The following is a 57,671-nucleotide window of genomic DNA, read 5'->3' as shown; positions in this document are numbered from 1 at the left end:
AAGCATCAAGTTGAGAATCGTTTACGTATTCGCCGCGGGCATCTGCCTGAGCAACCACTTTAGTAAAAGCGTCTAGCATTTCAGAATCTCCTATTTTGATATGAGTGAGATTGGTTTCAATAACGGTTCGATTAAAGCTCACAAGCTTTCGGCAGTCGAAAAAGGAAAGGGTTAAGAATTAACTTGACACGGAGACACGGGAGACAACGATGATAATTTTGCCTCCTAAATTCTGCTTTCTGCCTTTTACCTTTCTCCAGCCCGAAGAGGTAAAGAGTAAAGCAGGAAAAACAAGCATTATCTCTTTTTTCCCGTCACTTTATATCTTTAACCGAACAGTATTGAGGGTGGTTCAAAGGCTGGCATTGATGAGGAAATTGAGCTGTGAGCATTGATAAATAGGCAAACAAAACTTTGAGGGGATACAAGGAGAGCTCAGCCCCTAACGCTATTTGCCGATTTAGAGCAACCCACTGCACAGCCCAACAATTAAGATAGATATCCATGACTACCAATTTCCCAATACTCATAGAGTTTGAGGGAATCTGAACCCTGACCAGAAGTCAAGAGTTCAGTGCCTTTTGAACCTCCTTTGATTAAACCAACCTGTTTGTGCAAATCTTGTGCAATTTAAAAAGCTTTCTTACTAAACTCGATTAAGAAATATGAAGGAGGCAGGAGGCAGAAGGCAGGAGTTAGGAGTTATTTCTTCCTCATCACCGCGTCACCGCGTCTTCTTCATCCCTTTATCCCCCTACCTTCTGCCTAATCAAGCAGCACAGTCAAACAGCATGGTAGTCATGTAGCGTTCTGTCCATTCCGAACCAAAGGATTTTTCTAGAACCCGTCGAGTTTTATCATTCTGTTGCTGTCTTGTGCAGTAATTTCGTTGCCCTGCAATTACTTGGGCAACCTCAAGGTGCGAAGTTAAGGGAGTTGTTTGACTGGCAATTTGACAATGCAAGGTTAAAAATTCCCGAGTTCGTCCCAGAAAAGCCTCTTCTTCCTGAGTGCCGACTGGGCGCACAAATAGACAAAACTCTGAAAAAATATCACCCCACTGCGGCAAAGCGCGTGGTTGAGAAAACTCTATGGGAGAAAGAGCTGATAATGCAGTACGGTAGCTTCTGGGCAATGACCGATCCGCAGCGATTGGAGACAAATCGGCGATCGCTGCACTAATATTGTCTCGCCCTCCCACCAAATCCGCTCCAAAAATTGGCAGAGCATATTTGGGATTGGGAAACATCACGCAGTGGAGGATATCCAGCGAATTGCCTACCTGAGCCAGTTCCAGGTGAAGCTTCCGAAACTGCGGTGTTTGGTAGCAATGATTTTCAATGACCAACCGTTCCCCTTCTAGACAACCCTCAACGTAGCCTAAATCCTCTGGAACCTGGTAGGGGGATAAATCCAGATACTCTTGCCAAATTCCTTCAATACAATTTGCCAGCTTGTGAATTAGGGGATGCTGACGCGATCGCAGCGACTGCATAAACTTAGTCATACGCTTCCATCCAAGTAAAGTCAGGACTTACGCAATAAGTCTTAAAAGTGTTGATACCTTACATTGGCGTATAGTCTGTGCAAAATTTGTGCAAGATAAACTCACGACCAGCCTCGACGATTGTACCTGCCGATAGCAATTGTTGCCAGACAGTTGAGTTCGAGCCAAACCTGTAAAGTATCTTTAATTATGTCCACTCACTTACCAGCAATATGCAACAGCTATTTCCCGGAGAAGTATTTGCCAATACTGCTGATTTTGACGCAGGCATTCGCCAGCTATTGCCTCGATATGACGAGATGCTGGAGATAACTACCCGTTGTCTGCCGTCCACAAGTCGTCGCATTTTAGAACTAGGTTGCGGTACAGGCGAAGTTAGTCTCAAAATACTCAACCGCTGCCCAGATGCCCAAGTAATTGCCTTAGATTACTCACCTCGAATGCTGCAATTTGCCCAAGATAAGATCGCAGCTGCTGGCTATCAACAACGATGGATTGGTATATAAGCAGACTTTGGCGACTGGGCAAACAATCCACAGGAATTGGATATTGCCGATAAATTCGATGCTTGTATCTCATCATTAGCAATTCATCATCTCCAGGATGAGATGAAATTGAAATTATTTCAACGCATTGCCGCTAGCCTTAGCCAAGATGGTTGTTTTTGGAATGCAGACCCCGTTTTACCAGAATCCCCGACCTTAGCAGAAGTTTACAAATCAGCGAGAGAGGAATGGGCTGCCCAACAGGGAACTAGTTTGACGGAGATTCACGCTAAGCTCGGCACTAGCAGTACGCAAGGACACTCTAGTCAAGACCAACTCGCTACCTTGAATGCCCATTTACAAATGCTCACAACAGCCGGATTTAAGACAGTGGCAGTACCTTGGAAACATTATGGTTTAGCCGTGTTTGGTGGCTGGCTTCACTAATGCTGAGTGCTAAGTGCTGAGTGAGAATTATCTCCCTTGTTTTCTCTTATCTTCTCTGCCCTTGAGTTGAAAATGCTGAGTAAAGAAGTAGGATTCAGCACTACTGGCAATTTTATTGCATCAATTTATATAACAAATCAGTAACAAATAGTACAATTACCGTTGACAAGAACTATTATATAAAGCTAATAGCTGGTTCTTTGACGGAGGTTTTGTTGACTAATGAAAAAATTAAGGCTGAAACTTGCAGTATTCAAGCTTGTTTGATGATTTTTGTCATGTTCCAGCATTTAATTACCCTATGAGGGTACTGTCCACCCTCAACAGACCTATCCGACAATAAAGAGTAGAAAATATCTTCAATAAGATCGGGTGTATACCATTTGCATTAGTTTTTTGCTTCCTTCAACAGAAGAATTCGTGCCGCTGTTTGCCATTACTTAGTTTGCAAAGGAGAATATCTTGGATGGCTCGAAATAACAAAAAATCGTCTGGGTTTAAGTGTGAGCATCCACCAATCAATAGATGCCCAATCTGTTGTATCGTCCCGCCCCACATGCTTGAAAACGTTGTCGTGAATGGCAACCCCCAGCAGCGTAGTTGGGCTTTTCATACATTAAATGTTTCTGCACAGCTTCGCGGACGAAGAGACATCGTAGGTGCTATCTCATTTGCGCCTTCCCCCGGTGAGAAGCGCCGTACCATCTACGATGCTAAAAATGGGCAGCAACTGCCTGGTACAGTGGTGCGTCATGAGGGAAGTTCTCCTAGCAGTGACGAAGCAGTAAATGAAGCCTATGATGGTGCTGGTGCTACTTATGACTTATTTTATGAGGTATTCGATCGCAATTCTATTGATGACAAAGGACTGCGTTTAGATTCTACAGTGCATTATGGTGTCAAGTATGACAACGCCTTTTGGAACGGCGACCAAATGGTTTATGGAGATGGCGACGGAGAACTGTTTCAACGCTTCACCAAGTCAATTGATGTCATTGGGCATGAGCTAGCTCATGGTGTAACTCAGTACGAAGCTGGTCTACAATATTACGGCGAACCTGGGGCGTTAAATGAATCGTTTTCTGATGTCTTCGGCTCTTTGGTCAAGCAAAAGGTAAAAAACCAGACAGCAGAAGAAGCAGACTGGATTATTGGTGAAGGTTTGTTAGCACCAGCTGTTAAAGGTGTTGGTATCCGCTCTATGAAAGCTCCAGGAAGAGCTTACGATGACCCTGTACTGGGAAAAGATCCCCAACCAGCTCATGTAAAAGATAAGTACACTGGTCAAGAAGATAACGCCGGAGTGCATATCAACTCAGGTATTCCTAACTATGTTTTTTATCTAACAGCAGTTGAGATTGGTGGCTATGCTTGGGAAAAAGCTGGCAAAATTTGGTACATAGCTTTACGCGATCGCCTCCGTGCTAAGGCAGACTTTAAAAAAGCTGCCAATGTCACTATTCAAATTGCTGGCGAACTCTATGGTGTCAGCAGTAATGAGCAGAAAGCAGTGCAGAACGCTTGGCAAAAGGTAGGAGTTCTTTAGAGACGCGATAAATCGCGTCTGTACAAGAGCGAGAAGTTAAGAATTAGAAGTTAAAAATTCACAATTTTTAACTTCTAATTCTTAACTCCTAACTTTTATACGTATTCTTTGTTGTTGCTAAACTGGGAGGTGATAGTTCTCACCTCCCAGTCTTTGTATTTCTCCTACTAGACAACACAACGGAGAGCAAAAAATGCGAATTTCGTTTGAACGTACAGGCGGTTTTGCTGGGATTAGTAAAAAGACAACTGTTGACACAGCTACTCTCCCACCAAAAGAAGCTAAAGAATTACCTCAACTAGTGGAAGTTGCTGATTTGTTCAAATTACCCGAACAAATTGTCTCCTCTAATCCTCAGAACGATCGCTTTCAGTATAAGTTGACGGTGGAAGACAATGGTAAGCAACATACAGTGACTGTAAGTGAAGCGGCATTACCAGGAACTTTAAGACCTTTAATTGAATGGCTAAATACTAAGGGACAAGGCAGATGAGGAACCGAGGGGCATAGGAGAAAAGACTATACGCAAATTACTCTTTATTCCCCTATCTCGTCCACCCCTCTGCCCCCATCCTCTTCTTAACTCCTAACTCCTGTACAGACGCGATTAATCGCGTCTGTACTTCTAACTTTTTACAAAACTTCCCAAGCTGCTCCTTTATAGCCATATTCAAAAATCTCAGGATGCAAAATTTCTGCCAAAATTTCTAACGAATCTACTAATCGCGGCCCTGGACGGTTGAAGTAGGAATTTCCATCAGTAATATAGACTCTACCAGCTTGAGTAGCGTGGAGTTTTTGCCACTCTGGACGTTGAGTTAACAACTGGGCTTCTTGGCGAGTGCGATTTAAATCAAAGCCGCAGGGCATAAAAATAATCACATCTGGATTGCTTACTATTAATGTCTCCCACTGTAACTGAGGAGAAGGCTGACCTGTAACGCTAAACAGTGATTGTCCTCCTGCTAAGTTAACTAATTCTGGAATCCAATTAGCACCAGTCATCAAAGGGTTAGTCCACTCAATACAAGTAACTGCGGGAATTTCTGTTAAAGAAAGTCCTTGGATTTTTTGTTGACAAATCTTAACACGAGCTTCTAAGTTTTCTAGCACTTTTACTGAGTCAACATCAAAGGCATTACCTACTCGTTCAATATCATTCCAAACATCTTGGAGAACATTGGGTTGTAAGGAAATAATCTGAGGTGAACTATGAGTGAGGCTAGCAACTGCTTTTTCAACTTCTGAAAGACTGACTGCACAGACATCACACTGGTCTTGAGTGATGATGTGGGTGGGCTGTAATTGCTCTAAAACATCTGTTTTGATTTGATAAATGCTGAGAGCAGATTGCAGTAAATTGTTTACTTCATAGTGAATGTCCCTGCTGGGAGCATTGGAATTTAAACGTGCTTGGGTACAAATAGGGCGATTTTGAATTTCTAGAGGGTAATCACATTCGTGCGATCGCCCAACAATTGCATCAGTCAACCCTAATGTAGCTAAAATCTCTGTTCCACTGGGAATCAGGGAAACAATTCTTACACTGCTATTTGTCATTGCTCCACTCCACAACAGTTGCTATTACCTTAATTCTTACAAACTTTCACCTTTGCGGTATCTTTCTGTAGAGGAATGCCTGGGTGTTCTGAGAGTCAGTCTTCAGCAATCTATTGTATGTATAAAGTAGCTTGATTTTTGTCGCCTTTTTGACGAATTACTTTATAAATAACCAGGAGAACACGTAAAATAATTAACGTTATTCCGTTTTGTGACAATTACATAGAGGTTAGAGCCTTATGCCCAGATTTCTTCTTTAAGAGTGATGCAATATTTATGTCTTTAATGTTACTGAAATGAAAATATAAGTGACACTATGACATTACCTCTTAACTATAGTTTCAGATGGTTCAAGCTCAAGAATTTTTGGAGGCTGTGTGTACTTTACAGACGTATTTTATAGATTTAGCTATATTAAATTTATTGTTAAAAAATCGTAAAGAGTTAACAATTATTTCTCTTTTATGTAGATATGTAGCTGTAAGAACGCGCTCTTGCTAGGGAATTCACCACTTTGTCTCTTTATTGTAGCAAGTGGCGTTTTCCAACACTCTTCAGGTTTTCCCTGAATGGCGCTTGAAGAGTACGCCAAAAGCGAGTCAAGAGACATTCATTGTTGGCTTTGGATGTGGCGTTTGTAGCACTGAGTAATTTAGGGGATAAAGTTGTAGAACTAATTGATGGTTCGGGAGTTTGCTAGATGCTGGTTCGCGTAGCGTCTCACGCTACTTGGGAGAAGGCTTACTAACGCTGCGCTAACGACGCAAAGCGGAGCCACTCCGGTCTTGGGGTTTCACGCCACCTCCTTCAACAGGGGGAACCCTCGCAACAGAGTAGCTCCCCAAGTAGAGGAAGTGGCATCCAAGACGGCAACTCCCTCACAAAGTAGCTTTGACCTAATCACCAAACTAAAAAAATAATGAAAAAAAATATACTTTCCGGTTGAGGAAAACCCTATGAAGTAATTGTAGTTATAAAAGGCACTTTTACTTTCCCCATAGACCTACAAGGTCACGTAGTTTCTTACCAGGGGCAACAAATGCAGGTGATGGTGGTTAAAGATATTACAGAACATAAGCAAGCTCAAGAGGCTTCGCAGAGTAAAGAAAATGAGCGGCAAAAACATAGCCAGACATTAGTGCAATTAGCAAGGAACAAAACATTCCAACAAGGCAACCTGAATGGGGCATTAAAGGAAATCATAGAAGCTGCGGCTCGGACACTCTCAGTACAGCGAGTCGGTGTGTGGTTGTATAATCAAGATCGGTCGGCTATTGAATGCATCGATTTATATGATGCGAGTCAAAAAGAGCATATTTTTGGTAGGTCTTTATTGAAAGTAAATTATCCAGCTTATTTCCAAGCTTTGGAAGAAGAACGCAGTATTGCAATACATGATGTTATTAATGACAAAAGAACCCACGAGTTAGCCGCCTCTTATCTTTCTGTGTTTGGCATCACTTCCCTGCTCAATGTACCAATTTGGCTAGAGGGTAATTTGGTGGGAACAGTTTGCCATGAACACTTTGGCGATATTCGACAGTGGACTTTAGAGGAAGAGAATTTTGCAGGCTCGATTGCAGATTTCGTCACATTAGCAATAGAAGTGTGTGAGCGAAACGCTGTACAGAAAGCACTGCTAACCAGTGAGGCGCAATTTAGGGCGATTTTTGAGCGTTCCACTATTGGCATCGGACTGATAGATATGAAAGCCCAAATAGTGGATGTTAATCCGGCACTGTCTCAAATGCTGGGCTACAGTTGTCAAGAGTTATGTGGCAAGCGTTTCATAGATTACATTTCACACCAGAGAGGGGATTTAGCACTTTACAGGCAACTAATTTCAGGAATGCAGGCAGATGCAAACCAGCTTGTAACCAAACATAGGATTGAAATAGAAAGACACTTCTTGCATAAAGATGGGGGATTAGTTCGGACTCACCTGTCTATTTCTATGATTCCAGGTTGTAATGGTGAGCCTGAGTTTTTCTTGGCGATGATCGAAGATATTACTGAGCGCAAACAAACAGAATCGAAACTACGTGCTTCTCAAGCAGCAGCAGAAGCTGGCAGTCGCGCGAAAAGTGAATTTTTAGCAACTATGAGCCACGAACTGCGAACGCCTCTCAACGCAATTATGGGCTTATCCCAGTTGTTGCAACAAGAAATGGTTGGCTCGCTTAATGAGAAACAGAAAGAATATATAAGTTGTATGTATAGTAGTGGCGAACATCTACTGGCAGTAATTAACGATATCCTTGATTTATCTAAGGTGGAAGCAGGTAAAGAAGAACTGTCTCTCATGCCTTTATCAGTGCCAGAATTATGTAATTATGTTTTATCGACAGTCCGCGATCGCGCTGTTGAAAAAGGATTACTATTCACCAGTAAAATTCATCCAAAAGCTGATATTTGCATTGCTGATGCACGGCGTATCAAGCAGATGCTACTGAATCTGTTAACTAATGCTGTTAAATTTACCCCAACTGGTCGAGTATCTTTAGAAGTTAAAAAAGTACCCGAAGGTATTACTTTTACAGTTGCAGATACTGGTATTGGTATTGATTCAAATCAGTTTCAATTTTTATTTGAACCGTTTAAACAGCTGGACAGTCGGTTAAATCGTCAGTACGAAGGTACAGGTTTAGGTTTAGCATTAACACGCAAGTTAGCGCGTTTGCATGGTGGAGACGTGACAGTTGTATCAACTCTAGGAGAAGGCAGCGAGTTCACTTTGTTTTTGCCAGACCGAATGGATGAGAAAGAGCGAGAAGATGAGGGAGATCGAGGAGTAATATCATCCTCTTCTGTCCCGAGCGCCAAAAAATGCATTTTGCTCGTAGGACAAGAAGAAAACGCTGCCATATTTTTGCAAGATTATCTTCAAATAATTGGCTACCAAGTTGATTGGTTAAATAACGGAAACAGCTTTTTAGAACAGGTGCGAACTCTAAAACCAGATTTAATTTTGTTGGACGGAGATTTAGTTGAAGGTTTTACTAGTTGGGATTTGCTGAAACTACTAAGAAAAGAACCCGATCTGCAACAATTGCCTGTGGTGATGACAAGTGCCAATCAACCTGCTTTGCAAAAAGTTAATGATTTGCAAACTGGTGCTAATGAATATCTCCTGAAACCAATTCGTATAGCTCAATTAGAAATAATGCTCAGGGAATATTTGAAATAATTATTAATGGATAATTTTATCAGTTAACAAAAAATTTACTATTTATATTATTAAAATTATGGAAAAATTTTCCTCATTTCTACATGAATAATACCAGCTTCTTCAAATGGTTCTTCTACTGCTATAAAATTTAATTTTTGGTACAATATTTTTATATATTCTTGAGCATGAACTATTACTTATGGAATATTTTTACTAGCTATAACCTCTAAAGCCTTTTCCGTAATCTTTTTACCAATGCCCTGCTCTCTGGCTACAGACAAAACAGCCAGTCTTTCTATCTTTGCAGTTTTCTCATCCAAATATCTAATTCTGGCAGTCCCCACAGCTTTCTCATCTAAATAAGCAATCAAATGGTCAGATATCTCGTCTTTACCATCAAACTCTAAAGCAGGATCTACCTCTTGTTCTTCCTGAAAAACTGATATCCTATAATTGCTTGAATTGCAGCAAATTCTTCTGGCAAATCCACAATTCTAATAATTACATTCCTCATCAAAATTTCTCTGTTGACTTGTGGGGTTCGATTATACAATAAGTAGGGCATATACCCTACCTACTGATTTAATCCGCACCTTCAATTGGTGCAAAACCTTGACGTTGAATATTCTCCGTCACTGTGCGCGGTTCCAAGAATTGCAGCAGATAATCAGGCCCTCCTGCTTTAGAACCAACACCAGAAAGTTTGAATCCACCAAAGGGTTGCCGTGCAACAATTGCACCTGTAATAGTGCGGTTTATGTACAGATTTCCGACTTCAAACTCTTCCTGCGCTTGCTGAATGTGCGAAGGTGTTCTGGAATAAAGTCCCCCAGTCAAGGCGTAGTTAGTACCATTAGCGACTGCTAATGCTTCCGGAAAATCTTTTACTCGAACTACCGCCAGTACTGGGCCAAAAATTTCTTGTTGGGCAATTACGCCATTTGGTGGCACTTCACTAAATATAACTGGCCCGATAAAATATCCCTGTTCCGGTGCTGGTAACTCCAACGCCAATTGTGCTTCTGCCTTACCCTTCTCAATATACTCGCGGATGCGATCGCGGGCATTAGCATCAATCACCGGCCCAACTTGGGTACTGGGTAACTCTGCCTCGCCAATATTTAAGGATTTTGTCGCCTCCACCAACCGCCGCACAAAAGCATCATAAATCGGTTCCTGTACAATTACCCTTGAGGCGGCAGAACATTTTTGTCCGCTATAACCAAAGGCCGACTGCACCACACCCACAACTGCTTGGTCTAAATCAGCACTTTCATCAACAACGATCGCATTCTTGCCACCCATTTCGGCAATTACCCGTTTCATATGTCTTTGTCCGGGTTTTAGTGTTGCAGCTTCCGCGAAAATTCGACATCCCACTTCCTGAGAACCAGTAAAAGCAATTACATGCGTATCGGGATGATTTACCAGGTAAGCGCCGACTTGCGAACCTTTCCCAGGCACGTATTGAAAGACACCTTTAGGGATGCCAGCTGCTACCAAGATTTCAGTGAATTTCGCCGCAATTACAGAAGATGTTTCAGCGGGTTTGAGGAGAGTACAATTACCACTAACCAAGGCTGCAACAGCCATACCACAAGCGATCGCCAAAGGAAAATTCCAGGGAGAAATCACCACAGCAATTCCTCGCGGCTGGTAAATATAACGGTTCGTCTCACCTGCAACGTCGTAATTAACACCTTGTTCTAACCGTTCCATCTCGTCAGCATAGTAACGGCAGAAATCTATCGCCTCAGAAACCTCTGCATCTGCTTCCTTTACAGGCTTGCCAACTTCCAAAACTATCCAAGCGGAAAGTTCGGCACGGCGTTGTTCCATCAAATCGGCGGCTTTTCGCAACACAAGAGCGCGTTGCTTCGCTGGTGTTTTACGCCAACCAGGAAAAGCCGCTTTTGCAGCTTGCATTGCTTGTTCGGCTTGTTCAACGCTAATCAGTCCAACCTTGCCAATTACCTCACTGAAATTAGAAGGATTAACAGAATCAACACTTTCTGGGGTGTTAACGTACTCCCCATTAATCAGCGGCAAATAACTTCTACCAAATTGTTGCCGAACAGATTGAAAAGCTTCAGCAGCCATCTTTCTTTCTTCCTCTTCCGCATAATCTGTGTCCGCCGCGCCAGAGAAATGATTAGAGACGCGATTAATCGCGTCTGTACAAGAATTATTCGCCTCTTGGACTACAGGAGGCGCTAACAGTTCCTCTAGCGGTCGATTTTCCAAATTTTGTCGTAAAAAAGAACTATTAGCTGTATTTTCCAGCAATCGGCGAATTAGATAAGCCATCCCCGGTAATAATTCCCCATAGGGACAGTAAACTCTGACGCGATAACCTCTATCAACTAACGCCTTCGCTAATTTATCGCCCATTCCATATAGAACTTGCATTTCAAAACGACGGCGAGGCACATTTACACTTTCAGCTATGGCTATGGCACGGGCTTGCGATCGCACATTATGGCTACCAATAGCAGAATACACATATTGATGATTTTCTAGCAATAACTGAGTTATCACTTCAAAATTAGCATCGCTTGCGGCTTTATCGTTGTAAACTGGCTGCGACCAATGTTTCTGTACTGCTTTGATAGTTTCTTGATCCCAATATGCGCCTTTTACCAAACGAATTGTTAAAGGATAACCACGCTGTTTTAACCAAGCAATTAGGTCTTTAGCATCTTCTTCGCTATCGCGTAAATATGCTTGAATTGTGATGCCAATATCTGTTCGTTGCCTAAACTCTTCTTCCAGCAATAATTTTTTGAGAATATTTAGAGTTAAATCTTTATAGGCATACTGTTCCATATCAAAATGTACAGCTGCGCCCGATTCCTTAGCACGACGTAACAGAGTACGAATGCGATCGCTAACTCGCTCCTCACTACCTTTAGCATCTAATGGATCGAATTGCGAATAAAACGCCGTTAATTTCACAGAAACCTGGACTTTTGGTAGCGCTTCCCCATCAGCTTCATCAATGGCAGGAATTGTTGTCCAACTCTTCGATGCTTCTACCAATTGTTGCATCAATTCTAGATAGCGTTCCAGATAAGATTGCGCTTCAGCTTCAGTAATCACCGCCTCACCCAGTAAGTCGATGGTGAAAGCCATTTTTTCTTTTCGCAGTCTTTCAACTGTCTTAATGACTTGTTTAATATTTTCCCCAGAAATATATTTATGAGCCAGTGTTTCTACCGCTGTGCCAACGGTTGTAGCGGCAACCTGTCCTGGCATTGAGTCAGGGTTAGCAAAGTTTAATATTCCCTTCAAGGCTGCTGGCAATTCTACAGACTCGTCTCCTAAATATTCTTGTAAATGTGCAGCAACTTCTGATTTACTGTGCAATGCAGGTAAAGTGTCTATAAAGCGAAATAATTGCACCCGTAAACCTGGGTTACTCATCGCCCAAGCGAGTAATTTATCATCCCAGCGCATTTGATCGCGTAAAGAACCCAAAAAAGAGCGATTTTCTTGAGTTGCTGCTAGAAGTTGTTTAGCAATTTCTTGAGTTTTAGCTTCGTAGGTGCTTGTTTTTACTTGTAATACCACTGATAGTCATCTCCTTAATTTTGGGGACTGGGTTGGGGACTGGGGGTTGGGGACTGGGAAATTTCTTCTCTAATCCCCAATACTTAATCCCCCAATCCCTAATCCCCGATCCCTAATCGCCGATCCCTAATACCCAGTCACCTTGAAGTCTGTGTTTTCTATTGTGACTCTTTCATCTTGCTGCCACCACATATAAAACATAGGTATATTTACGTTTTTTCCTAGAGAATTTTTGCAGAAACTGTAAAATAGCATTACGGTGATGCTGGCAAAGTTGCCAATGTCAGTCTGTACACCTTTATAAGAAGTATTTTTAATGTCGTTAAGTCTAAATTTTTGTAAAAATCTAACTTTAGTGCCTTTGGTAAAGACTTTTAGTACAGCATTTCATTAATTTGTAGCGAATAATTTGCGTTTCTCTGTGCTTCTTTGCGTTTCAATCTAAACTCTCAATTGGTCCCGAATTTACGAAATTGTCTACTTAGAAAGCATTTCATTAATTAATAATTTGGAACAGAAATATGACCCAGTTAGACAAAGCAGTTGTACTGATTACTGGTGCAACTGGTGGGTTTGGACAAGAACTGACTCGACAGTTATTAGAGGCTGGTAGCCGACTAATTTTAACGGATCTAGATGAAGCTGTTGTACGCGAACGAGTTGCAGTCATTCAACGGCAAGTTCTTACAGGTGATATACTGGCTTGTCTGGGTATCGATCTCTCTACCCGTGAGGGATGTGAAAACCTTTATCATCAGGTGAAAGCACTTAATATTCCTATCGATATTTTGATTAACAATGCAGGTATTGCCCTCTTTGGTCGCATGGATGAAATTCCCAACGAGAGATGGGAACGTCTGATGCAAATCAACCTGCTAACACCGATGCGATTAAGTGCCTTATTTGCTACTGATATGATTGCCCGTCAACAGGGGCACATCGTCAACATTTCATCATTAGCAGGCTGGTGGGTATTACCTGGATTAACTCCTTACTCAGCTAGCAAATTTGGTTTGCGTGGGTTCAGTGAAGGATTTTTCCATGAAGTAAAAGACTACAATGTAAAGGTCACGGCTGTTTATCCCTTTTTTAGCCGTACCCCAATTCTTCAGTGCGAACGGTTTGGCAGTTTAGGCAAGAGTAGCCAGGACTTTCTCAAACATGTGGCAACCGATCCGGCTAAGGTTATGCGTGCCACGATTCAAGGAATTATTCATAACAAATTGCATGTCTTTCCCGATGCAACAGCTAAAAAAGCCCATCTTCTCAAACGATATTTTCCTCAGATAGTGAACTGGATTAATGATGCATTCGTCAGGAGGTTGAAAGGTGGTCAAGGTAAGTAGCTCTACTAAAATTCAGAAGATAATCAATACTGCTGACAAACATCTAATTATCGGGGCTGGTTTTGTTGGATTGGGTATGGCTCAAGCACTTAAAGCTGCTGATATCCCATACGATCAAGTTGATGCTAGCGATAATATCGGCGGAAATTGGTATCACGGCGTTTACGAAACTGCACACATTATTTCGTCACGCAAGATTACCCAATTTACTCATTTCCCCATGCCAGATAATTATCCTGACTTTCCCAGCGCCCAGAACATGCTGGATTATTTGAACGCCTTTTGCGATCGCTTTGATTTGCGCGAACAGATTGAACTGAATCGTACAATTAGTTATGTGCGACCAGTTGAAAATAATCTTTGGGAAGTCACTTTTGCTGATGGAGAACAGCGAATCTACAAAGGGGTAGTGATGTGCAATGGTCATCACTGGTGCAAACGTTTTCCCAAATTTCAGGGAGAATTCAACGGTGAGATTATCCATTCAAAAGATTACAAGCATCCAGACCAACTGCGTGGAAAGCGAGTTTTGGTGATTGGGGCTGGAAACTCAGCTTGCGATATAGCCGCAGAAGCAGCCCGCGTCAGTGCCAAGTCTGTTTTGAGTATGCGCGAATCAGTTTGGTTTATCCCAAAGACATTTGCTGGCATCCCAGTTGCTGATTTACCAGCATGGCGATCGCCAAAATGGTTGCAACGGCTGACAATTCTGAAAATTATACGTCAGGCTTTCGGTAGCCATAAATTTGCTGGAGTCTCAGTTCCAAGTCTACCTAAATGGCGATCGCCACAATGGTTGTCGCGGTTCACAGTATATGCAATCATCCGTCTGAGTTTCGGTAGCCACGAAGATTATGGTCTATCCAAACCTAAACATCGAATTTTCGAGAAACATCCTACTATCAATAGTGAAGTGCCCTATTACCTCAAGCATGGCAGAATCACTCCCAAGCTTGCTGTAAGTCGCCTCGATGGCTGGGAAGTGGAATTTGTAGATGGTAGTCGAGAGACATTTGACCTCATCATTTGTGCAACAGGTTACTATGTTGCTTATCCATTCCTACCTCCAGAACTTCAGCGCGTTGAAGGGTCGGTAGTCAAATGTTACGCAGACTCGTTTCTTGATGATTACAAAGGACTGTATTATGTCGGTTGGGCACAAGTAAGAGGTGGGGTTGGTTCGGTAATTGCAGCTTACGGCCCAATGTTCTGTCGATATCTCAAACTCCAAGATGAAATTAATGTGCCTCTTGGTTTAGTGTTCAAAGAAATGGGACACAAGCTACCAAACACTCATCTTTGCGATCCACAGGAATTTTTTAATCAATTAAAACTTACCGATCTGTCATTTAATCGGCTTGTGACAAAAGCACGCCAAATTGATGCCCAACATCCTAGCTTTCGTAACCAGCCACTCCCTCCCTCGCCAAGTATTCAGCAAATTCAGTCTTTAGTGAGATAAAAATAGCGGTGCAATTATTTTGTCACTGGCAACATACACTCCAAGGCTTTGGAGTCGATGGAGTAGCAATTGAGCAAGGCTTTACTTGTTTAGTTGAGGCTTATTCTACTGGCGATCGCTACTACCACACACTAAAACACATTCATCAAGTCCTCAGCACAGTTGATACTTTGCAAGCCTATCCTCAAAACCTCGCTGCGGTGAAACTTGCTGCTTGGTTTCATGATATTGTGTATGACACTCAGGCTAAAGATAACGAAGAAAGAAGCGCGAACTCTGCTTGCGATCTGCTAAGTAGTTTGGGAATTCCAACAAATACTATAGACACTGTCAGCCGTCTCATTCTTAACACTAAATATCACCAAGCTGCTGCGGATGACTATAATAGCCAAGTCCTACTCGATGCAGACTTGGCGATTTTAGCTGCTAACCCAATTCAATATCAAGAATACGCCTATGCAATTCGTCAGGAATATGCCTGGGTATCAGAAGCCGAGTACATTGCAGGTCGGAGGCAGGTTTTAGAGCGATTTTTGCAGCGCCAACGTATCTACTTTACGCCCTTGATGTTCGAGGTAGCGGAACAATCTGCCCGCTATAATCTTCAAGGAGAAATTCAAACACTTTCAGATTTAAAGCAAAAAACTAGGTTTATATTTAGACAAAATACACAAGCTTATGACATATAAAAAACAAGCATTTCCAGAAAAAATTAAGAATAGATAAAAGCCTCAAAAGCAATTCCAGATAAGTTTCAATACGGTATTAGAACAAAGATTAAAATCAGTACAAAAATTACAAAAATTATTACATAGACCAATATAACAATAACAAGCTAATATTAAATAAGTCACGAAATTAAAACATAAAGGTAATTGCGTTATTGCAAATTAAATGTTTTACAGCTTATCCTATAGATAACCGTATCCCCTTGATACTGAGATAATGCCAGCAAGGTTACAAATAAAATATGAAGATTGCTCCCCGTTAGGACGGTTAATTCTTCAACATCTTGAAGAGCAGGGTATCAGTATGAACCGTCTCGCAGAGTTGTCTGGAATTCCTCAACCCAGGCTGAGAGGAGCCTGCTTTAAAGGAACCTGTCCCACGCCTGAAACCTTGAGGAAGCTGGCTAGAGTAATGGATATGCACCATCTAGAACTTTACACACTAGCTTACGAAGGAAGAATTGAGAAGCTCCCAGAAGATGCGAATGATAACTCTCTAGATGTCCTGATGAGAGAGATGTTTGAGACTGCTAGAGAGATGGGATTAACTCCTCCCACAATTCGTCCTTCTAAAGCTAAAATCCGCAAAGCACTGATGGAGCTAGGCTTTCGCGCAAAGGATGAGGAAAGTGCTTGATCGGCATTTGCCAGTTGCGAGTCAGTGCGGTCTTGGGGTCTCACGCCACTTCCTACCCTGCGGGAAGGCGTTCCGCCTACAATGGGGGAACGCCTTCCCGCAGGGTTCACAGTTCCTTCAAGTCGGCGAAGCCGCCCAACGGACTGCTCACCGCAACGGAGTGGCTCCCCAAGTGGAGCATCTGGCGTGGTTTCCCCCATGAACAACTGACATTAGCGCAGCGTTAGCGACGCAGAAGCGTCACCCATACTCCTTCTCCCACGGAGACACTAGCGCGAACGGAGAACCTGCAGGGTAGTGTCAGTAGGCAATGGTCAAAAGGAGTTATTCTCCTTGTTCCCGCGTCTCCCCTACTCTGTATTTACACTAAAGAATACAATTGAAGCTTGGAAGTGGGAAATCGTTGACTTCTCATCTCCAAGCTTCAAATTTTGCAATGTCCCCATGAACTGAACAGGGATATGCCTAATTTATGCCAGACAATTTGCGATAAGGTACAGACTGCTCAATATTAATATTCTGCGCCGAGATTTGTTGAGGTTGATTACCTCGTGGATTTATGCTCTGCGCCATATCGAGGAATAGAGATGGATTACCTGCTTTAGCCTGCTTGTCTTGAGGAACGTAGCTACGAACGACGGTTTGCCATATAACTTGTGGGAAGCCCAATTTGCCGCGATAGTAATCATCGTAGCGTGGAGACTTGATGTTGAAAGGCAGTTCACCTTCTGCTCGTCCAGGTAGAACTCGACGACGCTGGTAGGGAACGGTGTCGTACCCAAAGGCTTCTAAATATTCATCGCTGTTGAGTAAATCATCGACAAAGCCTTTATTACCCTTTGTCGCAACAACAATTGACCAAGCAAGCTTTTCCCGGTTATCGTAAACGTCACGACCGAGGACTCGCTGTACTGTTTGCTCAACAAAGCGATAGTTGCTGTTGAGATCGTAGAAACTACGCTTGTATGTATTAGACAGCAATAAGCCACGAATGAAGTCTCGAACAGTGATTTGACCACTGCGGAGTTGGGACTCCAAGAAACGTTCGCGATCCGCAGCAAAGGCATGGAAGAAAATCTGACGATATGCCGCTTCGATCAGATTGTCTAGTTCCGTAGAAGAAAGCAGGTTTTGTGTGGAGTAGATCCGGGGTTGCTCATCCCCAGGAACTTCGTACCCGACAACACGCTGATTCTGAGAGGATGGAGAATACTCTAAAAGAGGAATTGCCACGCCGAAAAAACTTCCTTTCTTTACAAAATATTTTGCATAATTACTCACAATCATACGGTTAAGGGGGACTTTTATTCGATTTAGTTTAATGAAGCGTTACATATGTTAATTTGATTTTCATTTTCAAGGGATTGGGGAGTTAAGAGTCAGTGGTCAGTAGTTAAGAGTTATTTATTTCTTCCTTTGCCCCTCTGCCCCTCTGCTCCCCTGCTTCCCCTGCTCCCCCTGCCTCTTTGCTTTACCCTAGTCCTCGCCAAAACGCCAAAGGGTCTTTAGTAGGACGGCAGTTGGGATAAGACCGCAAGCTAGCTTCCATACCAGGTTGACAGGAAGGAGGTGCGATCGCTAGTCCCAGGCACAGATGAGCTAAAGATTTAGCAAACTCCTGATGATGTCCAGGAGAACCAGCATGAGCATGGGCATATTCGTGCATAACCAATAACCACCAGTCTTCTGGCAGCACTCGTCCCACATCAATCAGGATAGTAATTGGGTCTGTTTGCAGATTACACAGACCATCAATCCCAAAGGATTGAGCGAAGGGAGCCGCTAATATCTGAATCGCACACTGTTCCCACGGATGAAAACAGTCATGGCAAGCTTGGAGATAAACGTTGAGTTTAGTGTTAAGCGCATCAATATGATTGCCAACCCAGGTACAGATAGGAATGCGGTTGTCTAAGTCATAAACCACATCCACTATCCCTGGGTCTAAAGCCAAGCTGCGAACACCATACAGGTAATCTAACCCACGGGTAAATGGATCGGTGCTGGTTGTCAGCAGCAATTTACCAGCCAAAGAAGGAAAAAGATTTTGTCGGTTCAATAGCTTTTTGAATTTGCTCGGGGTTAAGGTTTGAGAGACCAGCTACATCTGCATTCGAGGCAGCCTCTGAAACATCTGCAATCCGGAATTCAGTACAGAATGTAGCAGTACTGAAACCGCCAAACCGTTTCACAGTACTAGTCCGCATCCGGAGGCTGGGGCTGGCAAACCAAAATCGTTCAATCGAACTCATGGTTTCGTATTCGGTCGTTAAAACTAACCCATCCTCTTCATCCATGTGATAGCGACCTGCTACAGGGACAATTTCGGCATAACCTCGCTCCCGCAGCAGCGTTCCTTGTCGACCATCAGCGGTATCTGGTAACAGTGCAAACACAGTCGAACCTGTGTGGTTTTCTTCTTCTCTATCCCATCCCATTGAGCCTTGCCAAGAAACAAAAGCTCCACCGACTGCCAAGCTAGAGTCAAATTCATGGAGTTGGCAAATCTCAATTATTTTAGGATCGTCAGCGGTCAGAACTTCGATCTGAATTTCGGATTCACCTTTTTCAGAGCGTTTGAAGGCCAAGTGATGTGTGGTGCGTTGCGATCGCCACCGCCCAGTACTGAGTTGAAAAAACTCCATTGCATCCATAAATTGAAATCTGACTCCTATCGAGGATATTTTCTAGTGTTCAAAATTGAGTAACTCTACCTTCTACATCATAAAACTAGGAGGCAGAAGTCAGTTGTCAGTTGTGAGTCAGTGTGGTTTTGGGGAGCCACTGCGTTGCAGAGGCAGTACGTTGCGGAGGTTCCCTCCGTTGAAGTAACTGCTGTCAGCTCTGCCGACTTGTACTCCTTCTCCTATGGAGACGCTAGCGCGAACACAGAACCCGCAGGGTAGCAAGTGGCGTGGTTTCCCCCATGAACAACTGACGTTAGCGAGTCTTCGCCCAAAAGGCGGCGCTAAAAGCGTTAGCGAGTCATCGAGCGTCACCCGTACTGCTAAAGCAGAACCCGCAGGGTAGGGTCAGTAGTTGGTTATTTCTTCCTCCGCTCCCTTGCCCCTCTGTCCCTCTGCCCCTCAGCTTTCCTACTCCTTCAGATACTTTCATAATCTCCCATCTTCTAGATGCTTTCTCTAGATGCTACTTGTATAAATTGAATTAGTGGGGTAATTTTATTCGGAAACGTCTAAAAGCGGCCACTTGTCAAGTATGTGTTACTTTTGTTAATCTAGATATAGAAAGTTGAACGAGGCATGTTGCGAAAAGCCGGAGGTAAAAACTATGGATATGCCAACAGGACTCAGCTTAGAGCAAAAATTTAACCTCAAGGTCTACGAAGAGCAGGTTAAGGGGTTAAACCAACAGCAATCTCAGGAGTTTCTTCTAGAGGTTTTACGACAACTAATGATCAAAGAAAACGTAATTAAGCATCTGCTCAAGCAAGTTTAGCCGTATCCTCATCGACAGGCGCAATCTACCTTGTTTTGCTAATCCTTATTGATTTGAGTGTTTTATAAAGGATCTTGATTGTCTGTAATATGCGTTTGCTTGGGGAGCCAGTCAATTTTAAATATGAAATTATCAATTTTGGATTAGAAGAAAAACCTAAAATTCAAAACTAACATGGCCGCTGACTTCCCTAAATTGGGTGTTTCATCGATCTAAATATCTGAAAATCGTTATTTTTATTGCCCTCAGTCAGAAGACTCTGATTGAGGGTTATTTTGTGAATGTTAAGGATTGTTGCTTTGTTTTTCATAACTGAGACTGAGGTACCCCTCATCTTTTATGTTCTATATGTCTTGTCAAACGACAGGCGATATCCTGATTTACTAACAAGGAGAGCTCAATGGTTCTTGATGCTTTTTCTAGATCTGTAGTCGCAGCAGATGCCAGCACTGCTCCTATCGGCACCAGCGGAATTGGAGAACTGAAGAAGTTTATTGCTGAAGGTAACAAGCGCTTAGATGCAGTTAACGCGATCGCTAGCAACGCTAGCTGTATCGTTTCTGACGCGGTAGCTGGTATCGTTTGCGAAAACCAAGGTTTGATCCAAGCTGGTGGTAACTGCTATCCCAACCGTCGCATGGCTGCTTGCTTGCGTGATGGTGAAATCCTCCTGCGCTACGTTACTTATGCGTTACTTTCTGGTGATGCTTCCGTTCTCGACGATCGTGCTTTGAACGGTTTGAAAGAAACTTATGCTGCTTTGGGCGTACCCACCACCTCCAGCGTGCGTGCCGTTCAAATCATGAAGGCTAGCTCTCTTGCTCACATCAATGACACCAACACTGAAGCCGCAGGTGGTAAGAGATTCCGCAAAATGGGTTCTGCTCAAGGTGACTGCTCCGCGCTGACCGCTGAAGCAGCTAGCTACTTCGATCGCGTTATTTCGGCTCTGAGCTAGTCCTCATCCCAGTTATGAGTTAGAAAATTTAACTCAAAACTCAAAACTCAAGCTTCAAAACGATTACCGAGACGTTCTGATAACATCCATTCGGAGATATAAGCATGAAATCAGTTCTTACCACCGTGATTGCGTCCGCTGATGCGGCTGGTCGTTTTCCTACCAGTTCCGATCTAGAATCAGTTCAAGGTAGCATTCAGCGTGCAGCTGCTCGTCTAGAAGCTGCTGAAAAGCTAGGCAACAATCTCGATCAAGTTGCTAAAGAAGCTTACGATGCTTCTATCAAAAAGTATCCTTACCTGAACAATTCTGGCGAAGCTAACTCTACTCAGGTTTTCAAAGATAAGTGTCTGCGTGATGTCAAGCACTACCTACGTCTGATCCAGTATAGCTTGGTAGTCGGTGGTACAGGTCCATTGGATGAGTGGGGTATTGCTGGTCAGCGCGAAGTTTATCGTGCTTTAGGCTTGCCAACTGCTCCTTACGTTGAAGCATTGACATTTGCTCGCAATCGCGGTTGTTCTCCTCGCGACTTGTCTGCTCAAGCGTTGGTTGAATACAATGCTCTCCTCGACTACGCAATCAACTCTTTGTCATAGTCGAATTGCTAGACTTGTAAGTTCGTAACAGGGTAGAATCTGCCCTACAAGCCTGAGGACTCTTGGCGTGTTGCTTTACCTAGTAAGGTTGAGTACTGGCAAAGAATCCCCAGGCTTGTTTTTATGTAGAACTAAAAGTGTAGGGGTTTAGGGAAACATAGTTTTCATCTAAACTTTTGTTATACCAATTTGAAAAAAGTAAAGTCACAGATTAAATCGAGTTTCTTAATTACAAATTACGAATTAATATTACTCCTCTTACTTTCACCTACACTCCTATACCCCTGCACCCCTACACCCCTAATTTTATGGATAAACGCTTTTTTAATATTTTTAATCTCACAGAAGACCAAGCTATTGCCATTTTAGATACGCCTCAAGAACAAGTGAATGAGGATGATTCTCGCTACATTGCCGCTTCTCATTTGGTAAACTTTCCAACGGAGCGCTCGATTAATGCTTTGATGCGAGCGGTACAGAAAACTGACCATTCACTAGATAACCGCATCGTACGACGGAAGTCGGTGGAAAGTTTAGGGCGGCTACAGGCGACGCAAGCTTTACCCGTAATTCGCACTTGTCTGGCAGATGAAGACTGCTATACCGTGGAAAATGCAGTTTGGGCGATCGCTGAAATTGGCACTCAAGACTCAGATATCCTCGAAGAAGTAGCTCAACTGCTGGACAAACCAGGACAAACTTATCGGGTGATTATTCATACGCTGACAAAGTTGGATTACAAACCTGCTTTAGAGAGAATTCGCAAATTTGTAGACGACGATGACGCACCTACAGCAAGTGCAGCGATCGCGGCAGTCTGCCGTTTTACGAGAGACTATACTCACATGGCGAAGGTAGTGGCGATGTTGCAACACCCGAATGTGCTTGCTCGTCGGCTGTCCATCCAAGATTTAATCGATGCCAAGTATTACGACGCTATTCCCAACATTGCGCGGTGTCCGGTATCTCTTGTCTTTCGGCTGCGGGGGATACGGATGCTGGCAGACGCTGGAATTCCTGAAGGAGCAATTGCCTTTGCAGATATTCAACCTTATCTAGAGCAAACATTGCGCGACCATCCTAACGATTTGGAATTGGTACATGTCTACGATCGATCGCCCGCCTTGCCATTTCTCATACAGCAATTGTATGAAACAGACTTTGGGCGCTGCTATCTAGCAACCAAGACCATTCTCGAACAGTACTCAGAGGATGCACCAGCTGCACTCTTTGCCACCTATGCAGAAGAAGCTAACAACGACTATGGTGCCCATTTCCATGTAATGAAGCTGTTCGGCTGGCTCAAACATGCCCCTGCCTACGATTTGCTCGTTGAAGCATTGCACAACCCGCAACCCCAGTATCAAAAATCCCGGACAGCAGCAGCGATCGCTTTGAGCGAACTCGGCGACCAAAGAGCCATTCCCGAACTGAAAAAAAGCCTGGAAACAAAAATCTGGGACTTAAAATATGCCACATTAATGGCATTAGAGAAGCTCGGCGATACCAGCGCTCACAAAATCGCTGCCAACGACCAAGACTGGTTGATTCGTGCAAAAGCAGGAAAATTATAAAGAAAGCGGAGGAGATAAGGGGACGCAAAGACGCGGAGAATAATTATTGCCTTCTGCCTCCTGACAACTGACAACTGACAACTGTACAGATGCGATTAATCGCGTCTCTACTAATGACAACTGACCACTGACAACTTATGACTCAAGACCATCTTTTTCAACAACTAAAACATCCCAATCCCCACTTGCGGGAACGAGCTTCACTAGAACTGGCAGAAACCCGCGATGAAACTACCATTCCTCGACTGATAGACATTTTAGGAGAGGAAGACGTTACTTATCGACGGGCAGCTGTCAAAGCACTGGGTGTCATCGGTCCAGATGCCACAATGCCGCTAGTTGAGTTATTGCTGAGCAGCAAGAATGTCACCATTCAAAGCAGTTGTGCCAAGGGACTAACCCAAATCGCTGTCAACTATCCTGACGTTCCCTTCCCTAACGAAGCTTTGCAAGGATTAAAGACTGCACTCCATGACCCAAACCCTGTTGTCGGTCTGACATCCGTAATGGCTTTGGGTGAGATTGGTGTTCCCGGTCAAGACATTTTAATAGAGACTCTGGAGACAACAGATAACGTGGCGCTGGCAGTAGCGATTGTAAATGCCCTCGCCACCATTGGTGATAGCCGGGGAGCGGAGATACTCACAGCTCTTGTTAATGATGAGTCTGCCGACTCCTATGTACGAGAGTCAGCCACTAGTGCATTATCTCGTTTAGATTTAGTTAGAAATAATAGCAGACAAAGACCGTAGAATTACATAAGTAGTTTGGATTCAGTTGCGATCGCGTGTGTGTGTTGCTTGATGTATCTGTTTTTAAAAAAAAGAGGTGATTTATTTTCGCTGTGCTGTACCAGTTGGCTTGTGAAGTAGTTATTTTTGCGACATGTTGGGGAATTCTAAGACTGTAGTTCAAAAACTGCAACCTTAGAATTTATGAACAATTCCCTTGAGTCCTCGATAAACGCTATCAATATACCTTTGGAGCGGGATATATTCTTACGCACATTAATTCGCGAATTATCTGGTACTTTACAGCAAGTAGTTGGATTAGAAGAAGCCTCTGGATTTATTAGTGTAGTTGGGGAAAGGATGGGTAAGCAGATTAACCAAAATTATAAGTCTGCCTTGGAAGTTTCAAATCTTTCCCCTGAGCAAGTCGCAGCTGTTTTAGTTGATTTGAAAAAACGAATTCAAGGCGATTTTTATATAATTGAGCAGAACGAAGAAAAAATTGTATTTGGTAACCGTATCTGCCCATTTGCGGAAAAAGTACGCGATCGCCCCGCCATGTGTATGATGACCTCAAATGTTTTTGGGACGATAACAGCTAACAATCTTGGATATGCCAAAGTAGAATTGCAAGAAACCATAGCACAAGGTGCTGCTGGATGCAGAGTGGTTGTTTATTTAAAAGTTACAGAAGAGTCAGAAGATGCAGAAGGTCGAGAATACTTTAGAGGACTAGAAGCATAGTAAACTCTCAAATTAGAAACCTATGACTCCTGAACAGTTTCTTGAATTTGCCAGAGTTTTACCAGAAGCATTACTAATGGTAAACGGTGATGGTCAGCTATTAGCTGGCAATCAACCAGCAGCAAATTTGTTGGGATTACGCCGTCAGGAATTCAAACAAAGAATGCTCTTTGATTTAGTCATTGAACCTGCCAACGATCTAATCAAGTATTTGCAAGCTTGTTCAACCAGTAGAGCAATGATTCTTGGCACTCTGACTATACGCAAAAATGATGGGCAAACATTAATATGTCGTAGTCAGGGTGCAGTTATTCAACCCTTGTCTTCTGAGTCATCAGCTCTGATTCTCCTACGTTTGGAAAATCGTGCTACCACTAGTAATAATTTTGTCCTTTTGAATAAAAAACTAGACGAATTATCTAAAGAAATTCAAAGACGTAAACAAGCAGAAGAAGCTCTCTCAAAAGCAAACGAAGAACTAGAAATTCGCGTTCAAGAACGTACAAAAGCTTTAAGACAAACATTAAATGAGTTACAACTTACTCAAGCTCAGCTGATTCAAGCTGAGAAAATGTCTAGCTTAGGTCAGATGGTTGCTGGTATTGCTCATGAGGTTAATAATGCTATTAACTTTGTTTATGGTAACCTTTACTATGCTCAAAAGTATATTGAAGAATTATTAGAATTAGTAAAACTTTATCAAAATCATTTTCCTAACAATCCCCCAGAAATTCAAAATAAAATCGAAGTCATGGATTTTAATTTTATTATCCAAGACTTTGCTCACATATTTCAATCGATGATGACAGGAACAAAGCGTATCCAAGAAATTGTCCAGTCATTACGTAACTTCTCTAGGTTAGATGAAGCAGATATTAAGGAAGTTGATATTCATGAAGGAATAGATAGCACTTTAATGATGTTAAAACATCGTTTAGAAGCTAAAAATGAGTGTCCAGAAATTATAGTTATTAAAGAGTATAGAACAATTCCTAGAGTAACTTGCTATTCTAGCCAAATTAATCAAGTATTTCTGAATATTCTTGCCAATGCCATTGATGCACTAGAAGATTCATATAAAAATTCTAGTTTATCAGTAATCAATTCCCAAGAAGCTGAAAGTCAAAAATTATATATTAGTAGTCCTAAAATTAAAATTGCAACTGATTTTATAGAGGATAATTGGGTTACAATTAGCATTCAAGATAATGGTTCCGGAATTGATGAACAAGTCCGAACAAAGTTATTCGATCCATTTTTTACTACTAAAACTGTTGGCAAAGGTACTGGGCTAGGTTTATCTATAAGCTATCAAATTATAGTGAAAAAACATAGCGGACAAATTAGCTGTTTATCTACTCCGGGAAAAGGCACAGAATTTGTAATTAAGATTCCTATTAATTGCTTAAATAAAGGTTAAATACCTCTGCCTTCAGCCCTACCCTGCGGGAACGCGCTTGAGCGAATGGGTGACGCTCCTTTGTCGCTAACGGCACTTCCTACCCTGCGGGAACACGCTTGAGCGAACAAGTCGGCAAAGCCGACGGCAGTTACTTCAACGGAGGGAACCTCCGCAACGTACTGCCTCCCCAACGGAGTGCCTTGGGAACCCGTCCACCGTAGTAGCTCACCTTCTGCCTTTCTTCGATGTCAATCCTTCGTAAATTGACGAAGGTATTGAAATAAAATACAGAGTTAGTTATGAGTAACGATACATTTTTTCCAGAATCGTTGCCCTTCCCTTATATGTCTAAGCGTTCATCCTCTCGGCAATCATTACGAACTCGTAACCAGAAATCTGGTTCCACAACATCAAACCATCGGCAAGAAGAGCAACAGCTACTCCAACCCGTTTTTGAGAAAGCTTGTGATGCGATCGCCGTCACGGATGATTTAGGTTGTCTGTTAGAGATTAATGCTGCTGCTTGCCAACTATTTGGTCTATACCATGAAGCACTGGTAGGGCAGCTGTTAACTGATTTTACAGACACCGATTTTAACTTTGAACAAGTTTGTTTGAGTGTGCAAACTGGGAACCAACAAACTGGCGAACTATATCTGTTGCGTCCCGATGGCATTCGACGAGAGGTAGAGTATACCTTAACTTTGAATGTAGTTCCCCATCAGCATCTCGTAATATTGCGAGATATTACTGACCGTAAAGAATCTGCACAAGATGAGTTATGGTGTCAGCGCCAATGGGTTGAGTTGTTTTCGGAAGTCACCCTGAAAATTCGGCAATCGTTGCAGTTAAAGGAAATTCTGCGGGCTACAGTCACAGAAGTGCAACGAATTTTGCAAGCGGATCGGGTACTAATTTATCAGGTTTTTCCAGATGGAACAGGTAAAGCTATTAGCGAAGCCGTTCTGCCAGAATATCCCCAGATTCTAGATTTAGAGTTTCCTGAAGAAGTTTTCCCACAGGAGTATCAGCAGTTATACGCCCAAGGACGCGTACGGGCGATCGCAAATGTCCACAATCCGGATGCAGGATTAGCCGATTGTTTGATCGAGTTTATCGACCAATTCGATATCAAAGCCAAGCTGATTGTGCCAATTCTGCAAAACCTGAATTCCCATCAACAGAATGAATCGAAATCTCAGAATCAGCTTTGGGGATTGTTAATTGCCCATCACTGCGATTGCCCGCGACGGTGGGGGGATTTTGAATTGGAACTGATGCAACAATTAGCAGATCAAATTAGCATTGCTCTGGCTCAGGCGCAATTACTGGAAAACTTGGAAGAAATTGTCGAAGTTCGCACCGCCGAACTCAAAGACGTAAATCGCAATCTACACCAAGAAATCAATGACCGAATGCAGGCAGAAGAAGCCTTGCGGCGGAGTGAGGAACAATTGCGCCTGATCACCAACGCGCTGCCGGTACTAATTGCCTATGTGGACAAGCAACAAAGATATCGCTTTAACAACCAAGCCTATGAAGATTGGCTCGAACAATCCCTAAGCGAGATTCACGGATGCCATCTTCAGGACGTATGGGGAGAGGACTGCTACCAAAGGATGCAGAGTCATGTAGAGGCGGCGCTTTCCGGTTATGTTGTCACCTACGAAAACGAAATCGCTCTAAGGAACGGCATTTCTCGCTCAGTTAACGTCACCTACATTCCCCATGTCGATGAGCAAAACACTGTCAAAGGCTTCTTTTCCCTGGCTAGTGATATTAGCGATCGCAAAGCTATTGAACGGATGAAAGACGAATTTATCTCTGTTGTTAGCCACGAATTGCGGACTCCCTTAACTTCGCTACACAGCGCCTTGAAAATCCTCGCCACGGGACGATTGGGCACCCTGTCAACAGATGGACAGCAAATGTTAGAAATTGCCGATGAGAACACCGAACGGTTAGTCCGCTTAGTGAATAACGTTCTGGATTTGCAGCGGATTGAGTCGGGCAATTTCACCATGGAAAAGCAAACCTGCAATGCCGCAGATTTAATGATTCAGGCCACCGAAGCCATGCAGCCGATGGCACAGCAACATGGGGTGACTCTGGTAACACAGCCAGTAGACATCCAGATTTGGGTAGATTCAGATTATATGGTGCAGGCACTCACAAATTTACTCAGTAATGCAATCAAATTCTCATCAATCGGCGGCACTGTGTGGTTGACGGTTGAGTTGCTGCAACAATCTGAAGTTTTGTTTTGCGTTCAGGATGAGGGACAAGGCATTCCTCAAGGCAAACTCGAAAGCATCTTTGAACGATTCCAACAAGTTGATTCATCAGATTCGCGCAAAAAAGGAGGTACAGGCTTAGGGCTTGCTATTTGCCGCAAAATTATCGAACAACACGAGGGTAGAATTTGGGCAGAAAGTACACTTGGCGAAGGTAGTACTTTCTGTTTCACATTGCCAGCTTTGCATGGCTAAGAGACGGGTTGCTATGACTACAAAACGGGTTTTGATTATTGATGACGAAGAAACTATTCAAACAGTAGTGCTATTTGGCATCCGTATGGCGGCGGGTTGGGACGTGTTTACCGCTAGTTCGGGGCCTAAAGGTATCCAAACTGCCCAAACCGAACAACCTGATGTAATTCTGCTGGATGTGATGATGCCTGATATGGATGGTATCGCTACTTTTAAAGCACTCCAGTCACATCCAGAAACTGAACACATTCCGGTGATTTTTTTGACTGCCAAAGCACAGACATCAGAAAAGCGGCAATTTAATGATTTGGGTGTCAGTGGCGTGATTACCAAACCCTTTAACTCTCTTGACCTACCCGAGCAAATTGCCAGAATTCTCCATTGGCAACTCCAAGCTTGAAGAAAGGCAGGGGAGGTAGAGAGGCAGAGGGGCAGGGGGACAAAGGGAGCAGGGGAGAGAGTTTGAAGCTTTTACCCACAATCAAAATAATGCAATTTGTAGGCGCGACAGCTTATCAGTTGAAATATGGACAAGAACGAACAACTAATTCTTCATTCATGGGCAGTGAATGCCAAACCGTGGACTCATGTAGTTCGTGAGAAGCAAATTGACAGCCGTGTTCTGGTGACGGACTCCGCTATTTTAGAAGCCGTAATTGAACTTGAACCAAGAACATTCTTGGATATTGGGTGCGGTGAAGGGTGGTTGTGCCGCGAACTCTTCGCACGCGGGTTTGATGGGTGGGGGGTTGATGCCATTGCCGATTTTATCGAATCATCACGGTGTACGGGCGATGTCCGCTTTCTTGTATCTTCATACTCGGATCTTGTGTCACAGAGATTTGGCACTGTAAACCATTTCTCATGCTTCATCTGCAACTTTTCAATTCTTGGAGAACGCGCTCTTGGCGAGATAGCTGAAGCAGGTCAGAGTTTGTTAGAGTCCAAGGGCAAAATAATCATTCAAACACTTCATCCGGCGATCGCTTGCGGTGAATTTCCCTACCAAGATGGGTGGCGGGAAACTTCATGGCAAGGACTCGGAAATCAGCCGTTTTCTCCTGCCCCTTGGTACTTTAGAACAGTTGAATCATGGATTTATGAGTTTCATCTCAGAAATTACCGATTACTGAAGTTACAGGAACCTTGCCACCCTACAACCCAGAAACCAGTCTCAATTATATTTATCTTTGAACGGCAGTAATCTCGAACATCAGGCAGTAAAGAACACTTCAAAGATGCAGATAAATCTTCTTTATCCTTGGCTTACAAGAGGTGCGGCAGCTTAGCAATAAAACTGTAGTTAAGATAGTAAAAAACACAAAAGCCACTAGCACTAGTTTTTCATACCCTTGTTTTAAACACATTAGTATTCTTAGCTTGCTGTGTCTTTAGGGGCTTTCTAACTTCCTCACCCACAAACAAATGGGTTTCCCGGAGGTATTCGTGAAAATATTACTTGTAGAAGATGATGAGTCACTAATTGCGGTGTTGACAAAAAGCTTAGTGGCAAATCACTATGTCGTGGATACGGTCAAAGATGGTGAAATGGGTTGGACATACGGTTCAACGTTTGAGTATGACCTGATAGTGTTGGACATTATGTTGCCCAAATTGGATGGGATAAGTTTATGCCAGCGCTTCCGAGCGGAGGGATACACTACGCCAATTCTTTTACTTACTGCTCAGGATACAAGTACGGCTAAAGTCAGGGGATTGGATGCAGGTGCGGATGACTATGTGGTTAAGCCGTTTGATGGTTTAGAACTGATTGCCCGGATTCGGGCATTGGTTCGACGCAGTAGCGTTAGTCCCTTTCCGTTAATGACTTGGGGAGATTTACTCCTGAATCCCAGCACTTGTGAAGTGACCTACAATGGGCAACTCCTAACCCTCACAACCCAGGAATATAGGTTGCTAGAACTCCTACTTTGGGATAGCCAGCATGTCTTTAGTACCAGCGAGATTTTAGACCGATTATGGTCATCGGAAGAGTTTCCGGCTGAGGCGACGGTGCGCTCTCATATCCGTCGATTGCGCCAAAAACTTGTAGCAGCAGGTGCCCCTCCAGATTTCATTGCCACAGTCCATGGACGAGGATATTATCTAAAAGCACCTGGGCAGGAAACGAGACTCCAGCCTGATTTACCTTTAGTCACAGAAACTCAGCGAGCAGCTTATCCCTTGATAAGCCGACGCGGGGACGCGGAGAGAAGTTGCGTGCGGGGGTTCCCCCCGTTGAGCAAACTTCGGGGGACGCGGGGACACGATGAGGAAGTCGGAGTATTGGATACCACTTCTTTAAAGTCGGCAGAACTTAAGGGTGGAGTGGCTCAGGTTTGCGTCGAATCCGTTAGCGCTAGCGGTAGCTACGTTCGCGCGGTGTCTCCGTCAGGAGAAGGAGCATCACTTGCCCTAACCGTTAACTTAGTGCCATTCGAGCATGGGGCTATGAGCGATCGCGACTCTGACCAGCAGGCACAATACCAAACATTCCTCAATGAAACTTGGGTAACTAATAAACCAAAAATCCTCGAACAATTGACAATACCATCTCAAGCAGCTAGAGAGTTACAAGCTGGTTCAATCAACTGTCAACTTCAAGAACAAGCTCAACAAATCGCTCACAAACTGGCGGGAACTCTAGGAACCTTTGGACTGACAAGCGGAATGCAACTGGCACGCCAACTAGAGCAGTTGTTAGATAGCCACAAACCTCTACAACCGCAATCTGCTGTGCTAATGGAGACTTTGATAAATGGCTTACAACAGGAAATTCAAAATACTACCACACTCCAGCATCAGTCGCCCTCTAAGCATTCACCTTTGTTGTTGGTTGTAGATCGAGATTCTCACTTCACTCAATCCCTGGTGAAAGTGGCGGCAAGTTGTGGAATTCGCAGTGCGATCGCACCTACGATTGAGGTGGCCAGAGATTGGTTGGCTTCTAAGTCTATATCTGATGTCGGCAGTCAATTTCCTCAGGCGATTCTGCTCCAGCTACCCTCAGTTCAATCTAGGTCAAAGACAGAAACTACAGATTTCCGAGAGTGGGTGCAAACCCTGACACAGCACCATCCTGACCTGCCAATTTTGGTTGTGGGGGCAGAGGGCGAGTTAACAGACCGTCTGGAAGTAGTACGTCGGGGTGGGAAACTCTTTTTAGAACCATCAGTTGACCCAAAACAAGCGATCGCCGCCGTCATACAATTGCTGAGTGGTTCAGACATGGGGGTAAAGGTGATGATTGTAGATGACGATCGAGATTGGTTACGTACCCTACCGACACTGCTTAATCCTTGGGGATTTAAAGTTACTACTCTCGCAGAGCCTCAGCAATTCTGGACTGTATTGCAAGTCGTCATGCCTGACGTACTAGTGTTAGATGTAAACATGCCGCAAATCAATGGATTTGAACTATGCCAAGTTGTACGAAGCGATCCGCGTTGGCAACAGTTACCCGTGTTATTTCTGAGTGTGCTGACGGATGCGAAAACTCAAAATCAAGCTTTTACCCTAGGTGCCGATGACTACCTGTGCAAGCCAATAATGGGCGTAGACCTCGCTAACCGTATCCTCAATCGCCTGCAACGAGTGCGAGCATGGGCAAGCCCCCAGTATGTAAACTAATTCGTAGTTGAAGAATATGAGTCCTTTGATTATCAAGGGAGACATAAACGAGAGAGCAATCATTACTTCAGAGCAAGAAATTTTAATCCTGCGGCAATAATTACGAATTACGAATTATCAATTACGAATTATTTTGACATACTGGAATTTCAATCCAGAATTCCGTTCCTAGACCTGGTTGCGAATCACATTTAAAAACACCATTGTGCTTATCCACCACAATCTGGTAACTAATTGATAGTCCTAAGCCAGTGCCTTTTCCAACTGGTTTAGTGGTGAAAAACGGATCGAATACTCTCGCCCTCACCGCTTCTGGGATTCCTGTACCATTGTCAGTAATGTGAATCACCACGCTCTTAACGTTGCTTTTAAGTTCTCCAACAGTGGTTCGGATGGTAATTTGACTGTGATGAGGTTCTACTACCGATTCCTGGTGATGTTCTAGAGCATCGATCGCATTGCTCAAAACATTCATAAACACCTGATTCAATTGTCCGGCATAACACTCTACTAAAGGCAAATCGCTGTATTCTTTGACTATTTGAATGTCGAGATTGTCTGATTTTGCTTTCAAGCGATGTTGCAAAATTAGTAGAGAGCTATCAATACCCTCGTGAATATTCACAGCCTTCATTTCCGCTTCATCAAGGCGAGAAAAATTACGCAAAGACATGACGATTTGTCGGATGCGATCGACCCCTATTTTCATGGAGGCTAAAGTTTTGGGCAAATCCTCAATGGTAAACTCTAAGTCAATCTCTTCTGCATGACGAAAAATTTCCTGGCTAGGGTTGGGACATTCTTGCTGGTAGAGTTCTAGCATACTGAGTAAATCTTCAGTATATTCATTTACATGAGAAAGATTGCCATAGATAAAATTCACTGGGTTGTTAATTTCGTGGGCAACACCCGCTACCAGTTGACCCAAACTGGACATTTTCTCAGTCTGGATGAGTTGGGTTTGAGTTTGTTGTAAATTATGTAGGGCTTGTGCCAGTTGGTCTGTCTGCTTTTGAGTCTGTCTGAGTAATTCAACTTGTTGAAGGGCAACTCCAAGCTGATTGGCAATCTGAGCAATGAACTTAATTTCTGAATCTTCCCAGTAGCGAGGTGCGGAGTTTTGATAACCTGCCAGCAAACCCCAGAGTTGTTGCCCGATAAGTATTGGTGCGATCGCATATGCCCTTGCTTGACATTGCTCCAAAAACTCAATGTGACAGTCAGAGTGACCAGCCTGATAGATGTCAGCTACTGCAAAGGTTTGATTGTGGCTATATCGCCCACCTTGGGTTTCCTGCAAATAGCTATCTTGCCAAACTGTATTTTTATTTCCATCTACCAGTTTCACCCAGCCTTCACCGACAAACTCAGCAATAAATTCACCACTCCAATCTAGGTCAAAGCGGTAGACAGCCACACGATCTGCTTGCAGCACTTTACAGACTTCTTGGGTACTCGTCTGAAAAATTGCATCCAGATTCAGAGACTCCCGCATCTTGGCAACAACTTCAAACAAGACTCGCTGTTGTTCTGCTGCTTGTTGTAAATCTAACGTCTGCTGTTTTGTTTGGGTGAGCAACCCGGCTTGCTGGAGTGCAACTCCCATCTGGGCAGCAGTCTGACTGAAAAAGTTAACTTCAAAGGCTTGCCATTGTCGGGGGCCAGAATGTTGATAAGTTGCTAGCAAACCCCAAAGTTTTTGACCGACAAAAATAGGGGCCAAGATAAAAGCGTGGATATAAAACTGCTCTAAATTATCAACATGACACTGAGTAAAGCCCATCTTGTAGATGTCATCTACGGCAAAGGTTTCATTGTAGCGGTAGCGTCCTCCCTCTGTATCTTGTAAGTAGGTGTCATTCCAAACCGTATTGATACCTAATTGAGATTTGTTTAACCAGTAGGGACTAGCAGCCTCAAAATCACCGACAAATTCACCACCCCAATCAGAGTTGAACCGATAAACAGAAACGCGATCGCTTTTCAGAAGTTGACAAACCTCTTTGGTGGTTGTTTGAAAAATAGTGTCGGTGTCTAGAGACTCGCGAATTTTATCAATGACTCCAAATACAGCCTGTTGTTGTTCAGATGTTCGTTGCAGTTCAATGGTGCGCTTGTTGACTTGATGTTCTAATTTTGTATTGAAGGCTTGTACCTGCTGGTATAGTTCATACTGCTGAATTGCTGAGGCAAAATGTTTACTGATTTCTCTAGCTAGTTCAATTTCTTCAACCGTCCATTTCTGAGCTTGAGCCTTTTTAGATTCTCGCCAAACTTCAAATGAACGACGGGGGTATACTTGCCTGCGATCGAGATCAAACTCACCTGCCCACAGCGTCTCTGTGTCTATTTCATTGCGGAAAATACTTAAATAGCCGATTAACTGCTGACGATACTGAAGCGGAATCATCAAAATGCTGCGAATTTTAGTTGGTTGAAAAGCAGGTTGTAAAGTTCGCAGCCCTGGAGTTTGATATAAATCAGAAATTGCCCAAACATCATAATCATTAGATTTGTAATATTCCTGCCAGACGTTGTACTGCTCCATCAGCGGATATATAGTTTTTGCTGGCATCACAGGTTGTTGCCCACAGATATACAACTGGATACAATCGCTGCCAGGAATCAAACACTCGGCTATATTTTTAGCACTCTTATGTTGGAGATTAAAACTTTCGTTTTTAATGCACAACCTACCGCCAGCGCCATCAAAAGCAGCTACGGCTGCTTCTAAAGCTGGCTGTAGCACAATTGTGGGTAGTGAATGCAATAGATTAGCAATGCGGTTAATAACAGCTTCCCGCTCAGCTTTTTCGCGGGTTTGAGTCAGAAGGGTACTTTGGGCGATCGCTACTGAGAGCTGATCTACCACCATCTGTACTACTTCGAGTTCATATTCTTTAATCGAACGTGACTCAGAATTATGAGATACCAGTAGCCCCCAGAGTTCATTTTGATAGAGAATAGGCGCTACTAAAGAAGACTTGACTCCCATTGCCTTCAAGTATTCGACATGACAAGGGTCTACAGGGCGATAACGGATATCCTCTGAGAGAATTTCTCCATTTTCCAAGTCATGCAGATAAACTTGACCAATTTCTTGAATATCAACATCGACAACAGAACGTACCCTTGCCTGGATAAACAGTTCACGGGCATGGGGTGGAATATCATCAGCTGGAAAATTTAGCCCCAGTAGCGACGGTAAGCGATTTTCATGAATCGACTCAGCAATGACTTGACCACTTCCATCAGCATGAAATTTGTAAATCATTACTCGGTCAGTTTCAAGTAATGAGCATACTTCCGCTGTTGTCGCTGTAATAATTTCCTTTAACTCTAATGTTTGACGGATACGATTTGTAATTCGGCGCAGTACGCTTTCTCGATCGATACCTACCCGCAAATTTGGCTTAGCGTTCGGGTTCATTGCTTTTAATTAAAAAAATCAGAAAAATCAATAACTAGTCATTAATAAATCTAAAAACATTTTTAATTTTAATTAACTGCTTTGTCTTCAGTAAAACTACGGTCAAAAATACAGCTAATTAAAATTTTATTTTTTATGTAATTTTTATCTGTTAAAACAAAAAGCAAATTATTGCTAAACCCAAGTATTTTTTGATAAAAACTATGAGCTTTAAATCGCTTAAAAAAATAGTATTGTAGCAGCACACATCTATGACTTACGCTTTTAAACGAAAAATTATTAGTATAGGTAAAGAGTATAGAAATACATGGATTTAAACCCTTTTATATCACTCTCATGAAAGAAAAATAATTGTAGGTTGGGTTGAAAGAAGTGAAACCCAATAAGAACAAGATTTTTGTTTGTTGGGTTTAGTTCCTCAAGCTAGCCTACACCTAAGTTAATAGAAATCCCCAAAAATAAGGGTTTTTGATTTTTGTCTGACGAAAGTAACAAAAGCGTCCGAGGAAAGCGATCGCATTTTCTATGGATGTAAAGAAACATTTCTGTTTCTTAGAAGAGGGATTACACCCTTATACCCTACCTTTATGAAGAATCTTTTCGCGTAAATCCTGCTACCTACTTTATATTTATGGCTCTTCATTACTTGTTATGCTAAATACCTTGGTAAATCAGCTTGAAACCCTTGCTGGAAAATAATAACAGCCGTTATTGTTATCGTTTGAGACTTAGTGATGAGATTAACGCTACAACTGCCTGTAAGGCTTGATTATCAAGGCAAGTTACGGACTTTAATTAAAAAGTCCAGCATAATACGTACCGAAGAACCATATTTATTTAGCGTGGCTGGCTTCAATCCCTCACTCCTAGATTACTGAATTCTTTATTCTAAATTCTGAATTCTGGTTTAAATTCTTTGATTGTCAGAAAAGCGAATTTTCAAAAAATCTTCTTCCATTTTGGCTCCAGAAGGTTGCAGTGCTGCCAATGCTTGCGGCAATACTAAATTACGGCGGTGATTACCAATAGTAATATTCAATTCATCGCCAGTCTTATTCAATTGAATTTGATTTTTAGGAATGCCAGGTAAGTAAAGTTCTAAACAGTATTCATTTTTATCTTGTACAACTCTGATAGTCGTTTCCTTATAGTAAACCTGGGTTGGATCTTCATCTTTGTAGAGGGTTTCCTTCAGTCTTTCTAAAGCTGCTAAACCGCACATTTCTTCCGAGAAAAGTGGAACTTCCTTTACAGGTAGAGGATGAAAATTATCATGAATATCCTGGCGATATTGCTGCTGACTTTCCTTCCAACGTTGGAAAAATGGGTCTTGTACTTCGCTAGGAATGATCCGATTAGCTACTACTAAATCTGTGGCAACATTATACAAACTTAGATAAGCATGAGCGCGAAGTGACTCTTTAATCACCATCTTTTCTGGATTTGTGACGAGGCGTACCGAGGTTTGAGTATTGTCGGTTAATACCTTTTCTAGAGCTTCGATTTGTTCGTAAAATTCGTAAGGTGCATCCATCACCTCTTTGTCTGGTAAAGAAAAACCAGCAATTGGTTTAAAAATAGGTTCAACCAGAGGTCTAAGTGCTACCGAAATATTTTGAAATGGTTTGTAAAAACGGCGCATATACCAACCACCAACTTCAGGTAAACTCAGCAGACGTAGTGCTGTGCCGGTGGGAGCTGAGTCTACGATCAAGACATCAAATTCTCCTTCATCGTAGTGGCGTTTCATCCTTACCAAGCCAAAAATCTCATCCATGCCTGGTAAAATTGCTAATTCTTCCGCCTGTACTCCCTCTAAACCCCTTGCTTGTAAAACTTGGGTAATATAGCGCTTCACAGCACCCCAATTTCCTTCTAGTTCTTGCAGCGCATCTAGTTCTGCACCCCACAAATTGGGGCGAATTTCTTTAGGTGCATGTCCCATTTCCAGGTCAAAACTATCTGCTAGGGAGTGAGCAGGGTCTGTACTTAAAACCAGTGTGCGATAGCCTAGTTCCGCACAGCGCAGTCCAGTTGCAGCAGCAACTGATGTTTTCCCCACACCACCTTTGCCCGTCATCAAAATTACACGCATGGATAGTTCTGTCCTGTCTGAGAATTATTTATATTTATTTACAATTTAGCTTATATCAATACAGCTGAGTAAAAATAAGGCTTTTGGCTATTTTGGATTGTGGATTTATCGAGGGCATAATAGTGTCCGTTGAGCGTTAGGAGGTGGTGATGTCAAAGCCAAAAATCTCCAACTAGATGGGAACTACTCATTGCGTTCATGCTTTGAGTTTACGACAAGTTAGATTAATTTTTATTTACAATACCTAATCCCAAGGAAACTCCAGAAAATTTAGAGCCAATTAAATCTGATATAGAAGAACAGTTAACAACTACTCTCAGCTTTCGTGTTAACGAATTTATGAAGCAAGAGGTAAAGGCTAAGGATGACCCTCCAGAATTTTGCCTTCGTGCTATTCAAAAAGCACTAGATGAGCTGAGGGAGAAGTAGGGTTTAGTTGTTAAAGCAATAGTTTAACAAGCTTAAAGTAAGATTGCGGAAAAATATGATTAAAAACGTCAATTTTCACTGCTGAGTATGATTAATTGATATCAGCGCTCATAAATGCCAACCAGCCGTGCTTGCTCAATGACACGATCGGCGATCGCATCAAGGAGTTGCTCTCGGTTCAAGCCTGGTTTAAGGTCGAGTTCCTTGTCCAAGGCGTATAGCCAGAAATAGTAATGATGAGGCCCATGCCCTACTGGTGGAGCAGGCCCAGTGTATCCCGGCTGATTAGTACTGTTTATACCTTCAGTGAATTTGCTGCCGTCTGCTTCAGCAAGCTGACTAACGGTTGGCGAAATGCCGTAGATTGTCCAATGAGTGAACCCGCGAGTCAGCGGTGCGTCTGGATCGTGGCAAATCAATGCCAGTTGTTGAGTTTCTGATGGCACTCCGCTCCACTCTAGTGGGGGTGAGATATTTTCGCCTTCACTGGTGAAGCGTTTGGGAATCCTTTCGAGGGTAGTAAATGCAGGACTGACAATCCGCAGATCTTTGATATTCAAGACCATTAGCAATTTCCTTTCGATGCAACAGACTGAGACAACAAGCAGCAGTGTCTCGATGTCCATATAGATAGTGATTTTATTCGTTGTTCAAAACAACATCCAATGGATATAAGTCAAGGGTGAATGTAAATCAACATCCCATCATACCTAAGGAGCAGGGTCTTTCATCTCCTGCGGCACAAATGACAACATAGTATTCTGCAATATTTTAAAAATGTTTAGCGGATTGTAAATGCTAAAAGTTGGGAGAACAGCCCAACACAGTGGCTTGCTATACAGGCAAAAACCCATCTAGGTGGGTTTCAAACCTTTGATTTTACGTGAGTCCGCCCAAGCACAAAGAGTTTGTAATAATAGACGATGGTGAAACAGTATTATGGGGTACTGGTTGGAGCTGGGGTGCTAGTTGAACTTCCAGGATTAACAATGGAACGAGCCTGTTGCAGGTGTTCTTGGAGGGTTGGTAGTGCTTGAGCCGCCAATGCTTTCACGTCTGGATCTTGTCCTTGTTGAGCTTCAGTTTGAAATGCCGAGACATCCTTTTCGTGATCTTTAAGCATCTCATTCATATATTCGCGATCGAAGTTAGTACCAGAAAGTTTGGATAAGCGTTGTTGGACTTGCTGATGTGTGCTGTCAATACTTGTTGGCAGTGTGACACCTTTTTGAGTCGCCAACTGTTTAAGTTGATTGTTTACCTGGGTGTGATCTTGAACCATACGCTGTGCAAACTGTTTTACCGCATTGCTAGCTCCACGTTGTGATGCCAGTTGTCCGAGTTGGACTTCTGCTAAACCACCTTGAGCTGCTTCATTCATAAACTGTCTGTCTGAAGAACTGAGGGTATTTTGCCCTGATGCAGTCGGTGATACAGTTTGTGATGGACTCTCAGTCGTTTGCACGGGTTGGGCAGATGGAGTTTCAGATGTATTCTGGTCTTGCTGAGCAGTTGGCGTGCAACCAGTCGCCAAAGATAAGGCGATCGCTACTAGACCAGTAGAAAGTATTTTGAAGTTAGGCATAATCAATGTTTTCCTTAGATAAAGCTGTATTTTGCAACGTCGAATGAAAAACGAGTGCGATCGCATAGTTGAGTACGATCGCGAATGCTGAAGATGACGAGTTTAAATTACGAACTACAAATAGAATCGATTAATTGATATGAAACACCAAGTGTGTCAAAGTCAACCTGTTCGTACTTTCACATAACATCTCAAAGCTTTGAGGATAAATACATCTTCCAATCGATAGACTCAGCAGCAATAAATACCGAGAGAGGAGTGAATATCCTGGCTTTTTGTAAAAATGCATCAAGTCAAGTGCCACAAGAATTAATTTTGAGAGGATGTGCGTAATACCAATTCGTAATTCGTAATTCGTAATTCGTAATTAAGAAAGTCCCATTTAGTCTAGGTTTCTGGGTTTGGATCTGTATCATTATTTTTGGGAAATGGTATAACGCATCAACTTGATGTAACTCACACCTGCAAAATTGCGATCGCTATTTCGGCTGCTTCAGTCTTTTGTCGAGCAAATCGATTGATGCGTTCTGTACTATTCGGTGTTGCAGTTTATAAGAGATGCGATCGCGCTTTGTATTTCTCTACCAAGTTGTCTTACAGCAAGAATTAGAGCGAATTGATGCCGCTTTCTACTCACGCTTCAACAACGCTGTAACTCTTATTAGATAGATCGGCAGCTGCTTATCTCTTCAATTGCGGGAGATACACAGACATTCTGCGCTCGTTCATGTACTTGACACCACTTTGCGCTGCGCTAAAAAGCCAAGGACAATTGCCACCAAGAACAATGCTGGAACATCGCCAAAGAGGTGTCCACGTTCAACAGGGTCAATTACTGCATGTACCGCCATGATCAGCCCGTGGACTAAACTTGACCAGACGGTGAACCAGATTAAACTGAGGTGAGCTTCTGGTTGCCTTGAAGCTAACAGTAAAAAGACACCAAGCGTCGCATAAACACCAATAATCATCTGTTCGTATTCGTGCTGACCTGGTTGCCATAACCAGCCTGATGCCCAAATTTGAGTTAGCGGATAGATAAGTAGAAAAGCTATTCCAACAATAACAAGAGCGATTCTTAAGTACCGATCGCGCCCATCCATTGTTTTAACCTCCGCAATTTTTCAGTGCAGTCTCTACAAACAAAACTGTATAATTCTGTGATTGTATTCCCATTAATGACACTTCAGCTTTGGGTGTTAGAAATTTTAATGCTCTTTGTGGTTTAAAACTGATTCAACTGTGAGTGCAAGTCAATGCATTCACAGTGCAAGTCGATGCATTCACAGTGCAAGTCGATGCATTCGCAATGTAAGTCGATGCATTCGCAATGCAAGTTGATGCATTCACAATGCAAGTTGATGCATTCACAATACAAGTCGATGCATTCACAATGCAAGTCGATGCATTTTTAATACTTACTTTTTTCGTAAGCTTGCCCGGTTTAAAAACTTTACCTTACTGATATTTTTTGAGTTGCGATGGGTACATTAGATGTACACTATACTACTGTATACATCTATGACTATCCAAGATACGACACGCCGTTTACGCCCTCAAACCATTAGTCAAGATATTAACTCATTCCACGGTTTGCAAACCGTCAGTACCTACAATACAACTCGTGCTGATGCCTCGGCTGCAAAGTTACACGAAGTTTATCAAGCGATGTTGATTTCTCAACAAACTGAAACCGAGAAACTAGCTTTATACCGTGCTGCTTCTGATACTGCGCGATTAGCAGAATGGGAATTTCATAATGCTGTATTAGCTATGAAAGAAGTCGTGCGCGGGCAATATGGCTCAGATAGCGATCAAGCTCAAGCAGTGGGACTAAAGAAAAAATCAGACCGCAAGCGTCCTTCCCGCAAAAAACCAGTTGCGATCGCCTGAGCGCGCCCTACTACCCAAAGTCGCTCTGCAACTTTGCCCCGTTCCAGAGGAACAGGGAAGCCTGTTCTGGAAGAACAGGCTTGGCAGTATACGGGCGATCGCAAGTTAATCAACTTTGGTTGAGTTTAAAAACAGGCGATCGCAAGTTAACGTGAGTTCGATGAACCTCTCCCTCCCAACCTCCCTCTCCCACGGGGAAAGGGAGGAGCAACAAAAAATTAAGGTTTTGGCTCCCCTCTCCGCGTCGGAGAGGGGTTGGGGGAGAGGTCAAAATAGAGCTTGTCGAACTCACGTCAAGTTAATCAACCTACAGCAGCTTGTCTAGTGTGATTGGCAGATCGCGGACGCGCTTGCCTGTGGCATGATAGACAGCGTTTGCGATCGCCGCCGCAGTGCCGGTAATGCCAATTTCACCAATTCCTTTAACGCCAAGCGGGTTAATATATGGATCGTTCTCATCAACAAACAGCACTTGAATATCAGGAACGTCTGCATTCACTGGTACGTGATATTCAGCTAAATCATGGTTGACTACACGTCCTCGATTTGGGTCTGTGACTGTGTGTTCCATAAGCGCCATACCAATACCATAGACAATCCCACCAATGAGTTGACTGTTGGCTGTTTTCGCATTGAGTATGCGTCCCACGCCAAAAGTTCCCACCCAGCGCGTTACTCGCACTTCACCGGAATCGGGATTAACGCGGACTTCGGCAAATTGCGAGCCAAATGAGTGCATTGAGAACTTCTTTTGTTCCTCTCCAAGCTTGGCATCTGCACGCGCTTCGAGCATTTTCATTCCATGCCGTGCCAAAATTGCCTGATATGTTTCGGTTGCAGACGATTTATTTTTTAAGAAAAAGCTGCCATTTTCGGCAATCACATCCTCAGCGTTTGAATTGTAAAGCGGCGATTTGCGATCGGCAAGTGCTAGTTGCAAAAGCTGACTGCGAGCTTGATTTCCCGCTAAATGCACGGACGAGCTGACACTGGCGGCAGTTTGCGAACCACCGGAGACGGGGGTTTCTGGCATCTCAGTATCGCCTAGTTCAAAGCGAACTTTCTCAACTGGTAGACCGAGTGCTTCAGCGGCGACTTGAGTCATGACAGTATAAGTTCCCGTGCCAATATCTTGCGAACCGCTTAGCACAACGGCTGTACCATCTGCCATAATTCGGGCGATCGCCGATGCTGGAGAGCGGTTGGTAGGATAAGTTGCTGTCGCCATACCCCAGCCAATCAAATAATTGCCATCTCGCATCGAACGGGGTTTGGGATTGCGCTTCTGCCAACCAAACTTTTCTGCTCCTAGCTTGTAGCACTGTATGAGTGACTTGCTCGACCAAGGCAGTCCTTTACTAGGATCGACATCAGCATGGTTACGCAGACGCAGCTCCACCGGATCTATATTGAGCGCATAAGCCAGTTCGTCCATTGCCGATTCTAAGGCAAACGACCCAGAAGCTTCCCCTGGGGCCCGCATGAAGGTTGGTGTACCCTCATCGAGCTGCACCAGACGATGGCTGGTTTCGATATTCGGGCAAGCATAAATCATGCGTGCGCTTTTACCGACAGGTTCAATAAACTCATCAAAAGTTGAAGTCTGGGAAATGCCAGCGTGTCGCAGAGCGGTCAATTCGCCATCGCGGGTTGCACCTAAAGAAACCTGTTGAATCGTTTCTGGTCGGAAACCTACAGGCCCATACATCTGTATCCGACCCAGAACTAATTTCACTGGGCGATTAACTTGCCGTGCTGCCATCGCTGCTAGAGGTACATGCGACCAAGCCGACCCTTTGCAACCAAAGCCGCCACCAACAAAGTAAGACATAATGCGGACTTTCTCTGGCTCAATCCCCAATACGCCAGCAACTTTTTTTTGAGCCTGAAAGATTCCTTGAGTTGCATCATACAGCAGCAGGCGATCGCCTTGCCAAACTGCTGTTGTGGCATGAGGCTCCATCGGATTGTGATTTTCAATCGGGGTGGTATAAGTTTGCTCGACGCGCACAGCCGCAGCCGCTAGCCCTTGGGTAACATCGCCGTGAGATTTATCGGGTGGCTCTTCTCTGGGGATTTTACCTTTAGGTAAGTAGGCTTTGTCGAGGTTATCCTTCATACTGATGGTTGGCTTTTCCTCGTCATAACGGACTTTGACGAGGGAAGCAGCATACATAGCTCGTTCAAAGGTATCGGCAACGACGACACCGATGTGCTGACCGCTATAAAGCACAATGTTATCTTGCAGCACTTGCAGCTTGCGACCGCCGCCCTTTTCTCCAGAAGCTTTCGGGGCGTTGAGGTGGGTAATAACTGCTAATACACCCGGTACTTGCTCCGCCGCCTTAGTATCGATTTGGGCGATCTTACCTTTGGCGATCGTGCTTTGAATCGTCACCCCATAAGTCATTTTTGCTATGGGAAACTCTGCCGAATAGCGCGCGCCACCCGTTACCTTCAGGTGTCCATCAACTCGGTTAAGGGGTTTGCCGACAACTCCATTTTTATCCCCAGTATTCACGCCATACCTCCCACCGTGAAGAGCGCCCGAACAATTGTGCGTTTAGCCAATTCGACTTTAAATCCGTTATATTTTTGAGGTTTGGCTGTGGCTACAGCAGCGTTTGCCGCCGCCTGAAATATCGCTTGATTTGCTGGTTTGTTAACGAGTAATTTTTCCGCTTCGTAGGCCCGCCAAGGCTTTGTGCCGACACCACCCAAGGCAATACGTGCGGCGCGAATGATACCATTTTGCATGTCTAATGCAGCAGCCACCGATGTCATTGCAAAAGCATAAGAGGCGCGATCGCGGACTTTTAAATAATGCGATCGCGCTGCAAACGGTGAAGCAGGCAAATCAACGGCAACGATTAACTCTCCGTGTTGCAGAACTGTCTCTTTTTCTGGCGTATTCCCCGGTACGAGATGAAAATCAACCAGCGGGATACTGCGTTCTCCGTTCGGGCCGCGTGTCTGCACCACTGCATCAAGTGCTACCATTGCCACAGCCATATCAGAAGGATGGGTAGCAATACAGCGATCGCTGCCGCCAAGAATCGCATGGATGCGGTTGTAACCCTCAATGGCCGGACAGCCAGAACCAGGAACGCGCTTGTTGCAAGGAAATGCAGTGTCGCGGAAGTAGTAACAGCGGGTACGTTGCAGCAAATTTCCGCCCACCGTTGCCATGTTTCGTAGTTGCGGTGATGCTCCAGACAGCAACGCTTCTGAGAGTACGGGGTAACGCTTTTGAATTATCGTATCGTAAGCAACATCGCTATTGCGTGCCATTGCCCCAATTCGCACGCCGTTGCCTTGCATTTCTATCTTGGCGAGCGGCAGTGTATTAATATCAACCAACTCTGTTGGTGTCTGGACATTTAGCTTCATCAAATCGATCAAGCTAGTACCGCCAGCAAGATAAGAAGCTGCAACATCTGGAGCTACCAACGCCACAGCCTTGTCCGCTTGTCCCGCTTTTTTATAATTAAACGGCTGCATCTTTTTTCCCTTCTAAGACATCGCGCACAGCATCCACGATATTGGGATAAGCACCGCAACGACAGATATTGCCACTCATCAGTTCTTTAATGTCGGCATCTGATTTAGCGTGCCCTTCGTTGACTAAACCCACCGCCGAACAAATTTGTCCTGGCGTGCAGTAACCGCACTGAAACGCATCGCGGGCAACAAACGCGGCTTGCATTGGATGCAGATTGTCTCCTTGTGCCAAACCTTCGATAGTTGTGATGTTTGCATCGGTGTGCATGATGGCAAAAGTTAGGCATGAGTTAACGCGCCGCCCATCAATTAGCACTGTACAAGCACCACACTGACCGTGGTCGCAGCCTTTTTTAGAGCCAGTCAGATTCAGACGCTCGCGCAGTGCGTCAAGTAGCGTTACACGGGGTTCGATTTTGAGCGCGTGTTCCACTCCATTGATCCGCAGTTTGATATCCACAACACTATTGGGATTGGGGGATTTTGCTGACTGGAGATTAGACTGAGGCTTTGGTTGAGCTAGGGTCTTTCTCGTAAGACTCTCTAGCGCAGGCCCCAGACTGCTTGCGATCGCCAGCAGACCAAACCGTCGGCGTTTAAACCTCAGCCTCATATCTATGATTTTTAGATTTTCTAAGTGCAGCTCGAATAGTAAAAAAAATTTTATGGGAAAATACCTATCCGCAGGATGAAGTCCTTTCTAGCACAAAGCATGATTCGTTATAACCGAAGAGGGTTACCAAAAGTGAAGTGATTTGTGTTGCGTTAAATATTTGCGACAACTTTAAGACAGCGCTTGAAAATGCTGTTTAAGTACGTCCAGCCGCGAACAGTTCCAATAATCGATATGGGAGACAATCAAACTATCAGAGTTAAGACCTAATTCACTCCAGCCAGGAATGGAAATACGCGGTTTCCAAGGGAGGGGTGTATTCCAGCTGAGTGTCCACTCTGTTTTAATTGTGTCTCCTAAACGTTGAATGTTGTGCAAATCCATTTTGGGATTTATAAACCAAGTTTGGATGAAATTAATCATCTGCTTGTAACGTTCAACACCACGAAATTTATTTAGCGGATCTTGAAAATAAACGTCTGGCGCATAAATGCTGTACGTTTGATTAACTGGAAATCTTTGATAGTCTTCTTTGAGGATTTCAATGATATCCATAATACATAAATATATTTAAAAATTGGTGTGATATTTCAGCGGGCAGGGACACAAATCTCTATTGAGGATTGATATCTACTTCATTCCATAGGCGTTCCAACTGTCGTCGCCAAGCTGCTAGTACTTCTTCCCTAGCCTCCGAGGTTTGGTCAATTTCTCCCATCAATCCTTCTGCATAATAGCGTTCTAAGCTTTGCATAGTAGCTTCAAGAGATTGTCCTTGCTGTTTTGCAGCCAGGACAATTTGCCGAATGCGGCTTTCAATCAGGCGATTGAAGACATTATCTAAACCAGCCTCGTGAAGAGACATAAGTCGGGCGATCGCACTGACAAAATCTGCATTTACCAAAGTGCTACTATTGTGCTGAAATACCCCCCAAATTACGTTTTCATACAAAGCGTAGCGTAGTTCCTGAGTTTCATCAAAGTTGGCTTCCAAAAACTGTGCTAAAAACTCTTGGGCTTCTTGGATTGGCATAATCGGTAGCAACACTCGCAGCCAAGCATCATCATCGGAAAGTAATACCAACAGTCGAAAACTAGAAGTATCTACTTGCCACGAACCAGGGGCCATTGTTTGAACAGAGGCTGCACTGAATAATTCTGTCAGCGTAGCGGCAATTTCTTCAGGTGTCATAAAGATTTTTGATTTTATACCAATTAAAAAAAGAATGTGACAGATACTAAATTGAAAACCCAGATGAAATCTGAGTAGGGGCACAAGGATCTGCGCCCCTAAGAATTACGAAACTTTATTTAGTTGCGGAAGTAAAGCTGTAAAAGCCTGACCTCGATGACTAATTGACCTTTTCAACTGTGGTGTCATCTCAGCGAAGGTCAATTGCTTCTCTGGCACATAAAAAACTGGGTCATAACCAAAACCACCATTACCGCGTGGTTCATGGAGGATTTCGCCACGACAAATACCTTCTGATTGTAGGGCAATTGTACCATCAGGACGGGCGATCGCTACTACACAGACAAATTGTGCTTGCCGATCGTCTGCATTGCCTAATTCCTTTAAAAGCCTAGCAATGCGTTCTGAGTCAGTTTTGCCATAACGTGCCGAATATACCCCTGGCACGCCATTCAAGGCATCCACTTGCAAGCCAGAATCATCAGCAATTGCCCAGTTGCCTGTTACTTGAGCAATTTGAGACGCTTTGAGACAAGCATTTGCAGCAAAGGTATCGCCTGTTTCTTCAATCTCCAATTCTTCAGGTTTGAGAGTCAATTCCCAACCAGAATTTTTCAGGTAAGCTTGCATTTCCCGCAATTTACCTGGATTGCTTGTTGCTACTACGAGTATTTTAGTCATTAGTAGAGACGCGATTAATCGCGTCTGTACAGTTGTCATTAGTCACTAGTCAAGAGTCAGTTGTTAGTTGCTACTGACCACTGACTATTGACTACTGATAATTTTACTCTGCCCACTGTTTCGCCCAAGCAAGAGTTTGATGCACTTGCTCGAGCGTAGGGGCTTCGCAATAAAGGCGTAAAACTGGTTCTGTACCGCTAAACCGAATCATCAGCCAGCTGTTGTCGGCTAGGCGGAACTTGTAACCATCGATGGTTTGGCAATCAATGACTGTTTTACCAGCAATTTCTGTTAAGGGTTGGGTTTGCAATTGTTGCAAAAGACGCGATCGCACTTCCATACTAGCCAAGGGTAAATCAATGCGATCGTATGCTGAGTTAAACCCTGTTTGTTCTTGCAAGTGGCGATAATACTCACCTAAATCCAAACCAGATTCTACGATTGCCTCTAACACATACAGCGCTGACAAAAGTGCATCGCGTTCGGGAATATGGCTGCCATAACCAATCCCTCCCGACTCTTCACCACCCAGCAATACTTCTGCTGCTAGCATTCTGTCAGCGATGTATTTATAACCAACAGGTGTCTCAAAAATAGACAGGTTATGTAGTTTTGCCACACGGGGAATTAAATCAGAACCACTAACAGTTTTGACTATCTCACCCTTAAAGCCGCGCCGTAAGGTTAAGTGGTCGATTAATATCGGGATTAAAACTTGAGAACTCAAAAAATTGGCTTCTCCATCTACTGCGGCGATGCGATCGCAGTCTCCATCGAACACTAACCCTACCGCTAAACCTGATTTATCGGTTTCTCGGTGAGTCCGAATCACGTTGAATAGTCGAGAAAGGTATTTTGGCAGTGGTTCTGGCGCACCACCCTCAAATAGAGGATCGCGATCGCTGTTGATTTCATGAATGCGATTTCCTAATAATTTCGCCAATCCGCCAGCCGCGGCACCATGCATGACATCGGCGAATACTGTTAGTTTGCCAGCTGCGATCGCCTCACGAATCTTGGTAATATTAACTTTTCCTTCCAGTGCTTGAGTGTAACTAGGCCAAGGATCGAACTTCTCTTGTTTGCCTGGGGTAGCCGCTGGTTGTACTCCATCCAACAACAGCGCTTCTATCTCTTTTGTGACTTCTGGCGATACCGAACCACCAAAATATCCTTTGACTTTTAATCCTAAATATGCACCGGGATTATGACTTGCTGTGATTACCAGCGCTCCCAAAGCATTGAGTTGTTTTGCCGCCCAACTAAAAGCAGGTGTTGGAGCATAAGTTTCACTAAGTAAAACGTCAAATCCGACAGCGGTGACAGCATCAGCGACAGCACGAGCAAAGTCTTCCGCCATAAATCGGCGATCGTAACCGACAACAATTGTCCGGCTACCAACAGTAGAAAAATATGTATCATATAATACTTTTGCTGCGACTGGCGCAACCAAGGCTAGGCGTTCAAAGGTGAACTCATCACCAATAACGCCCCGCCAGCCGTCTGTACCAAATTTGATTGAGTTAGCTACAACTGGCATCGAGGTATCCTAACTGTCTACCTGAGGATTCTAGCATTCCTACAGGGTGGAAGGTAAAAAAAGAATCTAGTAATAATGTTGACTGATGACTAGTAAGAGCGATAAAGGAGCAAGGAGAAGAACTTTGCTTAATTCTTTTTCCCCTTACGCTTTTTCATTTTCCTAATACCTAACCTTAATCCCCACTCTCTGAAATAGAAGAAGCGATCGCAGTTCCGTATAAGCGATCGCCCCAATTAACCCCTAGCCACAGGAATCAATTATGAAAATTGTATTTCTAGAAATGCAAAAAGGGTTGTGGTGGCAACCCCCTCATACCATCAACTCTAAAGCCCAAAAAGGCGATCGCTCGACCTAACCACAAGTAAGCGATCGCTTCAATAACATGAATGTGTATACGCTTTTCAGCGTAAATACAAACTACAATCAGCATTTTATCAGTCTAAGCTGCGTAATGCTTAAATATTCCCAAAAAAACAGTTTAGTTTAAGATTTTAAGCCCAAGCTATTAGGAGCGCAAACAGATTGGTGCAATCAAACTTAAAGGAACTTCAAGAAATAAATGATGTTGTTGGCGAATTAATAGGGACTGACACCAAGAGTGGGGGAGCAGAGGGGAGAAAATTCAATAGATTAAGAGTTTTTGCTAGGATTTAGTTACATAAATTAACATTTTGTTTTGTGGTGTGATACATATCTCAACATGACCCATATAAATACTGTTTTTAAACCGCGTAAACAAGAAGTTACTCGATTATTTTCTCACCTTGAACTTGATGGCAATAAACTCAGCCATCAACCAGGTAGCGTCTTGGGAAGTACCGCGTTGGTTGTAGGCACGACAGTGGGTGCGGGGATTCTGGCATTACCTGCCGTTACCTTACCATCTGGTGTTCTGCCATCCACAGTACTGTTGATTGCTGTTTGGAGCTACGCTTTAGTCTCAGCTTTGTTAATTGCTGAAGCTAGTTTAAACGCAATGCGTCTAGAGGGACGTGCGAGTGTAGGCTTGTTAGCAATGGTGGAAAATACACTTGGTTTTGTAGGATCGCGAATTGCTGGTGGCGCTTATTTGTTTTTGCACTACGCTTTGCTTGTAGCTTACATTACCCAAGGTGGTGAGATTTTAGTATCTGTATTAGTCAAATGGGGTATCCAGAACGTCCTGCCTACATGGGTAGGGACAATGACTTTCACGTTGCTATTTGGCGGTATGATGTATCTGGGGCGCGAAAAATTTGTTGAGAAATTAAATAGCGCCTTTGTGGCAATTGTCATCGCCTCGTTCTTAGGACTATTGTTGCTGGGAGTAGGGCAGGTGAAGAGCGTGCAACTTTCGTTTCAGGATTGGAGTGCGCTAGGAGGTGCTGCATCAGTTATGTTTGTAGCGCTGTTTTACCATAATGTTGTGCCGGTGGTTGTGACTCAACTCGAAGGAGATAGGCGCAAAATTCGTCAGTCTATCGTTATTGGTTCGCTGATTCCGTTGATCATGTTCTTGGCGTGGAATGCTGTAGTTTTGGGAAGTATTAGTCCTGATGTAATACAGGTAGCTGATAGCAAAACTGTTTTTGACCCGTTGCAAGTTTTGCGAGCAGGTGGTGCAGGAGAATGGTTAGGAGTGCTAGTATCCATCTTCTCCGAGTTTGCGATCGCCACATCATTCATCGGATTTGTGTATGGGTTGCTGGATTTCTTCAAAGATATTTCCTTAGTTACAAAGGATGAATCTTCCAGTCGCTTGCCGCTTTATTCACTAGTTCTGTTACCTTCCGTAAGTGTGGGCATAATCAATCCCAACATATTCTTAACTGCTCTAGATTACGTTGGCACCTTCAGTATTTCAGTTTTAGGAGGTATAATTCCAGCACTGATGACTTGGAGGCAACGCCAACACTTAAATAGTATGAGTCAACCACTTGTCCCTGGTGGTAAAGTGACATTAGTGGTAATGATTGCAGTTGCATTAGCGATCGTCATGAAACAAATTCTGTCAATCAGTAGACAGTAAAACTATCCAAAAACTCCAAGAAAGAAATTATCTCGCTCAAAGTTGTTGAGAGCATTCATCAGTCATTAATGGATACTTTGCGCCTAGTCAAAATCAGTAAATTCCTGAGTAAACATCTGCGCCACCAACCAGACCGCATTGGTATTAAACTAGCTCCTGGCGGTTGGGTTGTTGTCGATGAACTTCTGATTGCCTGTGCTAATCATCAGTTTCCTATCAGCCATGGGGAATTACAGCAAGTAGTTGCTACTAGCGATAAAAAACGCTTTTCGTTTGACGCTACAGGCACTCTGATTCGTGCTAACCAAGGACATAGCGTAGAGGTTGATTTGCAATTGCAGCCTGTGGTTCCCCCAGATGTGCTTTATCACGGTACAGGAAGCAAAGCTGTCGAGTCAATTATGCAAACAGGACTTCAGAAAATGTCCCGACACCACGTTCATTTATCACAGGATATTGCCACAGCCCAAATTGTTGGGGCAAGACATGGAAAAGCAGTAGTTTTTGCTGTGGATGCGGCAGCAATGCATCAGGCAGGTTATAGCTTCTACTGTTCTGATAATGATGTTTGGTTAGTAGAGCTAGTACCACCTGGATATCTGCAAACAATTTAATTAGTGATACGAAAAACCAAGGATTTAGACAAGGGGTGTAGGTGAGTAAAACCCTTATACTCGACAACGCCAGTCATACACCCCTTGCTACCCTGTGGGAAGCCCTTCAGGTAACTCTCCTCCTGACGGAGACACTACGCGTAGCTTGCTTCGACCTAGGAGTACGTCGCTACTGCTAGAGCAAACGCTCTGATGTATAAAGCTTTCATGGCATTACCCCAAATTTGGGTATGTTTGGGGTTTTTTCTTGAATAATATTTAGTACAATTGTACTAACAAAACTTTTTAATCCAAGCGATCGCCCTTCAACAAGGCAAGACCTACAAACAAAACCTGATGTTCCAACCTCCGATAACAAGAGTGCCTAGAAGCGGAAAGAGTTCTGAGTAGCGCCTTCCCACACTCAGACTTTAAAAGCAGCAAGTCTAGAGACATCGCCTTTTAGAAAAACCCTAAATGAGATAAATACTATGATGACGCATGTACAGGGTGTAATTGCAGCCAAAGTTGACTCTCAATCCAACTTGAAGCACTATGTTGAACAAAAAGCTGATGTAACCAAAAGCGTTAGCCTAGAAAATTTTTCCTTTCAAACGCTTGCTGATGTTACTAAGACAATTTTGTTTCATGCCTTTTGGTTATCTGAGCAAAAACAGAATCTCTCTTTGAAAGACTACAAAAAACTACTTTTCGATCGAGGTTGGAAAGGAGAAGAAAAGAAGTATCTCAAGATTGCAGCAGCATTTGGTAAGTTTTCCCCTCAAGATTTTGCACAAGTTGAGCCAAGAACTATATATCAGCTAGCGGAGAACAGCAAAAAGTACCAGCAAGTAATAGATAGGCTACTGGACTTAAGCGAAATAACTCAAGAGGGTGTACGCTCCCTAATTAAAAAGCAACAAACTCCTAGAGAAGCAAAACCTGAAAAACCTAGTATTTGGCGGCGGATAAAGAATGGTAGGCGGTATTGCCAGATTCCACCGATTCACGAAGCTTCAGAGCAAACTGGTACTACTCTGCAAAGAATGATGGATGAGGAAGGATTAACTGCCCAGCATATTGTGGCAGAGGCCATTGCTCTACGACAGGCTTACAAACAAGGGCAGCTGGTACTGGCACAAGAAGGAGTAGAGCCTGGTGAGTAAGGATAGAGATTAGGGATTGGTATTTGGGAAAAGGGAAAAACAATTAAACAAAGTTCTCCTCCTTTCCCTTTAATCTTTGCGCTTTATCCCTCTTTTTAACCTTTTCCCAAACCACAAGGGATTGACTTTTAACTTACCACTGATGTTTGATCCAATCGTAAATCTTGAGATATTCGGTTCCGGCAGCATTCCACGAGTAGTCGTACTTCATACCCCCAATAGCTAGATTGCGGAACTCTTCAGGATGCTGATACCACAAATCAATTGCCCGATCCATTGCTGATTCAAGAGCAAGATAATCCGTGTCATAAAACACATAACCGTTGCGTTGTTCTGGTGGTACATTCTGGTCATAATCTCGGTCAAATACCGTATTCACTAGTCCACCGACACCTCGAACAACAGGTACAGTGCCGTACTTCAAGCCGATCATTTGAGTTAACCCACAAGGCTCGTAATTGCTAGGGACAATAATCATATCTGCCCCCGCATAAATTAAGTGGGATAATTCTTCGTTAAAACCCAATTCTAAATGCACGTCAGGATTGCTATTTAAAAATTGTTTTTCGTGCTGGAAATGAGCGTTGATTCTTGGTTCTGTTGCCGAACCTAGTAATACAAATTGCGCTCCTTTGTTTAGTGCGTGATAAATGGCGTGATGAACGAGATGCACGCCCTTTTGATTATCTAACCGACCAATGTAAGCAATGATTGGTTTATCATCAGAGCGGAGCAAGAGCCGCTCTCGCAAAGCTTTTTTGTTATATAGTTTTTGTTCAAAATCGTCGTGGGTGTAGTTATAGGGTATATAGCGATCGATTTCTGGATTCCAAAAATCGTAATCAATACCGTTGAGAACCCCACTGAATTTATCTTGGTGCAAATGCAAAGTATGCCCCAACCCACTACCAACATCTGTAGTACGAGCTTCCCAAGCGTGGTTTGGTGAAACCGTAGTCACTGCATTGGAGTAAACAATACCCCCTTTCATGAAGTTCAAGGCAAAGGGGTTAAAGTTGTCACGCAGCTTATCGTACTGGAAGTAATAGGCTTCTTGATTTAAACCTGTTGCCCTAAGAGTATTGACACCACCTATTCCTTGATGCTTAAAGTTGTGAATGGTGTAGCAAACCCGTTGATGCTCCATGCCATGATACTTGTAAATCTCATTGAGCATGACTGGAACTAAGCCTGTCTGCCAGTCATGACAATGGATGATATCAGGTCGCTTATTGCTTTGAAGTAGAAATTCCAAAGCAGCTTTGCTGAAGAACGCAAAGCGCATATTGTCATCATCACAACCGTAATAGCAGCCGCGATTAAAGAAATTATCCTGAGAGTGGGGTTCAATGAAGAAACACACTCGTCCATATACCCAACCGCAGTAAACAGAACAGTTAATCGCCGCGCCATACCAGGGTACCGACAAGTTGGTGTAGGCATCATGCAGCCCCCAAATATGGTCATAGCGCATACAATCATACTTGGGTAGAATCAGCTCTACACAATTTCCCCGAATCTCTAATTCTCGACTCAATCCGTAAACGACATCCCCTAAACCTCCTGCTTTAATTACAGGAGCGCATTCCGAGGCAATCTGTACAATGTACATTCCTAGTCCTCGCTTCACAAAACTTTATTTTAACTATACTCATAGTAATTGTGCTTTATTCTCATCAAAGGTAGGAACTTTTTCAAGATGTCCCCACTTTACGAGCAAAAGTCCATGAGTAAGCCAATTTTCACCTCACTAACTGCGCGGCAGAATTAAAAAACTGACGACACAATCCTTTAGTAACTAAAACTGTTGTCAGCAAGTTGGCAAAAGCCACCATGAAGACAATCAAAATCTCATAGGAGACAGCATCAAGAGGTTTGACTCCTGCTAGTAACTGTCCGCTGGTGATTGCTGGTATCGCTACCATACCTATAAGCATCATTTGATTTAAAGTAGGAAGCAATGCTGCTCTAATGGCTTCTTTGCGGTACTGGCTAACTGCTTGCTGGGGAGTTGCGCCTAAGCTCAAGTGAGTTTCTATTTCTATAGTCTGGGCGTTAATGGTGCTAACGAGACGTTCTCCGGCGATCGCAGCTGCATTCATTGCATTACCTAAGACTATTGCTGCTAAGGGAATCACATATCGCGGTTCGTACCATCTATCTGGTTGAATAATTAACAAGTTGGTATAAAGCACCGTCAAGGTCGTACTCACCAAAATTGCACCCCATACCAAAGGCAATACATGGGGAATTTTTTGGCCGATCCGATTTCGTGCGACAATCGCCGTAATTGTCAGCATGACTGCTAAAATCGCCCAAACCGCCCAAGGATTGTCCAAAGCAAAGATGAAGTCTAAAACGTATCCTAATACGAGTAGTTGTAAAATAGTTCTCCCAGTAGCGATCGCTAAGTTGAACTCTAGCCCTAATTTTTCCCAAGCTGATAAACCAATGGCGATCGCCATAAATCCCACAGCAATAGCCAAATCAACTAAATCCAGTTTGATTAAATCTTGCATGAGTTCTCTACCTCCTGGAATTTTCTTATCAGTTCCCCATGTATTTGGTATTCAACAAAGAATGAAAATATCTCTTCCCTACTCCCCATCTTCAAGGTAGAACAGCTTACACATTTGGAACTTTAATTCAAAGTGTTGGATCTTGGTTGATATGTCCACCTTTTTTACCAACCAATGCTATCCTTAAGCATAAAATAATCTCAGTAATAACCCTCTTTGATGCGTATCTAGGGCGACAGTGATTTAGATGTTTTTTGATGAATACTTCAAATCAGCAAAAATCGATTGTCGAAGGGCATCCTTTGTATCTTCAGATAAAAGCAAAACACATGATCCAAAGCGTAAATTCCGTTCCAGCCTTTGATATCAAGCAACAATACGAAATTATCGAAGCAGAAGTGAGTGCAGCCGTTTTAGAGGTTTTGGCTTCTGGACGTTATATTGGTGGCCCTTTAGTTGAAAGCTTTGAGCAACAGTTTGCTGCCTATCATGGCGCAACTAATTGTATAGCTTGTAACTCTGGTACAGATGCGCTTTACTTGGCGCTACGAGCTTTAGAAGTTGGTGTAGGTGATGAAGTAATTACTACGCCTTTTACTTTTGTAGCAACGGCTGAGGTAATCAGCGCTGTAGGTGCAAAGCCGATTTTTGTTGATATAGAGACTACTACTTTTAATCTTGATTTGCAGCAAGTCACCGCAGCCATTACACCCAACACCAAAGCGATTATCCCGGTGCATCTTTTTGGACAACCTGTGGATATGACAGCACTCATGGCGATCGCTCAATCTCACAATTTAGCAGTAATTGAAGATTGCGCTCAATCCACAGGTGCAACTTGGGGCGATGGAAAAGTTGGCAGCATTGGACATATTGGTTGCTTTAGTTTCTACCCTACTAAGAATTTGGGTGGTTGCGGTGATGGCGGGGCAATTACAACTAACGATCCGGCGATCACTGCTAAACTGCGAGTACTAAAAGAGCATGGACAAAAAAATCGCTACTACTACGAGGAAATTGGTGTAAATAGCCGCTTGGATGCTCTACAAGCGGCTATTTTGCAAATTAAGCTGCGTCATCTCGATACTTGGAATAGTCAACGGCGAGCGATCGCTGCTTATTACCAGCAATTTTTAAGTCAAGTTCCTGGTATTATCGCACCCCAAGAATTAGCTGGAGGTCTTAGCGTCTGGAATCAATATACCATTCGTATTTCCAGCGAGGGGCGCAATGGTTCTAGTAATACATACCGAGATACTGTGCGTAGTCAACTACAAGAACGGGGGGTGAGTACAATGGTTTACTACCCCCACCCTCTACATTTGCAGCCAGTTTATCAACATCTCGGCTATCAGCCAGGACAATTACCAGTAGCAGAGCAAGCCTGCCGTGAAGTTTTATCCTTGCCTATGTTCCCAGAACTGACAACTCCACAGCAAGACCAAGTGATTTATGCACTGAAAGATTGTTTGGCTTGAAGAGTAATGAGGAGTCACTACATTGCTAATACCACCTAACACCACAGTGGCTCCCCAAAACGGTAGTGTCAACCCTCCTACGTCATTAAAACTAAGCACTATCTCCCCAACAGACTGCCTTGGGGAGATATAACAGTGGCTATTATTTTTATTTAATCTTGATTAATTTTATTAGCTTCGCAATGTTATTAGCGATCGCTTGAGATAGATATCAATCTATATTTATTTCTAATTAATAAGAGTTTAATTATGGATTATAACATATATTTAAACTTAGATCCGACAGGAGACCGAAAAGTTTTGCGAACGGCAAAAAAAGCTATTAGAGCAAGAACGTTTAATTGCAAAAAATAGAGCTTTTAAAGAGAAAGAATCTTATCAATAGGTTGAACTGACTTTCCACATCCCGTGAAAAGTCAGGGATGGGAAGAGGGAGACGAGCGACGCTCGTCTCCCTCTTCCCTATTTGATTATCATTATTATTCAGCTATAACCTGAGTAAGCGATCGCTTGCCCACTCAAAGATTATGCAAAACTAGTCTAAAACTCAAGATTTTACAGTGCCATAAGCTGCTTCAAGTGCTGAAAATACCATTGCTGAGGCTGAACCCATTACGCCAAAAAAGGGAGCGTATATTGGCGTTAAAGATTCGTCTGGTACACTTGCCTGTACTGTTACTCCGCCTGTCACTGCTATTGATTCCTCATCTGAAAGTTCTTCAATTTCTGGAGCTTGTATATTTTCGATGTCGAGGGTTTTTGATTAGAGCCTCTAACTAGCGCGGCGACGCACTAGCAAAATATAGAAGAAACACAGTCTCAGGAATGTTTTAAAGTCAAGAAATCTTACACTTGAGTAGTACCGTGACAGCAAAAACCGTCTTAACAATGGTGCTGTAGCG

50 protein-coding genes and 2 pseudogenes (1 of these 52 running past the window's edge) are annotated in these 57,671 nt (G+C 43.3%); 28 read left to right on the top strand and 24 right to left on the bottom strand.

All coding sequences use genetic code 11. The features are described 5' to 3' along the window. Together RMY31_RS19440 and RMY31_RS19435 are read right to left on the bottom strand one after the other, a co-directional pair. Window positions 1-79: the 5' end (the start) of a phycocyanin subunit beta gene (locus RMY31_RS19440; protein WP_322659559.1), read on the bottom strand. 440 nt of this gene lie to the left of the window's left edge; 79 of the gene's 519 nt are visible here — the first part of the coding sequence; it begins with the start codon at window positions 77-79; the stop codon falls past the left edge of the window. 690 nt (window positions 80-769) lie between these two features. Continuing rightward, window positions 770-1,507, bottom strand: coding sequence for a phycocyanobilin:ferredoxin oxidoreductase (locus RMY31_RS19435; RefSeq protein ID WP_322659562.1), 738 nt, complete (start codon window positions 1,505-1,507; stop codon window positions 770-772). A 212-nt stretch (window positions 1,508-1,719) separates the two neighbouring features. Between RMY31_RS19435 and RMY31_RS19430 the strand changes: the two are divergent. From RMY31_RS19430 to RMY31_RS19420, 3 genes and pseudogenes are all read left to right on the top strand, one after another. Next, a pseudogene (locus RMY31_RS19430) lies at window positions 1,720-2,439 on the top strand (methyltransferase domain-containing protein). A gap of 466 nt (window positions 2,440-2,905) precedes the next feature. Next, window positions 2,906-3,985, top strand: coding sequence for a M4 family metallopeptidase (locus RMY31_RS19425; RefSeq protein ID WP_322659563.1), 1,080 nt, complete (start codon window positions 2,906-2,908; stop codon window positions 3,983-3,985). A 193-nt stretch (window positions 3,986-4,178) separates the two neighbouring features. Continuing rightward, complete coding sequence (locus RMY31_RS19420) at window positions 4,179-4,478, top strand: protealysin inhibitor emfourin (protein ID WP_322659566.1); 300 nt, start codon at window positions 4,179-4,181, stop codon at window positions 4,476-4,478. 140 nt (window positions 4,479-4,618) lie between these two features. Here the strand turns inward: RMY31_RS19420 and RMY31_RS19415 are convergent, their stop codons facing one another. Beyond that, a complete protein-coding gene (locus RMY31_RS19415) occupies window positions 4,619-5,545 on the bottom strand; it encodes a cobalamin-binding protein (protein WP_322659568.1) in 927 nt (308 codons plus the stop codon). A 1,039-nt stretch (window positions 5,546-6,584) separates the two neighbouring features. Between RMY31_RS19415 and RMY31_RS19410 the strand changes: the two genes are divergently transcribed. Further along, window positions 6,585-8,732 (top strand): ATP-binding protein, encoded by a 2,148-nt coding sequence (locus RMY31_RS19410; protein ID WP_322659570.1) that lies wholly within the window; start codon window positions 6,585-6,587, stop codon window positions 8,730-8,732. A 56-nt stretch (window positions 8,733-8,788) separates the two neighbouring features. Here the strand turns inward: RMY31_RS19410 and RMY31_RS19405 are convergent. Then, window positions 8,789-9,228 (bottom strand): annotated as a pseudogene (locus RMY31_RS19405) (GNAT family N-acetyltransferase). Window positions 9,229-9,296: 68 nt separating this feature from the next. After that, on the bottom strand, window positions 9,297-12,284 hold the full coding sequence (gene pruA, locus RMY31_RS19400; RefSeq protein ID WP_322659572.1) for an L-glutamate gamma-semialdehyde dehydrogenase: 2,988 nt from the start codon (window positions 12,282-12,284) through the stop codon (window positions 9,297-9,299). A gap of 521 nt (window positions 12,285-12,805) precedes the next feature. Between pruA and RMY31_RS19395 the strand changes: the two genes are divergently transcribed. From RMY31_RS19395 to RMY31_RS19380, 4 genes are all read left to right on the top strand, one after another. After that, window positions 12,806-13,630 carry an SDR family NAD(P)-dependent oxidoreductase gene (locus tag RMY31_RS19395; RefSeq protein ID WP_322659574.1) on the top strand — a complete coding sequence of 275 codons (825 nt, stop codon included), beginning with the start codon at window positions 12,806-12,808 and terminating at the stop codon, window positions 13,628-13,630. After that, window positions 13,614-15,092: a flavin-containing monooxygenase gene (locus RMY31_RS19390; RefSeq protein WP_322659575.1), complete on the top strand. Its 1,479-nt coding sequence runs from the start codon at window positions 13,614-13,616 to the stop codon at window positions 15,090-15,092. The genes RMY31_RS19395 and RMY31_RS19390 overlap by 17 nt, the downstream gene beginning before the upstream one ends. Window positions 15,093-15,100: 8 nt before the next feature. Next, window positions 15,101-15,781 (top strand): hypothetical protein, encoded by a 681-nt coding sequence (locus tag RMY31_RS19385; protein ID WP_322659577.1) that lies wholly within the window; start codon window positions 15,101-15,103, stop codon window positions 15,779-15,781. A gap of 256 nt (window positions 15,782-16,037) precedes the next feature. Then, entirely contained in the window at window positions 16,038-16,457 is a 420-nt protein-coding gene (locus tag RMY31_RS19380; protein ID WP_322659578.1) for a helix-turn-helix transcriptional regulator, read from the top strand. Window positions 16,458-16,922: 465 nt separating this feature from the next. Here RMY31_RS19380 and RMY31_RS19375 read toward each other — a convergent pair whose 3' ends face one another. The 3 genes from RMY31_RS19375 to RMY31_RS19365 form a co-directional block, all read right to left on the bottom strand. Beyond that, window positions 16,923-17,690, bottom strand: a complete 768-nt coding sequence (locus tag RMY31_RS19375; RefSeq protein ID WP_322659579.1) for a phycobilisome rod-core linker polypeptide — start codon at window positions 17,688-17,690, stop codon at window positions 16,923-16,925. 238 nt (window positions 17,691-17,928) lie between these two features. Beyond that, on the bottom strand, window positions 17,929-18,516 hold the full coding sequence (locus RMY31_RS19370) for a hypothetical protein (RefSeq protein ID WP_322659580.1): 588 nt from the start codon (window positions 18,514-18,516) through the stop codon (window positions 17,929-17,931). Further along, window positions 18,479-19,111, bottom strand: a complete 633-nt coding sequence (locus RMY31_RS19365) for a phycobiliprotein lyase (RefSeq protein ID WP_322659581.1) — start codon at window positions 19,109-19,111, stop codon at window positions 18,479-18,481. The genes RMY31_RS19370 and RMY31_RS19365 overlap by 38 nt, the downstream gene beginning before the upstream one ends. 214 nt (window positions 19,112-19,325) lie before the next feature. Between RMY31_RS19365 and RMY31_RS19360 the strand changes: the two genes are divergently transcribed. From RMY31_RS19360 to RMY31_RS19305, 12 genes are all read left to right on the top strand, one after another. Further along, the gene (locus RMY31_RS19360) at window positions 19,326-19,487 is read left to right on the top strand and encodes a hypothetical protein (protein ID WP_409878101.1); all 162 of its coding nucleotides are present in this window, start codon (window positions 19,326-19,328) and stop codon (window positions 19,485-19,487) included. Between the two features lie 261 nt (window positions 19,488-19,748). Beyond that, entirely contained in the window at window positions 19,749-19,916 is a 168-nt protein-coding gene (locus RMY31_RS19355; RefSeq protein ID WP_322659582.1) for an NblA/ycf18 family protein, read from the top strand. Window positions 19,917-20,316: 400 nt separating this feature from the next. Continuing rightward, complete coding sequence (locus tag RMY31_RS19350; protein WP_322659583.1) at window positions 20,317-20,874, top strand: bleomycin hydrolase; 558 nt, start codon at window positions 20,317-20,319, stop codon at window positions 20,872-20,874. Between the two features lie 104 nt (window positions 20,875-20,978). After that, window positions 20,979-21,473 (top strand): bleomycin hydrolase, encoded by a 495-nt coding sequence (locus tag RMY31_RS19345; protein ID WP_322659585.1) that lies wholly within the window; start codon window positions 20,979-20,981, stop codon window positions 21,471-21,473. Between the two features lie 308 nt (window positions 21,474-21,781). Next, window positions 21,782-23,047 (top strand): HEAT repeat domain-containing protein, encoded by a 1,266-nt coding sequence (locus RMY31_RS19340; RefSeq protein ID WP_322659587.1) that lies wholly within the window; start codon window positions 21,782-21,784, stop codon window positions 23,045-23,047. Window positions 23,048-23,184: 137 nt separating this feature from the next. Continuing rightward, entirely contained in the window at window positions 23,185-23,799 is a 615-nt protein-coding gene (locus tag RMY31_RS19335; protein WP_322659588.1) for a HEAT repeat domain-containing protein, read from the top strand. 183 nt (window positions 23,800-23,982) lie between these two features. Next, window positions 23,983-24,522, top strand: coding sequence for a methanogen output domain 1-containing protein (locus RMY31_RS19330; protein WP_322659589.1), 540 nt, complete (start codon window positions 23,983-23,985; stop codon window positions 24,520-24,522). Between the two features lie 22 nt (window positions 24,523-24,544). Then, window positions 24,545-25,942, top strand: coding sequence for an ATP-binding protein (locus RMY31_RS19325; RefSeq protein WP_322659591.1), 1,398 nt, complete (start codon window positions 24,545-24,547; stop codon window positions 25,940-25,942). 281 nt (window positions 25,943-26,223) lie between these two features. Next, entirely contained in the window at window positions 26,224-28,413 is a 2,190-nt protein-coding gene (locus tag RMY31_RS19320; protein WP_322659593.1) for an ATP-binding protein, read from the top strand. A 13-nt stretch (window positions 28,414-28,426) separates the two neighbouring features. Continuing rightward, window positions 28,427-28,813: a response regulator gene (locus tag RMY31_RS19315; protein ID WP_322659595.1), complete on the top strand. Its 387-nt coding sequence runs from the start codon at window positions 28,427-28,429 to the stop codon at window positions 28,811-28,813. Between the two features lie 126 nt (window positions 28,814-28,939). Continuing rightward, complete coding sequence (locus RMY31_RS19310; protein ID WP_322659597.1) at window positions 28,940-29,617, top strand: class I SAM-dependent methyltransferase; 678 nt, start codon at window positions 28,940-28,942, stop codon at window positions 29,615-29,617. 242 nt (window positions 29,618-29,859) lie between these two features. Beyond that, window positions 29,860-32,043: a response regulator gene (locus RMY31_RS19305; RefSeq protein WP_322659599.1), complete on the top strand. Its 2,184-nt coding sequence runs from the start codon at window positions 29,860-29,862 to the stop codon at window positions 32,041-32,043. 121 nt (window positions 32,044-32,164) lie between these two features. On the opposite strand, the gene RMY31_RS19300 is transcribed toward RMY31_RS19305, so the two are convergent. Further along, window positions 32,165-35,473, bottom strand: a complete 3,309-nt coding sequence (locus tag RMY31_RS19300) for a GAF domain-containing protein (RefSeq protein WP_322659601.1) — start codon at window positions 35,471-35,473, stop codon at window positions 32,165-32,167. 734 nt (window positions 35,474-36,207) lie between these two features. Between RMY31_RS19300 and RMY31_RS19295 the strand changes: the two genes are divergently transcribed. Continuing rightward, entirely contained in the window at window positions 36,208-36,351 is a 144-nt protein-coding gene (locus RMY31_RS19295; protein WP_409878099.1) for a hypothetical protein, read from the top strand. 29 nt (window positions 36,352-36,380) lie between these two features. Here RMY31_RS19295 and RMY31_RS19290 read toward each other — a convergent pair whose 3' ends face one another. The 3 genes from RMY31_RS19290 to RMY31_RS19280 form a co-directional block, all read right to left on the bottom strand. Continuing rightward, a complete protein-coding gene (locus RMY31_RS19290) occupies window positions 36,381-37,568 on the bottom strand; it encodes a TRC40/GET3/ArsA family transport-energizing ATPase (protein WP_322659604.1) in 1,188 nt (395 codons plus the stop codon). A 530-nt stretch (window positions 37,569-38,098) separates the two neighbouring features. Further along, on the bottom strand, window positions 38,099-38,563 hold the full coding sequence (locus RMY31_RS19285) for a YbhB/YbcL family Raf kinase inhibitor-like protein (protein WP_322659605.1): 465 nt from the start codon (window positions 38,561-38,563) through the stop codon (window positions 38,099-38,101). Window positions 38,564-38,934: 371 nt separating this feature from the next. Next, on the bottom strand, window positions 38,935-39,582 hold the full coding sequence (locus RMY31_RS19280) for a DUF4142 domain-containing protein (RefSeq protein WP_322659607.1): 648 nt from the start codon (window positions 39,580-39,582) through the stop codon (window positions 38,935-38,937). A gap of 421 nt (window positions 39,583-40,003) precedes the next feature. Here RMY31_RS19280 and RMY31_RS19275 point away from each other — a divergent pair, with 421 nt between their 5' ends. Further along, window positions 40,004-40,192, top strand: coding sequence for a hypothetical protein (locus RMY31_RS19275; protein ID WP_409878098.1), 189 nt, complete (start codon window positions 40,004-40,006; stop codon window positions 40,190-40,192). Window positions 40,193-40,307: 115 nt separating this feature from the next. Here the strand turns inward: RMY31_RS19275 and RMY31_RS19270 are convergent, their stop codons facing one another. Next, window positions 40,308-40,685, bottom strand: coding sequence for a DUF6632 domain-containing protein (locus tag RMY31_RS19270; RefSeq protein ID WP_322659609.1), 378 nt, complete (start codon window positions 40,683-40,685; stop codon window positions 40,308-40,310). A 418-nt stretch (window positions 40,686-41,103) separates the two neighbouring features. Between RMY31_RS19270 and RMY31_RS19265 the strand changes: the two genes are divergently transcribed. Further along, window positions 41,104-41,475 (top strand): hypothetical protein, encoded by a 372-nt coding sequence (locus RMY31_RS19265; protein ID WP_322659611.1) that lies wholly within the window; start codon window positions 41,104-41,106, stop codon window positions 41,473-41,475. A 307-nt stretch (window positions 41,476-41,782) separates the two neighbouring features. Here RMY31_RS19265 and RMY31_RS19260 read toward each other — a convergent pair whose 3' ends face one another. The 8 genes from RMY31_RS19260 to RMY31_RS19225 form a co-directional block, all read right to left on the bottom strand. After that, window positions 41,783-43,996 (bottom strand): xanthine dehydrogenase family protein molybdopterin-binding subunit, encoded by a 2,214-nt coding sequence (locus tag RMY31_RS19260; protein ID WP_322667039.1) that lies wholly within the window; start codon window positions 43,994-43,996, stop codon window positions 41,783-41,785. Next, window positions 43,993-44,976 (bottom strand): xanthine dehydrogenase family protein subunit M, encoded by a 984-nt coding sequence (locus RMY31_RS19255; protein ID WP_322667037.1) that lies wholly within the window; start codon window positions 44,974-44,976, stop codon window positions 43,993-43,995. Before RMY31_RS19255 ends, RMY31_RS19260 begins: the two co-directional genes overlap by 4 nt. Beyond that, a complete protein-coding gene (locus RMY31_RS19250; protein WP_322667035.1) occupies window positions 44,963-45,589 on the bottom strand; it encodes a (2Fe-2S)-binding protein in 627 nt (208 codons plus the stop codon). Before RMY31_RS19250 ends, RMY31_RS19255 begins: the two co-directional genes overlap by 14 nt. Before the next feature lie 171 nt (window positions 45,590-45,760). Continuing rightward, the gene (locus tag RMY31_RS19245; protein WP_322667033.1) at window positions 45,761-46,144 is read right to left on the bottom strand and encodes a DUF2358 domain-containing protein; all 384 of its coding nucleotides are present in this window, start codon (window positions 46,142-46,144) and stop codon (window positions 45,761-45,763) included. A gap of 58 nt (window positions 46,145-46,202) precedes the next feature. After that, the gene (locus RMY31_RS19240) at window positions 46,203-46,781 is read right to left on the bottom strand and encodes a hypothetical protein (protein ID WP_322667031.1); all 579 of its coding nucleotides are present in this window, start codon (window positions 46,779-46,781) and stop codon (window positions 46,203-46,205) included. A 105-nt stretch (window positions 46,782-46,886) separates the two neighbouring features. Next, window positions 46,887-47,462 (bottom strand): RdgB/HAM1 family non-canonical purine NTP pyrophosphatase, encoded by a 576-nt coding sequence (rdgB, locus tag RMY31_RS19235; RefSeq protein ID WP_322667043.1) that lies wholly within the window; start codon window positions 47,460-47,462, stop codon window positions 46,887-46,889. 103 nt (window positions 47,463-47,565) lie between these two features. Next, on the bottom strand, window positions 47,566-49,002 hold the full coding sequence (locus tag RMY31_RS19230; protein WP_322667029.1) for a phosphoglucomutase/phosphomannomutase family protein: 1,437 nt from the start codon (window positions 49,000-49,002) through the stop codon (window positions 47,566-47,568). Window positions 49,003-49,279: 277 nt separating this feature from the next. Further along, window positions 49,280-49,435, bottom strand: coding sequence for a hypothetical protein (locus RMY31_RS19225; RefSeq protein ID WP_322667027.1), 156 nt, complete (start codon window positions 49,433-49,435; stop codon window positions 49,280-49,282). 270 nt (window positions 49,436-49,705) lie between these two features. Here RMY31_RS19225 and RMY31_RS19220 point away from each other — a divergent pair, with 270 nt between their 5' ends. The 4 genes from RMY31_RS19220 to RMY31_RS19205 all read left to right on the top strand — a co-directional run bounded on the left by RMY31_RS19220 (window position 49,706) and on the right by RMY31_RS19205 (window position 52,772). Beyond that, the gene (locus tag RMY31_RS19220) at window positions 49,706-51,013 is read left to right on the top strand and encodes an amino acid permease (protein ID WP_322667025.1); all 1,308 of its coding nucleotides are present in this window, start codon (window positions 49,706-49,708) and stop codon (window positions 51,011-51,013) included. A gap of 68 nt (window positions 51,014-51,081) precedes the next feature. Next, a complete protein-coding gene (locus RMY31_RS19215) occupies window positions 51,082-51,627 on the top strand; it encodes an RNA 2'-phosphotransferase (protein WP_322667023.1) in 546 nt (181 codons plus the stop codon). A gap of 41 nt (window positions 51,628-51,668) precedes the next feature. Next, window positions 51,669-51,806, top strand: a complete 138-nt coding sequence (locus RMY31_RS19210; protein WP_409878097.1) for a hypothetical protein — start codon at window positions 51,669-51,671, stop codon at window positions 51,804-51,806. A 291-nt stretch (window positions 51,807-52,097) separates the two neighbouring features. Continuing rightward, the gene (locus RMY31_RS19205) at window positions 52,098-52,772 is read left to right on the top strand and encodes a hypothetical protein (RefSeq protein ID WP_322667021.1); all 675 of its coding nucleotides are present in this window, start codon (window positions 52,098-52,100) and stop codon (window positions 52,770-52,772) included. Window positions 52,773-52,905: 133 nt separating this feature from the next. Here RMY31_RS19205 and glgA read toward each other — a convergent pair whose 3' ends face one another. Both glgA and RMY31_RS19195 read right to left on the bottom strand, forming a co-directional pair. After that, complete coding sequence (gene glgA / locus RMY31_RS19200; protein WP_322667019.1) at window positions 52,906-54,384, bottom strand: glycogen synthase GlgA; 1,479 nt, start codon at window positions 54,382-54,384, stop codon at window positions 52,906-52,908. A gap of 130 nt (window positions 54,385-54,514) precedes the next feature. Further along, complete coding sequence (locus RMY31_RS19195; protein ID WP_322667017.1) at window positions 54,515-55,291, bottom strand: ABC transporter permease; 777 nt, start codon at window positions 55,289-55,291, stop codon at window positions 54,515-54,517. Window positions 55,292-55,620: 329 nt separating this feature from the next. Between RMY31_RS19195 and RMY31_RS19190 the strand changes: the two genes are divergently transcribed. Next, a complete protein-coding gene (locus tag RMY31_RS19190) occupies window positions 55,621-56,769 on the top strand; it encodes a DegT/DnrJ/EryC1/StrS family aminotransferase (protein ID WP_322667041.1) in 1,149 nt (382 codons plus the stop codon). Window positions 56,770-57,316: 547 nt separating this feature from the next. On the opposite strand, the gene RMY31_RS19185 is transcribed toward RMY31_RS19190, so the two are convergent. Beyond that, window positions 57,317-57,460: a hypothetical protein gene (locus tag RMY31_RS19185; protein WP_322667015.1), complete on the bottom strand. Its 144-nt coding sequence runs from the start codon at window positions 57,458-57,460 to the stop codon at window positions 57,317-57,319. Window positions 57,461-57,671: the final 211 nt, after the last annotated feature.

This window comes from Dendronalium sp. ChiSLP03b (assembly GCF_034531165.2).
GTDB classification, from domain to species: Bacteria; Cyanobacteriota; Cyanobacteriia; order Cyanobacteriales; family Nostocaceae; genus Dendronalium; species Dendronalium minutum.
Note: the sequence above shows the minus strand (reverse complement) of the source record. Positions and strands in the feature narration are given on the sequence as shown.

Bases quoted from the DNA above. Each gene is read 5' to 3' on its own strand.
- RMY31_RS19435 (WP_322659562.1), bottom strand. From the start codon at position 1,507: ATGACTAAGTTTATGCAGTCGCTGCGATCGCGTCAGCATCCCCTAATT.
- RMY31_RS19425 (WP_322659563.1), top strand. From the start codon at position 2,906: ATGGCTCGAAATAACAAAAAATCGTCTGGGTTTAAGTGTGAGCATCCA.
- RMY31_RS19420 (WP_322659566.1), top strand. From the start codon at position 4,179: ATGCGAATTTCGTTTGAACGTACAGGCGGTTTTGCTGGGATTAGTAAA.
- RMY31_RS19415 (WP_322659568.1), bottom strand. From the start codon at position 5,545: ATGACAAATAGCAGTGTAAGAATTGTTTCCCTGATTCCCAGTGGAACA.
- RMY31_RS19410 (WP_322659570.1), top strand. From the start codon at position 6,585: ATGCAGGTGATGGTGGTTAAAGATATTACAGAACATAAGCAAGCTCAA.
- RMY31_RS19395 (WP_322659574.1), top strand. From the start codon at position 12,806: ATGACCCAGTTAGACAAAGCAGTTGTACTGATTACTGGTGCAACTGGT.
- RMY31_RS19380 (WP_322659578.1), top strand. From the start codon at position 16,038: ATGCCAGCAAGGTTACAAATAAAATATGAAGATTGCTCCCCGTTAGGA.
- RMY31_RS19365 (WP_322659581.1), bottom strand. From the start codon at position 19,111: ATGGATGCAATGGAGTTTTTTCAACTCAGTACTGGGCGGTGGCGATCG.
- RMY31_RS19360 (WP_409878101.1), top strand. From the start codon at position 19,326: ATGGAGACGCTAGCGCGAACACAGAACCCGCAGGGTAGCAAGTGGCGT.
- RMY31_RS19355 (WP_322659582.1), top strand. From the start codon at position 19,749: ATGGATATGCCAACAGGACTCAGCTTAGAGCAAAAATTTAACCTCAAG.
- RMY31_RS19350 (WP_322659583.1), top strand. From the start codon at position 20,317: ATGGTTCTTGATGCTTTTTCTAGATCTGTAGTCGCAGCAGATGCCAGC.
- RMY31_RS19345 (WP_322659585.1), top strand. From the start codon at position 20,979: ATGAAATCAGTTCTTACCACCGTGATTGCGTCCGCTGATGCGGCTGGT.
- RMY31_RS19340 (WP_322659587.1), top strand. From the start codon at position 21,782: ATGGATAAACGCTTTTTTAATATTTTTAATCTCACAGAAGACCAAGCT.
- RMY31_RS19335 (WP_322659588.1), top strand. From the start codon at position 23,185: ATGACTCAAGACCATCTTTTTCAACAACTAAAACATCCCAATCCCCAC.
- RMY31_RS19330 (WP_322659589.1), top strand. From the start codon at position 23,983: ATGAACAATTCCCTTGAGTCCTCGATAAACGCTATCAATATACCTTTG.
- RMY31_RS19325 (WP_322659591.1), top strand. From the start codon at position 24,545: ATGACTCCTGAACAGTTTCTTGAATTTGCCAGAGTTTTACCAGAAGCA.
- RMY31_RS19320 (WP_322659593.1), top strand. From the start codon at position 26,224: ATGAGTAACGATACATTTTTTCCAGAATCGTTGCCCTTCCCTTATATG.
- RMY31_RS19315 (WP_322659595.1), top strand. From the start codon at position 28,427: ATGACTACAAAACGGGTTTTGATTATTGATGACGAAGAAACTATTCAA.
- RMY31_RS19310 (WP_322659597.1), top strand. From the start codon at position 28,940: ATGGACAAGAACGAACAACTAATTCTTCATTCATGGGCAGTGAATGCC.
- RMY31_RS19300 (WP_322659601.1), bottom strand. From the start codon at position 35,473: ATGAACCCGAACGCTAAGCCAAATTTGCGGGTAGGTATCGATCGAGAA.
- RMY31_RS19295 (WP_409878099.1), top strand. From the start codon at position 36,208: ATGAGATTAACGCTACAACTGCCTGTAAGGCTTGATTATCAAGGCAAG.
- RMY31_RS19290 (WP_322659604.1), bottom strand. From the start codon at position 37,568: ATGCGTGTAATTTTGATGACGGGCAAAGGTGGTGTGGGGAAAACATCA.
- RMY31_RS19285 (WP_322659605.1), bottom strand. From the start codon at position 38,563: ATGGTCTTGAATATCAAAGATCTGCGGATTGTCAGTCCTGCATTTACT.
- RMY31_RS19280 (WP_322659607.1), bottom strand. From the start codon at position 39,582: ATGCCTAACTTCAAAATACTTTCTACTGGTCTAGTAGCGATCGCCTTA.
- RMY31_RS19270 (WP_322659609.1), bottom strand. From the start codon at position 40,685: ATGGATGGGCGCGATCGGTACTTAAGAATCGCTCTTGTTATTGTTGGA.
- RMY31_RS19265 (WP_322659611.1), top strand. From the start codon at position 41,104: ATGACTATCCAAGATACGACACGCCGTTTACGCCCTCAAACCATTAGT.
- RMY31_RS19255 (WP_322667037.1), bottom strand. From the start codon at position 44,976: ATGCAGCCGTTTAATTATAAAAAAGCGGGACAAGCGGACAAGGCTGTG.
- RMY31_RS19250 (WP_322667035.1), bottom strand. From the start codon at position 45,589: ATGAGGCTGAGGTTTAAACGCCGACGGTTTGGTCTGCTGGCGATCGCA.
- RMY31_RS19245 (WP_322667033.1), bottom strand. From the start codon at position 46,144: ATGGATATCATTGAAATCCTCAAAGAAGACTATCAAAGATTTCCAGTT.
- RMY31_RS19240 (WP_322667031.1), bottom strand. From the start codon at position 46,781: ATGACACCTGAAGAAATTGCCGCTACGCTGACAGAATTATTCAGTGCA.
- rdgB (WP_322667043.1), bottom strand. From the start codon at position 47,462: ATGACTAAAATACTCGTAGTAGCAACAAGCAATCCAGGTAAATTGCGG.
- RMY31_RS19230 (WP_322667029.1), bottom strand. From the start codon at position 49,002: ATGCCAGTTGTAGCTAACTCAATCAAATTTGGTACAGACGGCTGGCGG.
- RMY31_RS19225 (WP_322667027.1), bottom strand. From the start codon at position 49,435: ATGCTGATTGTAGTTTGTATTTACGCTGAAAAGCGTATACACATTCAT.
- RMY31_RS19220 (WP_322667025.1), top strand. From the start codon at position 49,706: ATGACCCATATAAATACTGTTTTTAAACCGCGTAAACAAGAAGTTACT.
- RMY31_RS19215 (WP_322667023.1), top strand. From the start codon at position 51,082: ATGGATACTTTGCGCCTAGTCAAAATCAGTAAATTCCTGAGTAAACAT.
- RMY31_RS19205 (WP_322667021.1), top strand. From the start codon at position 52,098: ATGATGACGCATGTACAGGGTGTAATTGCAGCCAAAGTTGACTCTCAA.
- glgA (WP_322667019.1), bottom strand. From the start codon at position 54,384: ATGTACATTGTACAGATTGCCTCGGAATGCGCTCCTGTAATTAAAGCA.
- RMY31_RS19195 (WP_322667017.1), bottom strand. From the start codon at position 55,291: ATGCAAGATTTAATCAAACTGGATTTAGTTGATTTGGCTATTGCTGTG.
- RMY31_RS19190 (WP_322667041.1), top strand. From the start codon at position 55,621: ATGATCCAAAGCGTAAATTCCGTTCCAGCCTTTGATATCAAGCAACAA.